The organism is Bradyrhizobium oligotrophicum S58 (assembly GCF_000344805.1).
Classification (GTDB): Bacteria; Pseudomonadota; Alphaproteobacteria; order Rhizobiales; family Xanthobacteraceae; genus Bradyrhizobium; species Bradyrhizobium oligotrophicum.
On record NC_020453.1, the window covers coordinates 2116886 to 2172668 of the forward strand.

Consider the following 55783-nt stretch of genomic DNA (forward strand, 5'->3'; position numbering starts at 1 on the left):
TGACGCAGAGCCCGGCGCTGCTCGGCGTCATCGCCGCGGGAGTCTATGTGTTCGGCGCCATGACGCAGTACACGATCGGGCGGCTGCTGGATCGCCATACGCTGAAGGCTGTCGCGCTGCCGCTGTCGCTGGTGCTCGCGCCGCTGCTGTATCTCGCCGCCGATGCCCGCGACTGGGCGCTGATCGTGGCCTCGATCGGCATCGTCATGGGCGCGTTCGGCCAGGTCACCGTCAACGACGCGATGGTCGGCAAGTACACTGCGGAAGAGTGGCGCTCACGCGCCTATGCCGTGCGCTATTTCATCGGCTTCACGGCTGCCGGCGCCTCCGTCGGTCTCGTCGCCTGGCTGTATGAGCGCGGCGGCTTCGTCACCATGCTGCAGGCCTTCGCCGCGCTGTGCCTGGTCGCGATCATCGCTGCGCTGATCCTGCCGCCGGAGCTTCCGGCGGCGCAGGCCGCGCTGCAGGCGGCGCCGGCGGAGTGAGGATGCGATGGTGATCGTCGCAACGCAACGGATGCTGCTCCGCAGCGTGCGTGCGGCCTTGCATTGGGCCGTGCGCGCGCCATGATGACCGCCGACGCAACGAGGAGGGGACGATGGGCCAGTGGCGCGGGCTGCGGGCGGCAGCGCTGGCCGTCGTAGCAGTCATGATCGCATCGTCTCACGTCAGTGCTGCCGAGCTCAGGGACGAGATCGCACCGACCGGCCGGCTGCGGGTGGCGATCGCGATCAGCCCGGCGGGCGGCGCGTTCTGGTCGACCAGGACCGAAAGCGGCTATGCCGGAGTTCCCGTCGATCTCGGCCGCGCGATGGCGGACAAGCTCGGCGTGCCCGTCGACTACGTCGTGCACCAGAATTCCGGTCAGATCACCGATGCCGCCGCCAAGGGCACCTGGGACGTCACCTTCCTGCCGAAGGACCCCGAGCGCGAGACGAAGATGGCGTTCGGGCCGATCTACGAGGTCGCGGACGCGACCTACATCGTCAAGGCGGGCTCGAGCGTGACGAATTTCGCGACGCTCGATCAGCCCGGCATCAAGGTCGCCGCCGTCAACAACACCACGACCATGCGCGGCGCGATCGCGCATCTGAAGAACGCCGGCGTGACCGGCTATCAGACCTATGACGAGATCTTCGGCCTGCTGCAGCGGGGCGAGATCGACGCCTTCGCGCTGTCGCGCGACCAGCTCAACGCGCTGGCGAAGAAGCTGCCGGGCACGCGGGTGCTCGACGAGACCTTCAAGAAGACGGTGACCGCGGTCGCCGTGCCTCCGGGCCACCCGCAGGCGCTGGCCTTCGTCACCAGCTTCATGACCGAGGCGGCCACCAACGGCCTGCTGCGCAAGGCCTATGACGACAACGGGCTGAAGGAGACGCCGCTGAGGACTCACTAGATCTGGCAAGACCGGCGCTATCGATAAGAATGCCAGGTCGAACAACAACGACGATCGTGTTCATGAGAGGAGAATTTGCTGACCGCGCTGATCCACCCAAATTTCCTCAGTTGCCAAGCCTTCCCCAGCGGCGCAGCCTCAATCGATACGCATGCGTCATACTGACAAATCCGTGCTCATCGTCCTGCATCGGCGGCGCCCATGGATCTGAACATATTGGGGATCGACCGATGATCATCCGTTACACAAGGATGCTCGTACTTGGGGTGGCTGCCGTGGCCGCCTTCGCTGCAGCGCAGGCGCTGGCGCAGACCGACGCGCAGCGCAATGCAATCAAGTCGGCGTGCCGGTCGGACTACATGTCGAACTGCGCGAGCGTGCCGCCCGGCGGCGCCGCGGCCTTCCAGTGCCTGCAGAAGAACATGGCCAGCCTGTCGTCATCATGCCAGACCGCCGTGAAGGCGCTCGAGCCCGCTGCGGAGGCGAAGCCCGCGGTCGATGCAAAGCCGGCGGCCGCGTTGCCGGCTGCGAGCAAACCTGTGGCCGTTGAGGCACCCAAGCTCGCCGCTGAGCCTCCGAAGGCCGCCGCGCAGCCCGCGGCGCCTGCTCAGGCCGCAACGGCTGCCAAACCTGAATCGCCGAAACCGCCGGCATCAGCCGTGGCGGCACCGGCCGCCAAGCCGAACGAGGCGCAGGTCGCGGCCATCCGCAGCGCCTGCAGCTCCGACTATCCCAAGGTCTGCAGCAGCGTACCGCCGGGCGGCGCTGGCGCGCTGCAGTGCCTGGAGCAGAACAAGGCGAAGGTGTCGGCATCCTGCGGCAAGGCCATCGCGACTGCCAATGGTACCAGCGCGCCGGCGGCCGCGAGCGCAACACCGGCTGCCGCTCCGGTGACCACAGCCGTTGGTACGCCGGCTGCGGCTCCGGCAGCGCCCACGATGGTGCTGCGGCCGCTGCGTCCGCTCGAAGAATTGCGCATCGTCAGGGCGGCCTGCGGCTCGGATGCGCGTGCATTCTGCAGCGGGATCGAGCCGGGCGGCGGCCGGGTCGCGCAGTGCCTCGCAGCCAATGCCAGTGCATTGTCGCCTGGCTGCAAAGGCATGCTCGCGCAATTCGCCGCCAATCGGTAACCGGGTCGGTTGCCGGCTCGCGGTCTCGGCAGATGCACGAAAATGGTGCGACTGGATCGATCCACCCAAATTGTCACAGTTGCCAGGCTGCAGTGGTCCAGGCAGATTTCCATCAGGGTGGATATTTAACTAATGAGATATTGGTCTTCAGGAGTTCGACAATGCGCCGCATTTTATCACGTATCACTTTTTCAACTCTTTGCGGGCTGTTCGGCCTGGTATTGATGCCTTTCCTGTCGATGTCGGATGCCAACGCCGTCGTCTGCGCGCGCGGTGTGGTGCGTGCCGGTTGTGCCGGCGCCGCGGGCGCAGTCGTCGTCCGCAAGCCGCCCGTTGCTGCGGCGGCATGCCGGACCGTGCTCGTCAACGGCGTCTGGGTCCGGCGCTGCGTTTAAGGCCCGTTTAATCTGTTTTCGGTATCGACTTATTCGAAACGGTAATTGCGACGCGTAAGTTTTGCGCGTCGCATGCTGCTTTGCATCAGCAAGGTAAGCTGTATTTAACTGTGCTCCCGGCAAGGTGCGGCTCGTACCAACTTGCAATCCGATGGGAGAGGGCCATGGCGTTTTGGCGCTGGCTGCGTGACGCAGCCCTGGCAGCTGCAGTAATCACGTTTGTCGGCAACACGGCTGGCGCGGCCGGCTTGAAGGAAGAAATCGCGCCGACCGGCAAGCTGCGGGTCGCCATTGCTGTCGGCCCGGCCGGCGGCGCCTTCTGGTGCGTCAAGTCGGACAGCGGCTATGCAGGCGTGCCGATCGAGCTCGGCAAAGCGATGGCTGCGCAGGTCGGCGTGCCCGTCGAGTTCGTCGAGCACCAGAATTCCAATACGATCACGGACGCCGGCGCGCAGGGGACCTGGGACGTGGCGTTCATGCCGAAGGACGCAGATCGCGAGACCAAGGTCTCGTTCGGCCCGGTCTACGATTCGGTCGAAACCACCTTCATCATTCGCGCAGGTCTCGATGTTCCAAACATCGCCGCGCTCGACCAGGCTGGCCACGAGGTCGCGGCCATCAATGATACGACGGTCATGCGCGGCGCGAAGGCGTTTCTGAAAAAGGCGACCGTCACCGGCTTCAAGTCCTACGAGGAGGTCTATGCGCTACTCAGCGCGGGCGAGATCGATGCGCTGGCGCTGGCGCGCGATCAACTGAATCTCATCGCCAAGCAGGTGCCCGGAACCAAGGTGCTGGCCGAGACCTTCAAGAAGACGGACACTGCGGTCGCGGTGCCGCCGAAGCATCCGCAGTCACTCGCCTTCGTCACCAAGTTCATGACGGAGTCCAAGGCGAACGGCCTGCTCAAGAAGGCCTATGGCGCCAACAATCTGAGCGAATCCACGTTGCTGACGCAGTGACCGCGTCGACTTGCGCCCGAGGCCGCTTGCCGCACTCTCCCCACGCCGCACGGCGGGGGAGAGGCGATCGTCTCCGCAGCGCCCGGTCTGTATCAGTTCGGCGCTCGCCTCACGATCGGATCGAGGCCGCTTTCCGCGATGACGTGACGCGCATCCGGTGATCCCAGGAACTTGATCAGGGCCTTGCCGGCCTCGGGCTCCTTGGAGGCCGTGGCAATGCCGGCGGAGAACACGGTGATCTTCTGCAGTCCGGCCGGCAGCGGCCCGACGATGTCGATGCCCTTCACCGGTTTGAGCTCGCTGATCTGCTGAAAGCCGATCTCCGCTTCGCCTTGGGCGACGATCTCGCCGACGGGGGTCGCCGGAATCATCCGCGCCTTGCCCTTCATTTCCTCCTTGATGCCGAGCTTGTCGAACATCTCCGTCGAGACGTAGACGCCGCTGGCGCTGTCGGAATAGGCGATGGTCTTGGCAGCGATCAGCATGCGCTTCACGGCGTCGGCGTTCGAAATGTCGGGATGCGGCGTTCCCGACTTCACGGCCACGCCGATCGGCGAATTCGCAAGCTCGACATAACTGTCGGGCATCACCTTGCCTCTGGTGGTGAGATCACTGAGCGCATAGCCGACCATGATCAGCACGTCGGCCGGCTCGCCGCGTTCGAGGCGGACCGGGATCGCATTCGCCGTCGTTCCCATCGACGGGCCGTAGGCGATCGTGACCTTGTTGCCGGAGCGACGCTCGAACTCGGGCACCAGGGACTTGAACGCGGCCGTCATGCCGCCGGAGATCATCACATGAATCTCCGCAGCCTGGGTTGCTGTCGTCAGAACGATGGCGGCCGAGACGGCGAGGCCGACGGTGCGAAGGCGGGTTGAGAAGGTCATGGCAGGCTCCGAAATAGACGGCCGGAGGCCGAGGGCGCTCTGGATAGCCCGGCTTTGCCGGGAAGGCCAGCCTGCGGACAGTAGCGCATCCGACACGGGAGCCGGATGCGAGCTTCACACAAAGTTGCTGCTCACTTCGCAATTGGCCGCGTTTGCGGCGCCTCGATGTTCGCAGTGCGGCAGACCTTCTCGGCCAGCCCGCCCGCGTCAGCCGGCCTGGTAAGCCGGCGCGGTTGCCAGGAAGGCGCCATAGGCGTCCGCGTCCGGTGGCGTGAACATCTCGACCAACGGATTGCGTCGCCTCCGCGTCGCGCCGATGTCGGCTAACAGCTCGTCGAAATGCTTGAAGTGATAGGGCGCAACACATAGCCCGCCATACACCCCCGCGGCCGGACGCTCGACCCGCTTGAAATGCAGCATCATCTCGATGTTGTCGCGCATCTCGCGATCACCGGGCTGATGCGCCAGCTGCATGTCGGCGTAACGCACCAGCCATTGCGCGGCCATGTCGGCGCAGAGCACGGTGCAGAAGCTGGAATTGAAGCCGACGAAGCCCATGTCGGGCAGGTCGGGATTGGCGATCAGCCGATATAGCCGATACTGGCCGTCGGGATCGACGAGCTTGGCGCGATCGGCTTCCGACAGGAAGGGAACGCCGAGCTTGTAGCCGATGGCAAGCACCGCGACATCGGCCGCGATCCGTTCGCCGCTGCGCGCCACGATCGTGTTCGGCTCGTAGTGATCGAAGGTGCCGAGCACCGCCTTGATGCGACCGTCCGCGACCATCGGAAAGAAGTCCGGCGTCGCGATCGGAACCGAACAGTTCACGCCATCTTCAATCCGTTGCTTGGGCACCATGTTGCATTTGGCGAGCTTGAGCTGAGTCTTCAGCAGGCTCTCCAGGCCGCGCCAATTGGCCCAGACGAGAGGTTTCGCCAGGAGATGGGCGAGACGGGAGAGCGGGCCGATGCCCCAGCTTGCGAACATCTGCTCCTGGGCGCGGATGTAGAGGATGCGCTTGAAGTTGATGAGCCCGCCGATGAAATAGGGAATGCGCCACACCGGCTCGCGGAACACAATCGTGACGGAGCGCGCGCCGGAGCGCACCGCATTGACGGCAATATCGGTCGCCGATTTCGAGCCGCCGAGCACGACGACGTTGCGGTCCTTGATCATGCCGGGGTCATTGTATTTCGACGAGTGCATGATGGCGCCGCCGGCTGCCTTGAACTGATCCTCGCCTGGGAGTGATAGCGTCTGCGGCTCGTTGAACTGTCCAGTGCAAACGGCAACGAAATCGAAGTCCTCTCGGCTCAACTGATCTCCGGCCTTGAGATCGAGCGTCCAGCCCGGCTTGCCGTCCGTGCGCCGCTGCATCGACAGAACGGTGGTGTTCAGCCGCATCAGGCGCGTGAGGTCGTGACTCCCGGCGTAGTCGGCGAGATAGGCATAGACCTGCGGCCCCTTCGGCCACTCCGGATAGCTGTCGGGCATCGCCTTGTCGGTGTAGCGATAGAGCTCCTTCGGGCTCTGCGTCTGCACGTCGGGGTAAGAGCGCGCCGGCTCCCAGACGCCGCCGAGATCGGTGCTGCGCTCGATGATGGTAACGTTGTGCCCGCGGGCGGCAAATGCTTTGGCTGCAGCCAGGCCGGAGACGCCGGCACCGATCACGCAGACGTTCTTTCGAGCGATCATGGGACCTCCTTGTTGTCGCGCGTGCAGCGGCGTTCGGGCAGGCGTCGCCCGCCGCGCTGCAACAGCTCGTTGAAGAGTTTGATGATGACGAAGGTCGCCCGGCGCGACCGAAGCATGTGGCGCCGCCGGACGGGCCAGCGGCGGAATCGAGGCGAGGTGCTCTCGCCGATCACCTGCCGTTCAGGCGGCGCATCTGTTCTTGCTGCAGGGCCTGCAAAGCCGTCCGCGCTCATCGCGCACCGCGCCGCACTGACGAACCCTGAGCCCGACGGAGCGCCGGCTGACGCCTAGTCGTTGGCCTCGGGCGGCAGGAAGTCGACCTCGTGCTCGGCCGAGATCCGCACCACCTCGGCGGGGTCGGCGAGATTGTCCAGCTTGTTGAACAGTGCCTCCAGCTTCTGCATCGGCGACACCCAGAACAGCGCGCGCGCCGGCTTGTCCGACTTGTTGAAGTAGCCATGCGGAATGCCGCGCGGCATGCGCACGAGATCGCCGGCATGCGCCCTGACCCAGACGCCGTCGAGCTTGAGGTCGAGCACGCCCTCCTGAACCAGGATGAACTCATCCTGCGTGGGGTGGACGTGAACGGGCACGAACTGTCCGGGCTCGCTGTTGGTCTCGAATGCGAAGGTGGAGTCGGTGACGGCTTTGGGGAAGTAGACCTGACCCAGGATATTCCAGGTCTTGCCGGCATAGCCGGTGCCGGCGGGCGTGATGCCTTTTTCGAGTGTGGTCATGGCGGATCTCCTTGCTGCACACGCAGGGAGGATCGAGCAAGTCGCGGCATGGTGTCTATCCAGAAAACGAATCCCTCGACGCCAGATGCTAATTATTATAGGTTTCAAACGATTTCGACGGGCGATGTGTCATGACTGCAAATGCAGCTTCTGATCGCAGTTGGGGACGGTCCGCAGCGCCGCGGCTCTCAGCCTATGGCCGTGTTGCAACGCACGATGTCGATGAGGCCGCTGAACAAATAGGTCGCATCTTTTGTCCGCACGGGCTGCAGCCAAAGGCTGCGACTGCGCGCGATTTCCGCGCGCTGCATAATTGCGCGGCATTTGACGGCTTCTCCATCAACTACGTCGCCTATGGCGGCGAGGTCACCATCGATCCCGGCTGCCTCGACCGCTTCTTCCTGGTTCAGCTTCCCTTCGCAGGGACAGCAAGCATCCGGACCGCAGCGCGCGAGATTGCTTCCGGTCCGGATCGCGCGGGCTCGTTGTTGTCGCCGACATTGCCGACCCGCATGGTCTGGCACGATTGTGCCCAGCTGATCCTGCTGCTCGACCGCCGCCTGGTCGAGCAGCGTGCCGCGGCACTGTCGGGACGTGCGGTGCAGCCGGTCGAATTCGATCCGACGGTCGCGCTGTCGGCCGATCACGGCTCACGGCTGCGGGCGCACATGCTCGAGCTCGCCGAATTGGCCGAACGCTTGACCGACGGATTTGGCGGCGCACGCAAGCTGCCGGCCATCGTGGCCGCCAACTGGCGCGAGACGCTGCTCGACATCCTGTTTCAGCAGCCGAGCAATGGGCTGTCGGAGGCGATCAGGCTCCATTCCGGCCGGATCGAGACGCTGCCCCAGGCGGTCCGCAGGGCGCGGGATCAGCTCGACGCCCACGCCGCCGAGCCGCTCGATCTGGCCCAGCTGGCCGCGTCGGCGGGAATAGGCATCCGTGCCCTGCAGGGCGGCTTCCGCCGCCATTTCGGCATGTCGATCTCCGACATGCTGCTCGACATCCGCTTGGCCAAGCTGAATGCGCAGCTGATGGTGGCGGCACCGGACGCGCGCATCATCGACATCGCCTTCGAGCTCGGCTTTGCCCATCTCGGGCGCATGGCCGGGGCCTATCGCGACAAGTTCGGCGAGCCGCCGTCGGCGACGCTGCAACGCCGGCAGCGCGCCCGGTTTACGAATTGACGTGCACGAAATCGCGCAGCAGCGGATAGATCTCGTTGTTCCACTTCTTGCCGCTGAACACGCCGTAATGGCCGACACCGGCCTGCATGTGATGGACGCGGCGATAGGCGCGCACATTGGTGCAGATATCCTGCGCGGAGAGCGTCTGGCCGATCGAGCAGATGTCGTCGCGCTCGCCTTCGACCGTCATCAGGCCGATCCGCCGCACCGCTTTCGTGTCGACGGGACGGCCGCGATGCATCAGTTTGCCTTGCGGCAGCAGATGCTCCTGGAAGACATCGCGCACCGTCTCGATGTAGAACTCCGCCGGCAGATCCATGACGGCGAAATACTCGTCGTAGAAGGTCTTGATCGTTTCGGCCTTCTCGACCTCGCCCTTGGCGAGGTGGTTGGCGAGATCCATGTGCTGCTTGACGTGACGCTCGAGGTTCATCGACACGAAGGCGGTAAGCTGTACGAAGCCCGGATAGACCTTGCGGAAAGCGCCCCGACACTGGAACGGCACGTAGTGGATCAGGTTGTTCTCGAACCAGTCGATCGGCTTGCTCTTGGCAAACTCGTTGACCTTGGTCGGCTGGATCCGCGTGTCGATCGGTCCAGCCATCAGGGTGAGCGTCGCCGGCCGCGAGGGGTGGTTGTCCTCGCACATCACGGCGGTCGCCGCGAGCGCCGACACCGATGGCTGGCAGATCGCGACCATGTGCGGACGCGGGCCGAGCTGGCTGAGGAAGGTGATGAGATGATCGGTATAATCTTCCAGTCCGAAGCGGCCATGATGGCGCGGAATGTCGCGCGGATTGTGCCAGTCGGTGATGTAGACGTCGTGATCCTGCAGCAGCGTCTTCACCGTGCCTCGCAGCAGCGTGGCAAAATGGCCGGACATCGGCGCCACCAGCAGCACCCGCGGCTGCTCCGGCGCACCGTCCTTCTTGAAATGCAGCAGCGAGCCGAACGGCGTCTTGAACGTCACTTCCTCGGTGACGGGGATCTCACGATTGCCGACCATCACGCTGTCGATGCCATAGGCCGGGCGGGCATAGGTCAAGGCCGACCGCGAGATCAGTTCGAGCGCCGCAGAGAGCCGCCGCATGGCGCGGCCGGAGAGCCCTGATGGGATCAGGTTGAGATAGCGCATGGCCGCCGCCGCGCCGTGGCGCCAGGGCTCGGTCAGGTCCATGTGGTTCTGGTAGGCTTGATACAGCAGCGCCATCGGTCCCCGTCCGTCACTCCAACTTGATGTATGCAATATCGGAGCCAGAGCCGGAGAGTCTTGCCTCAAAAACTGGCATGTCGCTTGCTGTATCAAATCGCTGGAGTATTCGGCTCCGGATCGCAATCTGGGGCCGTGAGGTCATCGGAGCGTGGCCGGACGACAAGCGACAAAGGGGCAGGGCGACATGGCCAAACCGACATTGACCATCAGCAGCAAGAACTATTCGTCGTGGTCGCTGCGCGGCTGGCTGCTCGCAAAGTTTGCCGGGCTCGATTTCGACGAGGTCGTGGTCGGTCCGGACGATGCCTCTGCGCGGGCGGAGATCCTGCTGCTGTCCTCATCGATCCTGGTGCCGTGCCTCAGGCACGACGGCGCCACGATCTGGGATACGCTGGCGATCGGGGAATATCTCAACGAGACCTTTCCCGAGGCCGGCCTGCTGCCGGCCGACCGCATCGAGCGCGCGCATTGCCGCTCGATATCGGGCGAAATCCATTCCGGCTTCACGACCTTGCGCGCTTCGCTGCCGGTCAATCTGAAAGGGCATTTCCCGGGCTTCAAGGTCTGGACCCGGGCGCAGGCCGACATCGATCGGATCTGGGCCATCTGGCACGACTGTCTAGACAGGTCGGGCGGCCCGTTTCTGTTCGGCCCGCGCGGCATGGCGGACGCCATGTATGCGCCGGTGGTGACGCGCTTCGTGACCTATGACGTGAAGCTGGAGCCCAGGCTCAAGGCTTATGCCGATCTGGTCATGGCGATGCCTGAGATGCAGGAGTGGATCGAGGCGGCCAAGGCCGAGCCCGAGGAGATCGAGGAGCTCGAGGTCGAGTATTAGCCGGCCCGTCGCCGGGGGACGTCCGCCACGGGCGCAGGTGGACGCGGGCACGCCACCCGCATTGGCTCACGCACCGGGCAGTCTGTGCCCAAATTGAAGCCGGATGAGCTGTCGCGAGGCTACGGGAGGAGAGGTGCCCGTCAGCCGGGCTCGACCGGCGGCCGTGTGCAAAACGCAGGTGTTACCAATCGCTTCACGGCGTGCTGCATGGTGCCGCGCGTCTCATTGTGCGCGGGGCAGGGCGTGGCGTGGTTTTCGCATGGCACAATCCGCTTTCGGGCGAGGTGGCCGCTGCGGCCGATCGATGGGCCTCAAGGGTTGCTGACGCCGCGATCAACCGGTGGAGGCCGTGATGAACCAGCATGCCGCAGTGACCAAGTTCTCGCACGTCAAGCCCGAAGACACCGACTACACGGGAGGAGGCCTGCGCGACTTCTTCCTCTATCGCGATCTCGGCATCGCCGATGCGACCGGCGGCCAGGTGATCTGCCATCTCGTCAAGGCCAATCCGGATTGCCCGCCGGTCGACGGCACCGGCTGGCACCGGCATGATTGCGACTTCCAGATCGTCATCATGATGAAGGGCTGGGCCCGCTTCATGTACGAGGACAAGCCGACCCTGGTGAGGGCCGGCGACGTCGTGCACCAGCGCCCGGGCATCACGCACTACCTCTACGATTATTCTCCCGACATGGAATACATGGAGATCGTCAGCCCGGCCGACTTCAAGACGGTCGAGATGCCGCCGGCAACCGACAAGGTGCCACCGGTCACGCCCTGGACCTGATCTCCCCGCGCCACCGCTCTGTTAAGCTTTGGCATCCGGCCGCGCCGTGCGGCCGGATGTATCGTTTCAGCATGTGGTGGGTCGCGGCGCGCGGGGCCGACATGTAGCCGTGAACAGCTGTCGTACCGACTGCGGCCGCTGATTCGGACGTGATTCGTTCCGTCCGCGTTCCAAGGATTAACGAGCGTCCCTTCAGCGTCACGTTTTGAAACAGACGCTGCTCGCGCCGTCGCGGCCCACGGCTGCGATCGCGTCTCTTTCGATTCGCGATTCCGCGGCGTGCTTGTCGGAATGGTGTGCCCGACGATGGACGGTGGCACTTGTGATTGCTGCCGGCGCTGCCGAGGGCTGATGTCGCCGTGAGACTCAATCCGAGTTCGAAACGAATTTTGGACAAGACCGGCCCTGAGCAGAACTCAGGGCGCGGTGTGTGATCAATAAGACGAAGCGCGATCGGCAACGAAGCTCGGCTGCGAACGGCGTCCGCCGCGGTCGTCGTAACGCGCGCGCGGGAAGCGCCAGCCGATCACGGTGGCTTCGAGCGCACCGCCGGATTCCTTGTTGTGCCACTTGCCGTCGGTGTAGAAACACTGGAACGGAAGTTGATAGGTGCCGCTGTGATCTTCGCACAGCACCTCGACCGTCTGCCCGGGCGGTGGCTCACCGTTGCCGTCGAACTGCGCTAACCGTTTTTCGCGCGTAGCCATTCTGTGCATCTCCCTAAAAACGGGTCCCAGGCGGAACTTCAATGCGCGATTGAGGTCTCAGTATGGTATCATTCCGGAAAGAGCATCAGTTCCATGCAAAATCATGTGTTTGGCAAGCCAATGAGAAAATTGTGATGCGAATCTTTGTTGCCACGTGTTTGCTCGCAATGTGGTGCGCGAGTTCTGTCGTTCATGCGCAGGATATTCCGGGCATCGAGATCTGCACTGCAGAGAAGGCGATGGATCGTCGCACCTCATGCCTGCAGAGCAACATCGATTTCCTGCAGAAGACGATGACGAAGCAGTCGCTCGATCAGCAGCAGAAGCTCGATGCGGCAAATCGTCAGGTCCAGGCGCTCAAGGCGGCACTCATCGCACAGCAGGGCGCCATCGATGAGCTCAAGGCCAGCCAGGCAAGACTTTCCGACGAGCTCAAGAAGAAGGCCGATGCGCCAGCCCCCAAGGACGCGACGCCGGCGAAGCCGAACGGCAAATAGCATGTGTCGGCCGACATGCGTGTCTCGCGCGTTCCTAGTTGCGTTTCGATGTCAGGACCGGCTTCGAGATCGGTGCCGGCGCCCGGCTGATTCCGTGACGGGTCTTGCGTCAACACGCTGCAAGTCAGCCCTGCACGGTGGGAACGTCAGCCTTGCTTGGCAAGCTGCAGCCGCTTTGCGATAACCTCCTGCACAATAAGAATGTCGTCGCGGCGGCCGATCTCGGCCGTGTCTCGCGGTGATGAAGCGGGAGGTCGTCCGATGTCCAACATGCGCGTGCTCGCCACCGATCTCGAATTTCCGGAAGGGCCCGTGGTGATGCCCGACGGCTCGGTGGTGCTGGTCGAGATTCGCGGCCGGCGGCTGACGCGGGTGTTTCCCGATGGCCGCAAGGAGGTCGTGGCGGAGATTCCGGGCGGGCCGAATGGCGCAGCTCTCGGGCCCGACGGCAAGATCTACATCTGCAACAATGGCGGCTTCTCCTGGATTCCGACCGGCAAGATCATCATGCCGGGGCCTCAGCCGCAGGATTATCTCGGCGGCTCGATCCAGCGCGTCGATCTGCAGAGCGGCCAGGTCGAGACAGTTGTAAGCCGCTGCGGCGAGCACGAGCTGCGCGGGCCGAACGACCTCGTCTTCGACCGCAATGGCGGCCTGTGGTTCTCAGATCTCGGCAAGCGCCGCGCGCGCGACATGGATGTCGGCGCATTCTATTATCTCAAGCCCGGCATGAGCGAGATCGTCGAGGCCGTGCACGGCATCCTGCCGGCCAACGGCATCGGCCTGTCGCCGGATGAGAAGACCGTCTACATCGCGGAGACGCCGACCGCGCGGCTCTGGGCTTACGATCTCTCCGAGCCCGGCACGGTCAAGCCGCGCGAGGTGATCTATCGCGGCGAGCGCGGCCGTCCCATCGCCGGCCTCGGCGGCTACCAGATGTTCGATTCGCTCGCAGTCGAGGCCAACGGCAATGTCTGCGTCGCGACCCTGGTGTCGGGGTGCATCAGCGTGATCGCGCCGGACGGTACCCTGGTCGAGCAGGTCCCGACCGGGGACCGCGTCACGACCAATATCGCCTTTGGCGGGCCGGATTTGAAGACGGCTTACATCACGCTGTCGGGCAAGGGCGAACTGGTAACGATGGACTGGCCGCGGCCGGGATTGCCGCTGAATTTTCTGAACAAGTGACGTTCGACGTGATAGTTCCGTCATTGCGAGCGTCAGCAAAGCAATCCAGGACGGCATACGCGGCCCTGGATTGCATCGTCGCTTGCGTTCCTCGCAATGACGGAATTTGCTGATGCCCTTTCTCGAACCAGTCACTCTCAGCGGCGTGCACGCCAGTCTCGCGCCGCTGTCATCAGACCATCACGACGCACTGGTCGAGGCGGTCAGCGACGGCGAATTGTGGAACCTGTGGTACACGGCAGTTCCGAAACCCGAGACCATGGCCAAGGAGATCGAGCGCCGGCTCGGCCTGTTCGCGGCCGGCAGCATGCAGCCGTTCACGGTGCTCGACGCCGACGGCCGCGTCGCCGGCATGACCACCTACATGAACGTCGATGCCGCCAACCGCCGCGTCGAGATCGGCTCGACCTGGTATGCGAAGCGGGTGCAGCGCAGCGCGCTCAACACGCAGTGCAAGAGGCTGCTGCTGGCGCACGCGTTCGAGGCGATGAACTGCATCGCAGTCGAGTTCCGGACGCATTTCTTCAACCACCAGAGCCGCCGCGCCATCGAGCGGCTCGGCGCCAGGCAGGACGGCATCCTGCGCAGCCACCAGATTGCGCCGAACGGGACGCTGCGTGATACCGTCGTCTACAGCATCACCGCGGCCGAATGGCCGACCGTGAAGGCGCATCTCGACTACCAATTGAATGACAAGCCGCGCTGATCGCGCTATGGCCCCGTTGGCAACGCGCCAGCGGCGACGACGAGACCGGGACGACCGACCAGATGGATACCTTCGACTATGTGATCGTGGGCGCCGGCTCCGCCGGCTGCGTGCTCGCCAGCCGCCTCAGCGAGGACCCGTCGGTCACGGTGTGCGTGCTCGAGGCAGGCCCGCGCGACTGGCATCCCTACATCCATCTGCCGGCCGGCTTCATCAAGACCTTCTACATGAAGAGCATCAATTGGGGCTATCAGCAGGAGCCCGGGCCCTACACCAACGGGCGCAGCATCTATGCGCCGCGGGGCAAGACGCTCGGCGGCTCCTCATCGATCAACGGCCATGTCTACAACCGCGGCCAGCGCCAGGATTTCGACACCTGGGCGCAGATGGGCAATCGCGGCTGGAGCTATTCCGACGTGCTGCCGCACTTCAAGCGCATGGAGAAGCGCATCGGCGCCGGCGAGGACCAGTATCGCGGCCGCGACGGCAGCCTCATCGTGACCACCATGGAGTGGAAGGACACGCTGTGCGAGGCCTTCATGGACGGCGCCGTCTCGCTCGGCATCCCGCGCAACCCCGACTACAACGGCGCGATCCAGGAGGGCGTGTCCTACGTCCAGCGCACCATCAAGGACGGCCGCCGCGTGTCCTCGGCGACCGCGTTCCTGCGCCCCGCCAGCAAGCGGCCGAATGTCGAGGTCCGCACCCATGCCCACGCGACCGGCGTCATGCTGGACGGCAAGCGCGCCGTTGGCGTGCGCTATCACCGCGGCGGGCGCGGCGGCGTGCCGATGGAGGTGCGCGCGCGCAAGGAGGTGATCCTGTCCGGCGGCGCCTACAATTCGCCGCAGCTCTTGCAGCTGTCCGGCATCGGCGCGCCCGAACTGCTGCAGGAGCACGGCATCGAGGTGCGCCATGCGCTGGGCAGCGTCGGCGAGGGCCTGCAGGACCATTACGCGCCGCGCACCGTGGCGCGCGTCAAGAACATCAAGACCGTCAACGAGCTCGCACGCGGCCTCAATCTGTGGGGCGAGGCGTTGAAATGGGCGGTGACGCGGCGCGGCATCCTGTCGCTGTCGCCGACCATGGTGTACTGCTTCTGGCACTCCGGCGAGACCGCCGAGAGCTCCGATCTGCAGCTCACCTTCACGCCTGCCAGCTACAAGGAGGGCGTGCAGGGCCAGCTCGAGGACGAGCCCGGCATGACGGTCGCGTCCTGGCAGCAGCGCCCGGAGAGCCGCGGCTATGTGCGGCTCCGCTCGGCCGACCCGTTCGCGCCGCCGCTGATCCAGACCAACTATCTCACCGCCGAGCTCGACCGCCGCGTCGTCGTCGCCGGCATGAAGCTGGCGCGCCGGCTGCTGGCGTCGGCTCCGCTTGCACCATACTACGCGTACGAGGATTTCCCTGGACCGAAGGTGAACAGCGACGACGAGTTCCTCGCGGCGGCGACGCAGCGCGCCACCACCACCTTCCATCCCGGCTGCTCCTGCCGCATGGGCCCGGCCGACTCGACCTGGGCCACCGTCGACGACCAGCTTCGCGTCCACGGCCTGCAAGGCCTGCGCGTCGCCGACGCCTCGATCATGCCCCGCATGATCTCCGCCAACCTGAACGCGGCGACCCTGATGATCGGCGACAAGGCGGCGGATCTGATTTTGGGCAAGGCTGAGGTGGAGAGCGTGTCGGCGTAGGGCGAGGGCTCCATTGGCGCGTCCTCGCCATTTGAATTCGAGCTGCTACCGAGCGTGCGGTGCGCTCCCTCGCCCCGTTCTTACGGGGAGAGGGCTGGGGTGAGGGGCAGCCTTACGGGCGGTGCCGCTACGGGGCGCCGACGTGCCCGTCCGATAGAGCCACGATGTTGCTTTGTATGTGCCATGCCCCTCACCCGGATTGCTGCGCAATCCGACCTCTCCCCGCAAAGGGCGGGGAGAGGTTGCACTGCTCGCGCCGAGATAGTTGGGCGCGACAAGGTGACAGCACCTACTTCACCAGCCTGAATCTCCCGCCCTCGACCTTGATCAAAAACGCCGAGCGCTCGTCGTAGCCGTTGTGGTCGGTCGGGCTCATGTTGGAGAGGCCGTTGTTGAGATAGACGTCCTTGCCGCGCTCCAATTCGTCGCGCAGCGCCGCGCGAAATCCCGGCGTGCCGGGCTTGGCGGCCTTCAGCGCGCCGGGAATTGCGCCCTTCAGCAGCGTGACCGTGTCCCACAGATGCGCGGCGAAGATGTTCGGCTTGTCGCCATTGGCGGCCTGATAGGCTGATACGAACGCGTCGTTGGCGCGGCGGAACGGATCCTCCGCGGCGAGATCGTCCGCGATCGAGAACGCCTCGCCGGCGAACACCGCGCCCTCGACGTTCTCCTTGCCGAGCTTGATGAATTCCTGCGTCGCCACGCCATGGGTCTGGAAGATCTTGCCGGCATAGCCGCGCTCGCGCAGCGCCTGCTGCGGCAGCACCGCGGGCGTGCCGGCCGAGGCGATGAACACCGCGTCCGGATTGGTCGCCATCACCTGCAGCGCCTGGCCGGTGACGCTGGTGTCGCCGCGGGCATAGACCTCGTGCGTCGTCACGGTCAGGCCGAGCTTCGGCGCCAGCTTCGTCACCTCCTGATAGTAGCCCTCGCCATAGCCGTCGGAGACGCCGATGAAGCCGAGGGTCTTCACGCCCGTCTTTGCGATGTATTTGAGCATCGCCGCAGCCATGATGTCGTCATTGGGCACCACCTTGAACGCCCATTTGCGCTTGTCGTCCATCGGCTGCACGATCGCGGTCGAGGCCGCCAGAGACAGCAGCGGCGTCCTGCTTTCGAGCGCGACGTCGAGCATCGGCATGGTCACCGGCGTCAGCGACGAGCCGATGATGACGTCGACCTGGTCCTGGATCACCAGCCGGCGCGCATTCTGCAGACCCTTCACGCTGTCGGATTCGTCGTCGAGCGCGATGTAGACGATCTTCTCGCCGCCGATCTCCTTCGGCAGCGCCGCCACCGCCTTGATCTGCGGCTGCCCGAGCGCCGAGCCGGGCCCGGTTGCGGACACCACGATACCGACCTTGACGTCGGCCCGCGCGGGCGAGCCGAAGGCCATCATTGCAGCAATTCCGATCGCCGTGAGCGCGGCTCTCATCACCAGTCCTCCCCGTTGAGCGTGCTCGGCACGTTGACTGGCCGAGTCTTTGGCCGACGACCGTAGCCGGACCGGAGGCCCCGTGTCTGTCCCCGTGGTTGGTGACGCGGGGCGCGGCGCTTCCAGCCGGGGCGGGTTGCTGCTAGGCTCAGTGAACAAAGAGAGCCGGGAGGAATGCATGGAGGCTCAGGGGCCTGGTATCGGCGCGGCCGGCGCCGTCGGCGCCATGGTGCTCGCGATCGGACAGGAGTCGTTTCCAGGCGTCCTTATCGAGACGCTGCGCATCGTTGCCGATGTTGGCCATTGCATGGTGTTCACCTTCGAGAACCAGCGCTCGGCGCGCTGTCTGCTCAGCACGGGGAACATCGCGATCGGGCCCGACCTCGGCGCCGCCTATTCGGAGCATTTCCACACCGCCGATCCGAACCGCGATACGATCTTCCGCCAGCGCGCGGACACCAGCCACATCCTGCTGCCGAACTTCGCGCGCCGCATGTATCCGAAGGGCTACCGCAAACTGTTCTTCGAGGATTCCGAGATCGTCGACAAGGCCGCCACCGCGATCTGGGTCGGCGACCACTGCTATTACGTGAACTTCTATCGCACCGCTGCGCAAGGCGGCTTCGCGCCGGACCAGCGCCAGCGCATCGCGGCGGTCGCTCCGATCGTGGGCGCCATCGTCGCGCGTCATTGCCAGCACCGCGCCGCCGCGATGGATCCAGCCGACAAGTTCGCCTCGCTGTTCGCCGCCGGCGGACCGCTGGCGGTGCTGACCGCGCGCGAGAAGGACGTCTGCCGCCGCATCCTCTCAGGCTTCACCTCGGAGGCGATCGCCGGAGATCTCGGCATCGCCCTCAACTCCGTCTTCACCTATCGCAAGCGCGCCTATGAGAAGCTCGGCATCGCCTCGCAGAACGAGCTGTTCGCGATCGCGCTGCGGCTGATGACGACACCGCGCCCGCTGAACTGAGCCAGGCCGTCGCGGATGCTGTCACCCATCACCGGGACAGACGTCGCGCGCATGCGCAGTTAGCGTGCGCCGTCTGACCGGAGGCTGAAAGTGAGCACCGCACCGCGCTTCGACATCGACACCGCGACCTTCTGGGCCGATCCCTATCCGGCGCTGGCGCGCATGCGCAAGGAGGCGCCGATCGCCTTCGTGCCGCAGCTCGGCAGCACGCTGCTGTGCCGGCGCAACGACATCTTCGTCTCCGAAAAGCAGATCGACGTCTTCAGCTCGCATCAGCCGCAGGGACTGATGAACCGGCTGATGGGCCACAACATGATGCGCAAGGATGGTGCCGCGCACATGGCCGAGCGCCACGCGATCGCGCCGGCGGTCTCGCCACGGGCCGTCCGGGTGCATTGGCTGGCGCAGTTCCAGGCTCATGCCGACAGGCTGATCGATGCGCTCGATCCGGCAGCCGAGATTGATCTCGTCAGGGACTTCGCGCTGCCGTTCTCGGCCGAATGTCTGAAGCTGATCACCGGCCTCACCAACATGCGCTTCGAGGACATGAACGCATGGTCGCAGGCGATGATCGACGGCATTGCCAACTACACCGGCGATCCGGCGGTCGAAGCGCGCTGCAACGCTGCGACCTCCGGCATCGATGCCGCGATCGACGACATGCTGCCGGTGCTGGAGAAGCACCCCAATCAGAGCCTGCTCGGCGTGATGCTGGCCGGGGGCATGCCGATGGACAGCGTCCGCGCCAATATCAAGCTCGCGATCTCGGGCGGCCAGAACGAGCCGCGCGACGCCATCGCCGGCACGGTCTGGGCGCTGCTGCTGCATCCCGAGCAACTTGCGCTGGCGGTGAATGGCGAGGTGCGCTGGCTGCAGGTGTTCGAGGAATATGCCCGCTGGATCTCGCCGATCGGCATGTCGCCGCGGCGCATCGCAAGACCCTGGAGTATCCGTGATGTCGCCTTCGAGCCCGACGAGCGCGTGTTCCTGATGTTCGGCTCGGCCAACCGCGACGAGGCGTATTTCACCGACCCTGATCGCTTCGACATCCGCCGCGACGTCTCCAAGAGCATCGCCTTCGGCGCCGGCCCACATTTCTGCGCGGGCGCCTGGGCCTCGCGCGCCATGATCGCCGACGTCGCTCTGCCGACGCTGTTCGCCCGGCTGCAGAACCTGCGTCTCCGCGAGGCCGAGTCGGCGCGCATCGGCGGCTGGGCCTTTCGCGGCCTGCTCAATCTGCCGGTGACCTGGGACGCGACGCGACACTGATCCTCATATTGGGCGCGGCCCGCGGGAGTCTCTCGGGCGCAGCTCGTCCAAACGAACGGAGACCACCTACGCTATCCCGCCGCGATTGCCTGTGCTTCTGCCGCGGCTCGCTGCATGCTGGACGACATCTCGCTGGTGACGGTGCTTTGTTCTTCGACCGCGGCGGCGGTCGAGGTGACGTATTCGCTGACGTTCTGGATCTCGGTCTTGATCGCGTTCAGGGCATTCACGACCTCGGCCGAAATCACGTTCAGGCCGGCGATCTCTGCGCCGATCTTGTCGGTGGCGGCCTTGGCCTGGTTGGCAAGGTTCTTGACCTCCGCGGCGACCACCGCAAATCCGCGCCCGGCCTCGCCGGCGCGCGCCGATTCGATGGTGGCGTTGAGCGCCAGCAGATTGATCTGCCCCGTGATGTCGCTGATGATCTCGACGATGCCGCTCATCGCCTGAGTTGCTTCGCTCAGGCGCTTGGCCTGCGAGTCGGCCGAAGCAACCCGGTCGGCCGCGCCCATTGCGGTCTCGCGCGACTTCGTCATCGCTTCGGATATCTCACGGACGGACGCATTGAGTTCCTCTGCGCCTGCCGCCACCGAGTCCATCATGCCGCGGACGCGCTCGTTCCCCATGCGCGCCAGCACCTGCTTCGTAACATCCGTAGCGAACTTCACCACCTTGCACGGCTTGCCATTGAGATCGAGGATCGGGTTGTAGGAGGCCTGGATCCAGACCTCACGTCCGCCCTTGCCGATTCGCTTGTATTCGGCCGCTTGATATTCTCCGCGGTTGAGGGCCGCCCAGAATGCGCGATAGGCGGCGCCTTCCCGCTCCGCGGGATCGACGAACATCGAGTGATGACGGCCCTTGATCTCGGACAGTGTGTAGCCAAGAGCGTGGAGGAAATTCTCGTTCGCCGTGATCACGGTGCCGTCGAGAGCGAACTCGATCACCGCCTGCGATTTGCCGATGGCCGCAATCTGCCCCGCCAGGTCGGCATTGCGCATCTTCTGTTCGGTGACGTCGGTTGCGAACTTCACCACCTTGGTGGGCTTGCCCTTGTCGTCGAAGATCGGATTGTAGGACGCCTGGATCCAGACCTCGCGTCCGCCCTTGCCGATCCGCTTGTATTCGGCAGCCTGGTATTCGCCGCGATTCAGGGCAGCCCAGAACTCACGATAGGCTGCGCTGTCGCGCTCCCTTGGATCGACGAACATGCTGTGATGCTTGCCCTGGATCTCCGGCAAGGCGTAGCCCAGCGCCTTCAGGAAGTTCTCGTTCGCGGTAACGACCGTGCCGTCCAGGTTGAACTCGATCACGGCCTGCGACTTGCCGATCGCCGCCACCTGGGCTGCGTAATCGATATTTTGCAGGCGCAAGCTCGCGTCGGACCATTCGACCACCGTTCCCGCACGAGTTCCGTCGCGGTGGTTCAGGGGCTGTGCGACGAGGTCGAAAAACCACGTGCCGATCTTGATCGTCGCCCGGTGCTCCGAACGGAGCGCCTGCAGCATGCGGCGCTGGTGCGACGGATCCTTGTGGAATACGTCGATGTTCGCGCCCATCAGGCCGTCGACACGAAAATTCGGCAGTTGCTGCCTGAGGTCCTGCTCGGCTTCCCGGAGCAGCGTCTTCACGGCCTCGTTCATATAGACGATGTTGAGATTGGTGTCGGCGATCATCACCTTGGCCGTGATCGCGTTCGCACCGAGCAGAGCAAGCGTGTCACCGTTATTCTTGCGACCGAACATGAGTTTTTCTCCGTGAGTACCGATGAGAGCGCGCCTCGGTCATTGTGGCGGTCAGCGCGACCTTGACTATTCACGCGCAACCGACGGCCACCGAAGCGGTTCTGAAAGCCGACCCCGGTAAATCACGGGGGTTTATTTAATGTAGCAGGCTATCTGTAAGATTGAGTTAGGCACTTCACTGCAGCTCCGTTCGGATTCTGCACGGCCATGTCGTGTGCGAGCGCTTCCTGGCGGGATCATCCGTCGCACGCAATCGTTGCCTCAGATCAAATTCGAGGTGGTTCCGGTTGATAGCTTGTGCGGAGCCAAGGTGTTACAGGCTCGCTCATGCCAGAGAACGACATAGCCGAGATTATCCAGATACCCAGAATATTTCTGGATAGTTTGGGCATCGGCATCTCGATCGTCGATTGCGAGACAGGGTGCATTCGCTTCGCGAACGCCGAATTCTGCCGGGTGGTCGGCTATACATTGGGGCAAATCAGAGCCGCTCACATTAGCTTTCTCCAACTGACGCATCCCGAAGACCAGGAGAGCAATCGGCGGCAGCAGGAACAGCTGATGGCGGGTGAAATCGACGGCTATCGGATCGACAAGCGCTATCTGCGGCAGGACGGCAGCGTCGTCTGGGGACGCGTGATCGTCAATCCGATCCGGGACGCTGCAGGCAGCCTGAAGTGGTTCTGCGCGGTGGTCGAAGACATCACGGCGACCAAGATTCTGGAGGGGCAGCTTGCCGCAGCCGAACAACTGGCGGGGCTCTCGACTTTCAACCTGATCGTCGCGATTGACGGCCGTCCGGCCACGTCGGCTGCGAAGTTCTCTCTGAGCGATACGTTGAGCCGCGTGCATCCCGAAGACCGGGGCGGGCTGGAGAAGGCAATCCACCATGCCATCTCGCGGCGGGGCGGATATACGCGGGACTATCGCATCGTCGACGAATGCGGGCGAACGCGCTGGGTTCGGGGCATGGGAACGTGTGTCTACAGCCCATCCGAGGGGTGTATCCACCTCGTCGGCTCCACGATTGATATCACCGCGACTCGTCGCGACCGCGAAATGCCAGAGCCCATCCAACGGATACTGGAGCACATCGAGACGCACTGGCATCAGAAGTCGTCGATCGAACAACTGGCGGGCCAGTACGGGATAAGCCCGCGCGCTGTCTATCAGTACTTCTCAAACAGCGGCGTTTCATTGGGCGAGACGATCAAGCGGAACCGCATGCAGCATGCGCGCCGCTTGCTGTGCAACCCGGAAACGCGGGATACGGTGACGTCGATCGCTTTGCGATGCGGCTTCAACAATCCGGGCCATTTCGCCAGAGAATATCGCAAGGTCTATGGCGAGACACCGTCGGAAAGTCTGCGGCAGGCGTTATCGCCGCCGGGGGCAGAGCGCGGCGTCAAACTGTAGAGCGCGATCCTGGTCGCAACGACTGCCGCTGCCGCCATGCAGCGAGCGGGCCATCGGCCGACATGCCCGTCGAGCAAGTTCAGCATGCGCCGCATGCGAAAATTGCCCGTCGAGCTACTTTGCCGCAGGCGTATCCGCTTGTGTCGTCGGGCAAATCAGAACGATGGTCTCGTCCAACCCGCCTCATGCAGAGGGACGTACGCGTCGTCACGATACGTGGAGGTGGGCTGCGATGGACGTGATGGCTGTGCCGGACGAGCGCAGTCGCACGTACGGAGAAATCGTGTGGTCCTGGCCTCTCGACGCTGAGGTCAAGTTGCGGGCGTTGCTTGACGGCACGCGCGGGCGATGGGGGCAAGACAGCCGATCCCCAGGGAGATCACGTATAATCCGTAACACCGTCGCGCAGGGAGGGCCGGGATGTCTCGGCCGAACCTGTGGTTCCTACCCCGTGCATTTTTTCGCACGGGGGCCATGGGGGCGGCGAGCTCCCGGCCTTCCCTGCGCCCTCTCGTTGTTCAGAGGGACATGATCGATGCATCACCTCGGGCGCTGCGCGCCGCGGGATGGAAACGTCTGTCTCGATGACGCGTGTCTCGACTATCGTCATGCAGCCAAGGCCGTTCGCCTCACACTCGGTGTCATCCCGGACAAGCGCGCGGCACGCGCGCGCAGATCCGGGATCCATAACCCCAGGGAGAAGTATGAGGCACGATGGTCGATCGACCTCGCCCAGCCACATCCGCCGCGGCGTATGGGTCCCGGCTCAAGGCCGGGACGACACCGAATGTGGGGCGCGCATCGCGGCAAACGAGAGAGCGACCGGCGGCATCCATCGGCACGCCTCACGCCTCCAGCGCCGTCCTGATCATGCGCGCGAGGTCGGCGCTGACATACGGCTTGGCCAGCAGCAGCACGTCGGCGTCGAGGCGGCCATGATGCACGATCGCGTTCTCGGTATAGCCCGAGGTGTAGAGCACCTTCAGCCCGGGGCGGCGCTTCTCGGCCGCGATGGCGAGCTGGCGGCCGTTCATGCCGCCGGGAATGATGACGTCGGTGAACAGCAGATCGATCCGTTCCGGGCTGTCGATGATCGCAAGGCCTTCCGTGGCGTTGCTCGCGGACAGGGTGCGATAGCCGAGCCGGCGCACCTGCGCGACGACGTAGTCGCGCACCAGCGCATCGTCCTCGACGATCAGGATGGTCTCGTCGCCGCGCGCCACGGCTGGTCGCGCGGTGTCGGCGGCGGGCAGCTCCGGCGCGCCCGCGGCACGCGGCAGATAGAGCTTCACGGTGGTGCCGTGGCCTTCCTCGCTGTAGATCTTGACGTGGCCGTTCGACTGCTTGACGAAGCCATAGACCATGCTGAGCCCGAGACCCGAGCCCTTGCCGACGTCCTTGGTGGTGAAGAACGGCTCGAACACCTTGTCGAGCAGCGCGGCGGGAATGCCCTGGCCGGTATCGCTGACCGCGATCAGGACGTAGCTGCCCGGCTTGGCGTCACGGTTGAGCTGGGCGTAATGCTCGTCGAGGGTGACGTTCTTGGTCTCCAAGGTCAGCTTGCCGCCATCCGGCATCGCGTCGCGCGCATTCAGCGCGAGGTTGAGGATCGCGGTCGAGAGCTGACTCGGATCGATCAACGCCGGCGCACTGTCGAAAGCCAGCATCGATTCGATCTCGATCTGCTCGCCGAGCGTCGGGCGCAGCAGGCGGCCGGCATCGACCATGAGCGCGTTGACGTCGGTCGCGCGCGGCTGCAGCGGCTGCCGTCGCGAGAACGCCAGCAGGTGCCGCGTCAGGTCGGCGCCGCGATCGGCGGCCGCGCTGATCATGCTGGCAATGCCGGCGAGTTGCGGCCTGTCCTTGACCGCGTCGGCGAGGATCTCGATCGTCCCGGTGATGACCGTCAGGATGTTGTTGAAGTCGTGGGCGACACCGCCGGTGAGCTGGCCGATGGCTTCCATCTTCTGCGCCTGGCGGACCTGGGCCTCATTGGCCTCGATCTCCTGAAAGCGCTGCACCATGGCCTCGGCGGCGCGGCGCTGCCGGATCTCCTCCTCCAATCGTTCGTAGGCCTTCTGCAGCACGATGCGGGTCGGCAGCACCAGGATCTGGCGCAGCATCCTGATCATGGCCACGATGACCACGACCGAGATCACGGCGAGAAGGGCATAGACGAGGCTCTCGGCTCTTGCGTCCGACATCCAGCGATCGAGGATCGAGAGCAGACGCGTGAGGCCGAACAGCGCGACGAAGAGCCCAAGCGCGGCCAGGGCGCCGCGGAACATGACCTCATTCCAGCGCCGCCACAGGTACAGAGCGATGACGGCGGAAATCGTGAAGAAGGCGCAGGCGATGATCGCGTTGGACACGACCTGCAACCAGAACCATCCCGGCGCCTCCGGCAGGGCCGCCGCTTGCACCGTCAATGTCGGCATGTGCAAACCATCCTCAACAATGCAACGCGTCAAACCCGGGGCCGGCCCGGCCTATCGTCGTCTCAAACCGAAAGGATCATTCAGCTTTTCGCCTCCGGTGCAAGGGTCATGGCGCCCGGCGGAACGCCATTCCCAAGTCCGGTGTCAAAACCCTGCCACACATCCTTAACCGCCCGGTCACGCGGCTGTTAACGCCGCCACCTAAGCCGCTCGACACCGTCATCACCATGGGGAATGAACGATATGTCGAACACGATCGCGCACAACCGGCGCGAGTTCCTGCGGCTGCTCGGAGCCTCGGCTGCGACCGCGGCCCTCGGCCAGAGCATCGAGCGGGCCCACGCCATTCCGGCGTTCAACCGCCACGGCAGCATCAAGGACGTCGAGCACATCGTGGTGCTGATGCAGGAGAATCGCGCCTTCGATCATTATTTCGGCGCGATGCGTGGGGTTCGGGGCTTCAACGATCCGCGCGCCGTGAAGCTGCCGAACGGCAACCCGGTATGGCAGCAGCCGAACGGCGCCGGTTCGGTGATGCCGTTCCGCGTCGACAATGCCGGCTCGGTCTATGTCGAGGACGTTGCCCATGGCTGGAATGACGGCCAGAAGTCCTGGAATAACGGCAACTACGACAAGTGGATCGCCAACAAGGGCACCACGACCATGACCTGCATGAACCGGCAGGATCTGCCCTGGCACTATGCGCTGGCCGACGCCTTCACGGTGTGCGATTCCTATTTCTGCTCGGTGATGGGGCCGACCGATCCGAATCGGTATTATTTGTGGACCGGCTGGGACGGCAATGACGGCAAGAATGGCGGCCCGGTCATCACCAATGCCGAGGCCGGCTACGACTGGACCACGTTCCCGGAGCGGCTGGAGAAGGCCGGCATCTCCTGGAAGGTCTATCAGGATGTCGGCGTCGGCCTGACGGCGGCCGGCTTCTGGGGCTGGACGGAAAATCCGTGGATCGGAAACTACGGCGACAACTCGCTGTTGTACTTCCATCAATACCAGAACTCGCAACCCGGCAGCCCGCTCTATGAGAAGGCGCTGCGCGGCAGCAACATCGCCAATGGCGGCACGTTCGAGAACCTGTTCGACGGGCTCCGCAACGACGTGCGCAACGGCACCCTGCCACAGGTGTCGTGGATCGCGGCGCCCGAGGCGTTCAGCGAGCATCCGAACTGGCTGCCGGGGCCGGGCGCCTGGTATATCTCCAAGGTGCTCGACATCCTGACGTCGAATCCGGAGCTGTGGAGCAAGACCGCGCTGCTCATCAACTACGACGAGGGCGGCGGCTTCTTCGACCATGTCGTCGGTCCGTATCCGGCGATGTCGCAAGCCTGGGGACAATCGACGGTCGACGTCACCAGCGATCTGTTCGCCGGCGATGGCAGCCACCTGGCCGGCCCGTACGGTCTCGGCGTCCGCGTGCCGATGCTGGTGGTATCGCCGTGGTCGCGCGGCGGCTTCGTGTGCTCGGAGGTGTTCGACCATACCTCGGTGATCCGCTTCATCGAGCGACGTTTTCATCACAAGGCGCCCGATCTGTTCGAGAGCAACATCCCGGCGTGGCGGCGCGCGGTGTGCGGCGATCTCACCTCGGCATTCAACTTCACCTCGCCCAACGAAGGCATGGCGCCGCTGCCGAGCACGGCCGGCTTCAAGCCGCCGGTCGCGGACATCACCTCCGGTGCGCGCTTCGACGACTACCACCCGGTGCCGCCGGCCAAGCAGGTGCTGCCGCAGCAGGAGCCGGGCCTGCGTCCCGCGCGTCCGCTGCCCTACGATCTCCGCGTCGACGGCGATGCCGACGCCGCGCAGAAGACGTTCGCGATCCGCTTCGCCAATCCGGGCCAGGCGGGCGTCTGCTTCCACGTCCGCTCCGGCAACACCGCGACCGGTCCGTGGAGCTACACGGTCGAGGCCGGCAAGTCGCTGCGCGGCGTGTGGGACCTCGCCGCCAGCGCCGGGCAGTACGATCTGTCGGTGCATGGTCCGAATGGCTTCTTCCGCCACTTCAAGGGCGGCGTCGCCACCACGGCCGCGCTGGTCGATGTCGATACGGTTCATCTCTGCGATTGGGACGACGGTGACGACACGCGCAGCCTCGCGGTTGCGCTGACCAACAAGGGCGCCAGCTGCGTGGTGACGCTCGCCGACAACTACACCGGGCGCAGCGAGCGGCATCGCCTGCAGCGTGGCCAGCGGCTGGAGACGCAGATTCGTCTGCAGCAGACCCATGGCTGGTACGATCTGACGGTGACGGCGGACACCGATGCCGGCTTCAGCTGGCAGCTCGCGGGTCATGTCGAGAACGGCCGGCCCAGCATCAGCGACCCGGCGATGGGCAAGATCGCCGCGACCTGATCGCAGACAACAGCGGGAGGCGCCCGGAGCGATCCGGGCGCCGCCTCACGAAGACGAAGCAACGAGGCTTTCGTTCGTCGTGTCGTCGGCATTGGGATCGCCGGGCGCCGTCGCCCAGGCGAGCTCGACCAGGGTGACGATGCGTCGGCCGGCACCGTCGAGCTGGCAGACGATGAGGCCCTGGTCCTCGATATAGGTCAGCAGCCGCTGCGCGCGGCGCAGCGAATGCGAGCCGTAGGCGCGGGCGATCGCGGCATCGCTCGGGCAGGGGCGGCCGTCCTTGGCGGCGCGGGCGATCATCATGAACACGCCCTGCATGTCCTCAGGGAGCAGCGAGGCGCGCAGCGAGACGTCCTGCCAGCCGGCGTCGTCGGCCGCATCGTCGCCGCCGAGTCCGGCGCGGGCGCGGGTGAGCATGCGGCGGAAGTCGTTGAGGTCGGGCACGGCGGTGCCGAGCCCCTCGATGCGGCAGCGGACGACGAATTCCTGGTAGAGCACGCCGACGGCGCGGAAGCCGGCGTCGGGCTCGGCCAGCACCGCGCGCAGCACGCGCTCGACGCGGGCGCGGCGCTCGGCGAGCTCCTCTTCGCTGACGACGGGCGCCGGCGGCTCGGGGCGCAGCTCGAGCGCGGCCGACTTCGCCGCCATCAGCTGGTCGAGCAGCTCGGGCTGCGGCTTGCGCTGCGGCCGCGCGGGCGTCTCCGGCGGCGGCGCCGCGAGGATCACCGCGCGGGCGTCCTCGAGCGATGCCTCGGGCAACGGCGTCAACCGCGGCGTCGCATTGCGCGGCCGGGTGTCGGTGGGGCCGATGCGCAGGCCGAGCGGGCGGCGCGACAGGGCGGGGCCTAGCGCCATGAACTGGCCGCGCTCGAGATCGCGAAACGCCTCGGCCTGGCGCCGCTCCATGCCGAGCAGGTCGGCGGCGCGGGCCATGTCGATGTCGAGGAAGGTACGGCCCATGAGAAAGTTCGACGCCTCGGCCGCGACATTCTTGGCGAGCTTGGCCAGCCGCTGCGTCGCGATTACGCCGGCAAGCCCGCGCTTGCGGCCGCGGCACATCAAATTGGTCATCGCTGACAGCGAGGCCTTGCGTGCCTCGTCGGAGACCTCGCCGGCCACGGCCGGCGCGAACAGCTGGGCTTCGTCGACGACGACGAGCATCGGGTACCAATGGTCGCGCGAGATCTCGAACAGACCGTTGAGGAAGGCGGCCGCGCGCCGCATCTGGTTCTCGGCGTCGAGGCCCTCGAGGTTGAGCACGGTGGAGACACGATGAATGCGCGCCCGCTCGCCGGCGACCTGCAGGGCGCGCTCGGTGTGATCCTCGGCCTCGATCACGAGATGGCCGAATCGCTCCGCCAAGGTGACGAAGTCGCCTTCGGGGTCGATGATCGTCTGCTGCACCCAGGGCGCGCTCTGCTCCAGCAGCCGGCGCAGCAGATGCGACTTGCCCGAGCCGGAATTGCCCTGCACGAGGAGCCGGGTGGCCAGCAGTTCCTCGAGGTCGAGGGCCGCAGGCGACCCCGCCGCCGTCTGCCCCATCTCGATCGCAACGGTCATGTGCCCCGACTCAAAACGCGCTTCTCGCGGAGCGTGGCGCTTAACAAGCCGGAGCCTGCGCGTCGAGCGTCGTGACGGGTTGTCCCGTGTTCGGGCCATCGCCTGTGGATGGTTCCCTGCGGTCACGGAACCCGCATGGCGGGGGGCGAGTTCCAGGTTGAATGGCGATGAGCACGCTTGGCGTGCTGTCGCGGTTCACGCTACTATGCGGCCAAAAAAGGACACTAGCGACTGGAGCGCGAGGAGCATGGCTGAAGGCTCGCTTCACGACCGACACATCCTCATCATCGAGGACGAATACATGCTTGCCGACGAGCTGCGCTGCGCATTCGGCGACGCCGGCGGTACGGTCTTGGGCCCGGTGGGAACCGTGCCTGACGCGGTGGCCCTGATCAAGCGCGAGGGACGAATCGAGGGCGCCGTTCTCGACGTCAACCTGCATGGCGAGATGGCGTTCCCGGTCGCGGATCTGCTGGTCGAACGCGGCGTCCCCTTCGTGTTCACGACGGGCTACGACGAGTCGATCATTCCAGACCGGTTCTCGAAAATTCTCCGTTGCGAGAAGCCGATCGCCGTCGACGGAATCATCCGCGCGATCGGGCGCATGGTCGGAAACTGATCAGGCGACGACGCACGCCGCCCCGGTCATTCCGGCCGACGGGAAACGGATGTCTCACACCTCTCGGCGGCTGAGGAAGGCCAGTCGCTCGAACAGATGCACGTCCTGCTCGTTCTTGAGCAGCGCGCCGTGCAGCGGCGGGATCAGCTTGCGCGGGTCGCGCTCGCGCAGCTGCTCGGGACCGATATCTTCATTGAGCAGCAGCTTGAGCCAGTCGAGCAGCTCCGAGGTCGAGGGCTTCTTCTTCAGGCCCGGCACATCGCGGACCTCGAAGAAGATGCGCAGCGCCTCCTCGACCATGCGCTTCTTGATGTTGGGGAAGTGCACGTCGACGATGCGGCCCATCGTGTCGGGATCGGGAAACTTGATGTAGTGGAAGAAGCAGCGGCGCAGGAAGGCGTCCGGCAGCTCCTTCTCGTTGTTGGAGGTGATGATGACGATCGGGCGCAGCTTCGCCTTGATGGTCTCGTTGGTCTCGTAGACGTGGAATTCCATCCGATCGAGCTCGAGCAGCAGATCGTTCGGGAATTCGATGTCGGCCTTGTCGATCTCGTCGATCAATAGCACCGGCCGCTGCGGCGCGGTGAACGCTTCCCACAGCTTGCCGCGCTTGATGTAGTTCTTGATGTCGGACACCCTGCTGTCGCCGAGCTGGCTGTCGCGTAGCCGCGACACGGCGTCGTATTCGTAAAGGCCCTGCTGCGCTTTCGTGGTCGACTTGATGTGCCAGGTGAGCAACGGCGCGTTGACGGCCTTGGCAACCTCTTCGGCCAGCACGGTCTTGCCGGTCCCCGGCTCACCCTTCACCAGCAGCGGGCGCTCGAGCACGATCGCCGCGTTGACGGCCACTTTGAGGTCGTCGGTGGCGACGTAGTCCTGGGTGCCGGTAAATTTCATCGCGTCTCGCTCATCGTTCGAACTTGTGTTGAGTGGCTACGCAGCGGCATCAGCCGCTTGCTGATTTGAGATGATGGCTGCCATTGAAAGGAGAAATAATCAAGCGCGCCGGATCAGCGCCAGGATCACGAGCACGATTACCGCGCCGATCGTGGCGTCCAGGATTGCGCCCAGCGTGCCGCTGGCAAGCGCAATGTGCAGCGCCGGCAGGACATAGCTTGCGACCAGCGCGCCGATGATGCCGACGACGATGTTGCCGATCAGGCCGAAACCGGCGCCGCGAACGATCAGTCCGGCCAGCCAGCCGGCGATGGCGCCAATGATGATGGCGACGATAAGACTCATAGGAAGCCCCATTCAGAACTCTGTTCCATGGATTGTAGAGCAAAAAGGCGGCCGGTCCAGTACGCCCGGTTCCGACAGCCCTTGACGGGCGGATGGGGGCGGGCAATCTAATGGGCATGTTCCTGCAATTCTTCACAGCACTGCGCGACGCGCAGGTCCCGGTCTCCTTGCGTGAATATCTCACGCTGATGGAGGCCGTCGACGCCGACCTCGCCGAGCATTCGGTGGAGAATTTCTACTATCTGTCGCGCACCGCGCTGGTGAAGGACGAGCGCAATCTCGACAAGTTCGATCGCGTGTTCGGCACCGTGTTCAAGGGGCTGGAGAACCTGCTCGACGCGATGGAGAAGGCCGAGATCCCTGAGGAATGGCTGAAGAAGCTGGCCGAGAAATACCTCACCGAGGAAGAGAAGAAAGAGATCGAGGCCATGGGCTGGGACAAGCTCATGGAGACCCTGAAGAAGCGCCTGGAAGAGCAGAAGGGCCGCCATCAGGGCGGCAACAAGTGGATCGGCACCGCCGGTACCTCGCCGTTCGGCGCCTATGGCTACAATCCCGAAGGCGTCCGCATCGGCCAGGAGAAGAACCGCAACAACCGCGCCGTGAAGGTGTGGGATCGTCGCGAGTTCAAGGATCTCGACGGCAATGTCGAGCTCGGCATCCGCAACATCAAGGTGGCGCTGCGCCGCCTGCGGAAGTTCGCCCGCACCGGCGCGCCGGACGAACTCGATCTGGACACCACGATCCGCGAGACCGCCAATCACGGCTATCTCGACGTGCACATGCGCCCCGAGCGCCGCAACGCGGTCAAGGTGCTGGTGTTCTTCGACATCGGCGGCTCGATGGATTCCCACGTCGCGCAGGTCGAGGAATTGTTCTCGGCGGCGAAGAGCGAATTCAAGCACATGGAATATTTCTACTTCCACAATTGCCTGTACGAGGGCGTGTGGAAGCAGAACAAGCGGCGCTTCACCGACCGCACGCCGACCTGGGACGTGCTGCACAAGTACCCGCACGACTACAAGGTCGTGTTCGTCGGCGACGCCTCGATGAGCCCTTACGAGATCATGGTGCCCGGTGGCTCGGTCGAGCACGTCAACGAGGAGCCCGGTTCGGTCTGGCTCGACCGCGTCATCCGCACCTATCCGCACGCGGTGTGGCTCAATCCGGTGGCGCAGAAGCACTGGGACTATTCAGAGTCCACCACCCTCATCCGTCGCATCTTCTCCGAGCGCATGTATCCGATCACGATCGAGGGCCTGGAAGGGGCGATGAAGGAGCTGGTGCGGTAGAGCCGTCATTCCGGGGCGGTCGCGTCAGCGACCGAACCCGGAATCTCGAGGTTGATCGATCAGCTCCGGATTCCGGGTTCGGTCCTTCGGACCGCCCCGGAATGACGAGGAAGACGACGCTCCGCAACGACGGGGCAGGGAGGTTCGAGAATGCCCCAGACCATCACCCGCGGCATCAAGGCGTTGCTCGACGAAGCCAATGCGGAGATCGAGACGCTCTCTGCGGCTGACGCAATCGAGGCGGCCAAGCGTGACGACGTCGTGATCATCGATATCCGGGATCCGCGTGAAATCGAGCGCGAGGGCAGGATTCCCGGCGCGTTCTCCTGCACCCGCGGCATGCTGGAATTCTGGATCGATCCGCAGAGCCCCTATGCCAAGCCGATCTTCCAGCAGGACAAGACGTTCATCTTCCATTGCGCCGGCGGCCTGCGCTCGGCGCTCGCGGCCAAGACCGCCCAGGACATGGGCCTGAAGCCGGTCGCCCATATCGGCGGCGGCTTTGCGGCGTGGCGCGAGGCCGGCGGCCCGATCGAGGCGTGGGCGCCGAAGAAGAAGGATTGAAGGCTGCGTGTCACACGCGGGCTTGACCCGCGTGTCCATCGCCTGAAGAAGATGGATCGCCGGATCAAGTCCGGCGATGACGAACTGAAGTGACGCTGGAGCCTGGCCATGACCATCGCTAACGACCCTCTCGTCTCGACCGAATGGCTCGCGGCGCATCTCGGTGATCCCAAGGTCAAGGTGCTCGACGCGACATTCAAGATGCCGGGCGTGCTGCCGCTGCCGAAGGACGACTATCTCAAGGCGCATATTCCGGGCGCGGTGTTCTTCGATGTCGATGAAGTGTCGGATCATTCCAATCCGCTGCCGCACATGTATCCGAGCGCCGAGCAGTTCGGCCGCGATGCCGGGCGGCTCGGTGTCAGCAATGCCGATACGGTGGTGGTCTATGATTCAGGCGGCTGGGTCGCCGCCCCTCGCGCCTGGTGGATGTTCCTGTCGTTCGGCCATAGGGACGTGCGGGTGCTCAACGGCGGCCTGAAGACGTGGCGTGCCGAGGGACGGGCGGTCGAGAGCGGCCAGGTGACGCCGGCGGCCGGGACCTACAGCGCCAGCTTCGACGCCGCGCGCGTGCGCAAGATCGAGCAGATGGTCGCCAATCTCGCCGCAAACGCCGAGCAGGTGATCGACGCGCGCCAGGCGCCGCGCTTCGCCGGCGAGGTCGCGGAGCCCAGGCCCGGCCTGCGCTCCGGTCACATTCCCGGAAGCCGCAATCTGCCCTATGCGGAGCTGTTCGATGCCGCGACCGGCGAGATGAAGCCGCTCGACGAATTGCGCCAAGCATTCGGCGCTGCGGGTGTGGATCTCGCCAAGCCGATCGTGACGTCGTGCGGCTCCGGCGTGTCGGCAGCGGTGCTGACGCTGGCGCTCTATCGTCTCGGCATCCGAGATACCGCGCTCTACGACGGGTCCTGGTCGGAATGGGGCATCGAAAACGGCCCGCCCGTGGCGACCGGGGCCGCCTGATCGGCCCAGTCGCTATCGGGTGCGCGGCCCGGCGGCCTGTTGCTGGCCGAAAGCCGGCGCCTGCGTGAACGGCTGCTGTCCGAACGGATCGGGGAATGCCTGCTGTTGCTGCTGGGCGGCCACCTGCCGGGCCGCCCGTGCCCGCTCCGCGTAGCGCCGCTGCTTGGCCCGGCGCGCCGCGACCTGCTTCTCGCGAGCCTGACGCTTCTTGAGGATGCTCCGGCGCAGCTGGACGCTCGCCACCTTTACCGAGGCACGATGCTCGCTCGCGGCCGGCCGGTCCTGATGGGCCGGCTGTTCGGCCAGCGCGGCGAGCTTGGCCGCGATGGGATCGAGCACGGCTGCGATTGGCGCGGCCGCGGATGCGGGGAGGGCTGTCGGTGCCATCTTCGGATCGGCGCTCGCTAAAACCTGGGGAGCTGGCGTCGCTGCGGCCGGGACGACCGCAGCGACGATCGGTGCGGGCGGCGGGGCCAGTGCCGCGATCTCCGGGGAGGCATCCATCCGCGGCTTGTCGGATGCCTTTTCGACGGTCGCAGCGATCGCCTCGGCGACGGCCCGATCCGGCTTGGCGGTGTCGCTGCGCTCGGCTGGCGCCGCGACCGTCGGGGTTGGAATGGACGCCGCGGCCATGTCGACCGTTTCCGCCGGCAGCGATGGCGTCGGCAGGGCCGGCGCTTCGATGGCGGGCACCGGATCAACCTTTTCCGCGACCGGCGCACTGGCCGGCGGCTCGCTCGGCTGTTCGGCCGTCGTCGGAGCGGCATCGACCACGGTGGACGGCGGCGCGAGCGGCTGTGCCGGACTGGGCTCGACGCGCAGCACGGCCAGAACCGGCGTGGGTTCGGCCGGCGGCAGGAACGTGGTGAACCCCGACGCCTGAGTCGAGCGCCAGGACGAGTTGCTGGCGAACTGCTCATGGGCGGCGCGCAACAGCGCAGCAGCGCCCATGCCGAAGATGGTGAGAGAAATGGAGCAGACGATCGCGGCGACCAGAAAACGAAAGCCGGGAAGCATTGACGGTAACTCTCGTCACGGCAGCGGGACTGCCGAGACCTTCGAGCCAGTAGGGAACGCGGTGATCACAGGGAATGGCCGCGTTCGCGACGAGGCCGGCTTCTGCCGTGCATCGCGAATCAGGCTGAAGTCAGAATACCGGAAGTGTTCCCGCCCGCTCGGCAAATCGCGGCATTGATGCGGCCTCTGGCGGCTCCGTTGCACTTTTTCGGCGGCGTGAGACTTCCGTGCAACGACGGAGACATGATCACAAATTGCCGAAGTAGGACCGTCTTGGGCCGAATTGTCTTGAATGCGCCGCTATCTTCGGCCATTTGGCGGAGAGAAGGTCCCAATCGGCGGCTTGGGGATACTGCAAGGGCAATGATGATCAGACAAATCCTGACGGTTTGCGCGGTCGCGGCAGCGGGCGCGGCGGCAACCCCGTTTGCTGTAGCACAGCAGGTCTATCAGACCGCACCTGGTGCGTATTCGCCTGCGCCGACGCCTTACCCGGCCGACGCCCGCGGGCAGGGACCCGATTTCGATGCGCTCGACGACGAGGACGCGCCCGGTAATTCGGCTGCGCTGCCGCCGCCGGGCCCGGTACTGTCCCCGGATGATCCGCGTTATGGCCGCCCCGCCGGCGCCCCTGTTTATAGCGGCGCTCCGACCGGTCCGGTGATGTCCCCGGATGACCCGCGCTATGGCCGTCCGGCGGGTCCGCCCCCGGTGATCTATGCCGATCGTCCTGCGGCAGGTCAGCAGGCTTACGGCACCTATGGCAATGGCGCGCCCGGTGGCGACGCCGGTGCGCCGCGTCCGCCGGGGGCCGTGGGCGGTGCTCCGGCCGTCACGAGCGGCGTGCAGCCGTCCGCGGGGGATCGGCCGATGACGGTGGCTGCGCTGCCGCCGGAAGAGCAGCCGGATGCGACGCCGGCGCCGCTGCCGGCGAATCTGCGCCGCCAGGAGGTCGACTTCGTCACCAAGGAGCCGCCTGGCACGATCGTCGTCGATACGCCCAACACCTATCTCTATCTGGTGCTCGGGAACGGCCGTGCGATGCGCTACGGCGTCCGCGTCGGCCGCGAAGGTTTCACCTGGACGGGCGTGCAGAAGATCACCAAGAAGACCGAGTGGCCGGACTGGTATCCGCCGAGCGAGATGATCGAGCGCCAGCCCTATCTGCCGCGCTTCATGGCCGGTGGCCCCGGCAATCCGCTGGGCGCCCGCGCGATGTATCTCGGCTCGACCGTCTACCGCATCCATGGCACCAACCAGCCCTCGACGATCGGCAAGTTCGTGTCCTCAGGCTGCATCGGCATGCTGAACGACGACGTCTCGGACCTGTTCGATCGCGTCAAGGTCGGCACCCGCGTCGTCGTGATGCCGGGCGGAGCCGCTCCGGGCTCGGCCAAGAACATGGCGGCTGCGGCCGCCGGCCCGGCGGCTGGGCAGCCTCCGGTTCAGGCGCAGGCCACCGTTCCGGCCATCCAGCCGACCGCGGTGCAGCCGCTGCCACCGCCGGTGACCATCCGCTGAGATAGTTTCGATCGACTGCGAATCACCCTCCTTGCGGAGGGTGTTTTGCTTTCAGGATTGGCTTGCGACGTCCAGATCAGGTCAGCCGCCGCGGCGGCTCCGACCCGCCGAGCCAGGCTGCGATGCAATCGACCATCTGGCTGTAATGGGCCCGAAAGCTCTCCTCGGTGACGTAGCCGAGATGCGGCGTCAGCACGACGTTGTCGAGCCCGCGCAGCGGATGAGCGACCGGCAGCGGCTCCACAGCGAACACGTCGAGGGCGGCGGCGGCGATGCGCTTCTCCCGCAGCGCCTGCAGCAGTGCGGCCTCGTCGATGATCGGCGCGCGCGAGGTGTTGACGAGGTAGGCGGTCGGCTTCATTCGCGCGATATCGGCGGCGCCGACCAGCCCGCGCGAGCGGTCGCTGAGCACGACATGGATGGTGATCACATCGGCGGTGGCGAACAGCTCGTCCTTGGTGGCGTAGCCGACACCGGCGTCCTTGCAGCGCTCCGGCGTCAGGTTGGGGCTCCAGGCGATCACGTTCATGCCGAATGCCTTGGCAAGCCCCGAGACCTTGGCGCCGAGCTTGCCGAGGCCGATGACGCCCAGCGTCTTGCCCTCGATCTCGATCCCACCCAGCGCCTGCCATGCCGCGCCGGCATGCATGCGGGCATTCTCCTGGCCGATCCTTCGCGTCAGTTCCAGGATCAGGCCCATGGCGAGCGGCGCCGTCGGATCGCGGCCATACTGCGTCCCGCAAACCACGATGCCGCGCGCCTTGGCGGCCTCGGTATCGATCGCGGCATTGCGCATGCCCGAGGTGATCAGCAGCTTCAGCCGCGGCAGCCGTTCGATCAGCGAGCGGGGAAACGGCGTCCGTTCGCGCATCGCGCAGACGATGTCGATGTCGGCCAGCGCGGCAGCCGCCGCATCCTCGCTGCCGAACGGATGTGTGAAGGCGGTCACATCCACTTTGTCCGCGAGCCGCGGCCAATCGGCCAGCGACAGCGCCGTGTCGTAATAATCGTCGAGGATTGCACAGCGCAGCCGCGTCATCGATCGGGATCCATTCGGAGCAGGGAACAGCGACGCGCGAGGTCGCCCTGGTGAATGGATGTCATCGTTGCCTGCAAGGCGCGCGCTGCGCAAGCGCCCCGGCAGTGATCACCCGGCAGTGATCAATCGAACCTGGTCTTGAGCCGGAACGCGGCGTCTTGGCCGTATTTGGCCCGCCATGCCGGACCGGGTCCGCGCATGTAGTGCAGCTCCGGCCGATACGGATTGAAGGCGCGGGTGAGAAATTCGCGCCAAAGGCCCCGGATCTCGGCCAACAGACCGGAATGGTCGCGGCGTTCTGCTGCCGGCGCGGACAGGGAGACTGACGTAAAGGTTGCCATGACGGGCTCTCGCTGTTGTCGGTTCGGCTTGTCGCCGCTTGGGCGCGCCGTTCTTGCGGGCCGAGACCGAGTGTCCCGCGAAATTAATTAAAAGATGGTTGCAATTGTCGTGACCAGCCGCACACATCGTGCGGGATCCGTAATCGTCCGTGGGGCTCCCGGGGGCCGACACCGGGACGATTCTGCCGCCAATTCGCCCGGCAATTGTCCCGGGCAAAGGCGGCCTCGCCGGTTGCCCTTTGGGGACCGCGCGGCTACATCAGCGGCAACCATTTTCCGAAAATTCCGGCAGATTCCAAGGGACACGCGATGGCGCGCCAGTTCGTCTACTTCATGCAGGGTCTGTCCAAGACCTACCCGACCCGCAAGGTGCTGGATAACATCCATTTGTCGTTCTATCCGGACGCCAAGATCGGTGTGCTCGGCGTCAACGGCTCCGGTAAGTCGACCCTGCTCAAGATCATGGCCGGCCTCGACAAGGACTACACCGGCGAGGCCTGGGTCGCCGAGGGCGCCCGCGTCGGCTATCTCGAGCAGGAGCCGCAGCTCGATCCCAAGCTCACGGTGCGCGAGAACGTCATGCTCGGCGTCGCCAAGCAGAAGGCGATCCTGGATCGCTACAACGAGCTGGCGATGAACTACTCCGAGGAAACCGCCGACGAGATGACCAAGCTGCAGGACGAGATCGAGGCGCAGGGCCTGTGGGATCTCGACAGCAAGGTCGACCAGGCGATGGATGCGCTGCGCTGTCCTCCGGATGATTCCGACGTGGCGAAACTCTCCGGCGGTGAGCGTCGCCGCGTCGCCTTGTGCAAGCTGCTGCTCGACCAGCCCGAGCTGCTGCTGCTGGACGAACCGACCAACCATCTCGACGCTGAATCCGTGTCCTGGCTCGAAGGCCATCTGCGCAACTATCCCGGCGCGATCCTGATCGTCACCCACGACCGCTATTTCCTCGACAACGTCACCAGCTGGATCCTCGAGCTCGATCGCGGCCGCGGCATTCCCTACGAAGGCAACTACTCGTCCTGGCTGCAGCAGAAGCAGAAGCGGCTCGAGCAGGAGGGCCGCGAGGACGCCGCGCATCAGCGCACGCTGGCGCGCGAGCAGGAGTGGATCGCGGCCTCGCCCAAGGCCCGCCAGGCCAAGTCCAAGGCGCGCTACCAGCGCTATGAAGACCTGCTGAAGAAGGCGAGCGAAAAGCAGACCCAGACCGCGCAGATCATCATTCCGGTCGCCGAGCGCCTCGGCCAGAACGTCGTCGATTTCGAAGGCCTGTCGAAGAGCTTCGGCGATCGTCTGCTGATCGACAACCTGACCTTCAAGCTGCCGCCGGGCGGCATCGTCGGCGTCATCGGCCCGAACGGCGCCGGCAAGACCACGCTATTCCGCATGATCACCGGGCAGGAGAAGCCGGACGCCGGCACCATCACGGTCGGCGAGACCGTCCATCTCGGCTATGTCGACCAGTCGCGCGATGCGCTCGACGGCAACAAGACCGTGTGGGAGGAGATCTCCGGCGGCAACGAGCTGATCCTGCTCGGCAAGAAGGAAGTGAACTCGCGCGGCTATTGCTCGTCGTTCAACTTCAAGGGCGCGGACCAGCAGAAGAAGGTCGGCGCGCTCTCGGGCGGTGAACGCAATCGCGTGCATCTCGCCAAGATGCTGAAGTCCGGATCCAACGTGCTGCTGCTCGACGAGCCGACCAACGATCTCGACGTCGACACGCTGCGCGCGCTCGAAGAGGCGCTGGAGGATTTCGCCGGCTGCGCCGTCATCATCAGCCATGATCGCTGGTTCCTCGACCGTATCGCGACCCACATGCTGGCCTTCGAGGGCGACAGCCATGTCGAATGGTTCGAAGGCAACTTCCAGGACTACGAGAAGGACAAGATGCGGCGGCTCGGCCAGGACAGCGTCATCCCGCACCGAGTCAAGTACAAGAAGCTGACGCGCTGAGATGAGCCGGCGCGACGCGGTCCTTCCGAGACAAAGCGTCGCGCCCAGGCTGCGGCCAGTTGTCGCTTCCGCTCACGTGCGGGCGACGTAGATAGTGCGCTCCGCCAATCCAATTCCCGCGAGCAACCCCCAGATGTCCGTGACCTCCGACGCCCCCGTGCCGCCAAAGCAGCGCGTGGAGCTGCGCCCCATTCCGATGCTGATCTTCGGCTCGCGCTGGCTGCAGCTGCCGCTCTATGTCGGGTTGATCATCGCGCAGGGCGTTTATGTCGTGTTGTTCCTGAAGGAGCTCTGGCACCTGTTCGCCCACGCGTTCGACTTCTCCGAGCAGCAGATCATGCTCGCCGTGCTCGGCCTGATCGACGTCGTCATGATCTCGAACCTGCTCGTGATGGTGATCGTCGGCGGCTACGAGACCTTCGTGTCGCGGCTCAACCTGCAGGGCCATCCCGACGAGCCGGAATGGCTCAGCCATGTCAATGCCAGCGTGCTCAAGATCAAGCTGGCGATGGCGATCATCGGCATCTCGTCGATCCATCTGCTGCGGACGTTCATCGAAGCGGGCGCGCTCTCGTCCGGAAAGTCGAACTATACCGAGACCGGCGTGATGTGGCAGACCATCATCCACACCGTGTTCATCCTCTCGGCGATCGGCATTGCCGTGGTCGACAAGCTGTCGAATGCCGCGATCGAAGAGGCGAAGCAGTCGGCGGGGCATTGAGGCGCCGGGATATGGACTTGGCGTTCACGGGCCTTCCGGGATGTGCTACCATTCGGGAATGACCGATATCGAGAACCTCGTGCTGGAGGATCTGCGCCATATCCGCGGCGCTCTGGATCATGTGCGAGACGATATCCGCGAGCTGAAGCCGCGGATCGGGAACCTCGAAAACCAGTACGCCAGCATGTCGAATCGGCTGGACAGGATGGATCTCAGGATCGAGCATATCGAGCGGCGACTTGGTCTTCAGGATGCATAGAACGGTGCCGCTCGCGATCCGTCGTTGTCTTTGCGTGTGTTTTCTGGCTGTCCTGTACCATCCCGGTCTGGCGGTTGCCGCCGATCCCGGATTCACGCAGTTCGTGGCCTCGCTCTGGCCCGAAGCCAAGGAGCAGGGCGTCTCACGCGCGACGTTCGAGACGGAGACGCGGGAGCTCGAGCCTGACTACAAGCTTCCCGACCTGCTGCTGCCGGGCCGCCCGGCGACAGGGGCCCCGGCCCAGGCCGAGTTCGTGCAGGTGCCGTCCGACTACGTCAAGGAAGCCTCGATTGCACGTCTTGCAGAGCACGGCCAGAAGCTGATCCAGCAATATCGTCCGGCGCTTGCCGAGATCGAACGCCGCTTCGGCGTTCCCGGTCCGATCGTGCTCGCGATCTGGGGCCGGGAAACCGATTTCGGCCGCTACGCGCTGCCCTATGACGCGCTGCGCGTGCTGGCGACACAGGCCTATGTCGGCCGGCGCAAGGACCAATACCGCATCGAGTTCATCATGGCGCTGAAGATGCTGAGCGACGGCGTGGTCTCCCGGCGCGATCTGCGCGCATCATGGGGCGGCGCGGTCGGCCTGACGCAGTTCCTGCCGTCGGAGTACTACAAGCACGGCGTCGATCTCGATGGCGACGGCAAGGTCGATCTCTGGCGCTCCGTGCCGGATGCGCTGGCATCGGCGGCACAGCAGCTCGCCAACAAGGGATGGCAGAGCGGGGTGCGCTGGGCCTACGAGGTCAAGCCGCCGGCCAATGTCGACTGCACGATGGGCGTGCCTGAGGTGAAGAAGCCGATCCGCGAGTGGCTGCGCGCCGGCTTCGTTCCGGTGCGTGGCCAGCGCCTGAGCGCAGCCGAGCAGCAGCAGGCGGCATCGCTGCTTCAGCCTGAGGGAATCTATGGCCCGGCTTTTCTGACGACGGCGAACTACTTCGTCATCAAGGAATACAATTTCTCCGACCTCTACGTGCTGTTCGTCGGCCATCTCGCGGATCGCATGACGAGCCCGGCCGCGTTCGCGACACCATGGTCGGCCTCGAAGCAGCTTCGGAGCAAGGACGTCGAGGCGATGCAAGGCGGCCTGACGCGGCTTGGCCTCTATGGCGACAAGCTGGACGGCAAAGCCGGCATGCAGACCCGCGCCGCGCTTGGCGCCTTTCAGAAGAAGGCGGGCTTGAAGGTCGATTGCTGGCCGAGCGAATCGGTGCTGCAGGCGATCGACGCCGCGCACTGAGCGGGCGCTCCGGCTGCCCGGACGCGGGCAGCAAAAAGCCCGGCCGCGGGGCCGGGCTGTTCGCTTCGAGATCGATCGTCTGGATCAGTAGCAGACGCGGACTGGGCGGCTCACCCAGCCATAACCGTCCCAATAGCGCTCACGGCGCCACACGCACGGCGGCGGGCCCGGGGGCGGAGCTTCGACATAGACCGGGCCGCCATAGGCCGGACGGCTGGACGCAATCGCGCCGCCGATCAGGGCACCGCCGATCAGACCGGCGGCAACGCCCGCGCCAACGTCGCCAGCCTTCGCAGCCGGTGCGGTCACGCTCAGCGAACCGGCGATTGTCGCAACCGCGAGCACCGCGGTCAGGATCTTCTTCATGTTCCGAGATCTCCTCGAGGAGCGCCCAAGCAGGCGCCGGTTGGTGATTCACGCACGATCAGGGGCCGTCAGCATCGTGAGAAAACACGACAATCCGTCAACCCTTCGTAAACTCTGTCCGACCTGATGCGACCGAAAAACGGTTTTTTCTGGCCACGTCAGCCGCCGTTTTTGGAATTCCGGTGCAAGGTCATGGAATTAATGAAGGTGAACGATTACTCGCACACGCGCACGCGGCGGATCCGCCAGCCATAGCCGTCCCAGAAGCGCTGACGCTGCACGTAGCAGGCATAGCCGGGGTCGGCGACATAGGCCGGGCCACCGTAATCGGAGTAGCCGGGTCCATAGCCGTAGCCCGGAGAGTAGGAATAGCCGGGTCCGTAGTAATAGGGGTTGCTGCCCGCGGCGATGGCGCCACCAATGAGAGCACCTCCGAGCAGACCGGCGGCGACGCCGGCGGCAACACGACCACCGCGTGCTTCCGCCGGGGCGGGAGCCAGCGCTGCGGTCGACAGCGTGGCGACGGCGGCCAGGGCCGCAAGAGTCTTCTTCATGACCTTACCTCTCTCACTGCAGGTCGGCAGATGGCGCATCAATCGATGCGACAGGTTCCCATATCCCGCTTGAATGATCAATGAACGGGCTCGTCCCATTGGACGACCCATCTCTAGGATACGTTCAATGTTGCATCGCACAAAAGTGACGTGGGGATGAGCCGGCCATGAGCAGCACGATGGCGGTTGCGGTGGCCGTAGGACTGACCTCCGCACTCTGCTACGCGCTGCTGGTATGGGCGGACCGCAGGCAGAGCCGCCGGCGCGTGTCGTCGGATGGTGGCAGCATGGACACCAGCAGCGCGTCCGGCGACGGTCAGGGGTTTGGTCTCGCGAGTTGGTTTTCAAATACCACCACCGATGTCATGGGGAACCCGATGGATAGCGGGAGCGACAGCGGTGGTGACGGAGGGGGAGGCGACGGGGGCGGCGGCGACTGAGCTGCTGTTCGATCGTCGTCGTTGTTTGGTGGCGACTTTGATCTGCCACAACGTCTCATGCTTAGATTCATTCCAGGTTGAGTAGGAGATTGGAATCGCTTCAAAAGCAGTGTTTTCCCTTTGCGCGGGCAGCTGCCGATGACTATCGATACCTGATCAAGGACGATTGGCCGGTTTCTTATGATTGTTTGTTCCTGCAACGTCATTAGCGATCACGACATCCGCCAGGCGGTGGAAGCTGCCGACGAGTTGCCGCGCAACCCCAAGCAGGTCTATGGCTGCCTGGGGTGCAGCGCGGAATGCGGGCGGTGTGCGCGCACGATCAAGACGATCATCGATGAAGCATTGGGTCCCTGCGCGCGCGCCTGTCAGGCTGGCTGCCAGCACGGTCACCATCATCATCAAACGCCGGTGCAGTCTGTCGATGACGACCTTCAGAGCCGGTTTGCGCTGGCCGCCTGCTGAGCGGCGGCGCCCCGGCCGCCCGTTCTACCGACCCAAAAATGCCTGTGAACGGGGTCGTCTCCGCACTTCGAACCTGTTATTGAGCGCCAGCGGCCTCTAACTTTTTCGGAGCTTATCTATGCAGGGCGACCCAAAGGTCATCGAATATCTCAACAAGGGATTGCGCAGCGAGCTGACTGCCATCAACCAATATTGGCTGCATTATCGCCTGTTGAATAATTGGGGCCTCCTGGAAATGGCCAAGGTCTGGCGCAAGGAGTCCATCGAGGAGATGGAGCACGCCGACAAGTTCACCGACCGCATCCTGTTCCTCGACGGCTTCCCGAACATGCAGGTGCTCGATCCGCTGCGCATCGGCCAGAACGTCAAGGAAATCATCGAGTGCGATCTCGCCGCTGAGATCGGCGCGCGCACGCTGTATCAGGAAGCCGCCACCTATTGCCACGGTGTCAAGGACTACGTCTCGCGCGACCTGTTCGAACGGCTGATGAAGGACGAGGAACACCACATCGACTTCCTTGAAACGCAGCTCGACCTGATCGGCCGCATCGGCCTCGAGCTCTATACCCAGAAGCACGTCGGCGGGCTCGAGAGCGAGCACTGATTTCGGCGCAAGGCGGCGCTGCTGTTTGGACAAGGGTCGATTCAAGGCTGAAGGTTTCGGGCCTCGAATCGACCGCTTGACGGACCGGGCGCAACGTTTCGAGTGTTCGGCGGGCTCAGTCGATGACGCCGAACGCGGTGACCGGCACGACCCAATACACGAGCTTCGTTCCGGCGAAGGCGCTCCTGAGCCGCTCCAGCAGCCGCTCGGAATCATTTTCCTGCAGCACGATCCGTACGACCACCTCGTCGGCATGGCCCTTGACCCGCTCGGCGGCGCTGCGCAGCCGGACGCGCACGCCATGTCCGGCCGCATCGGACGCCGTGAAGCCGGTGACCAGATCCGTCTGCTCACTGATGTAGTCGAACAGCTCCTCGCGTAGCTCACGCGGAGCGATCAGCGTCAGGCACACGGCTTGGTTTGTCATGTCGCGTCCTTCGCAGCAGCGCCGTAGCGGCGGTACAGGATTGGCAACAGGATCAGTGTCAGCAGGGTGGACGACAGCAGTCCGCCGATCACGACGATCGCCAGTGGTCGCTGGACCTCCGATCCCGGGCCCGACGCAAACAGCAGCGGGATCAGCCCGAGTGCGGTGATGCTGGCGGTCATCAGCACCGGACGCAGCCGGCGCCTGGCGCCCTCCACGACGATGCGTTCTTCGGAAAGTCCATGGGCGCGAAGTTGATTGAAGTGGGAGACCAGGACGACGCCGTTCAGGACCGCGATGCCGAGCAGCGCGATGAATCCCACCGACGCAGGCACCGACAGATATTCACCGGTCGAGACCAGCGCGAACACCCCGCCGATCAGCGCGAAGGGAATGTTGACGAGCACCAGCAAGGCCTGCCGCACGGAGCCGAACGTGGTGAAGAGCAGCACGAAGATCAGGCCGATCGCGACCGGGACCACGATGGACAGACGCGCGGCGGCGCGCTGCTGGTTCTCGAACTGTCCGCCCCAGGTCAGCCGATAACCGGATGGGAGCTGAAGCTCTGCGGCCACCTTCTGCTGCGCCGCCTGGACGAAGCCGACCATGTCGCGGCCCCGCACATTGCTGCGCACCACGCTCATGCGGTTGCCGTCCTCCCGGTCGATCTTCACGGGACCGTCGACCCGCTGAATGCGCGCGACCTGCGATAATGCCACGTGTTGTCCGGCTGCGAGCGTCAGCGGCAGCATTGCGAGCAGCGTCGGCGCCTCGCGCGTGGTCTCGCTGCCTCGGACCAGGATGGGCGTGCGTCGGCCGGTTTCAAGGGCGGTGCCGATCGTCCGTCCTTCGATCTGGGTCCGCAACGAAGTCGCGATGGAGTCGACCGTGAGGCCGAGGCGGCCCGCTTCCAATCGATCGACCGTGACAGTGTAGTACTGCGCACCCTCGTTGAGCGTGGTGTAGACGTCCTGCGCGCCATCGACGCTCGACAGGATCGCGGAAAGCTTTGCCGCGATCTCGTTGAGCTTTGTGATATCCGGGCCGAAGATCTTCACGGCGACGTCGCCGCGGACGCCGCTGATCATCTCCTGGACGCGCATGTCGATCGGTTGCGTGAAGCTCAGCGAGATACCGGGAAAGCCGGTCAGCACGTCGCGGAGCTTCTGAAGCAGCGCTTCGCGATCCTGGCTCTGCCGCTGGTCCGCCGGCTTGAGCACCAGGAACGTGTCGGTCTGATTGAGGCCCATGGGGTCGAGACCGAGTTCGTCCGAGCCGGTGCGCGCGATGATCCCGGAGATGTCCGGCACCTTCATCAAGGCCGTCTGCAGCCGGGCATTGATGGCCAGGGATTCATCGAGATTGATCGACGGCAGCGTTTCCACGCTCACGATGACGTCGCCTTCATCCATGGTCGGCATGAAGGTCTTGCCGAGCTGGCTGTAGCCGTAGCCCGCCGCGATCAGGCCGAGCACGGCAGCGAGCATGACCTTGCGCTCGTTGCCGAGCGCCCAGGCCAGCGCCGGTGCGTAGACGCGTTGCGCTGCCCGGATCAACAGCGGATCCGCGTGGGATGCGGATTTGAGTGCGAACGATGTCGCGACCGGGATCACCGTCAGCGCGAGCAGCAGCGACGCCGCCAGCGCGAAGATGATGGCGAGCGCGACGGGGATGAAAAGCTTGCCCTCCAGTCCCTGCAGCGTCAGCAGCGGCACGAACACGATGATGATGATCAGGACGCCTGATGCGACCGGTTGCAGGACCTCGCAGACCGAGCGGAACACGATGTGAATCAGTGGCGCCGTCCTGTCGCGATCGTGCTTGCCGAGATTGCCGACGATGTTCTCGACCACGACGACGAGTGCGTCGATCAGCATTCCGATCGCGATCGCAAGTCCGCCAAGGCTCATCAGGTTGGCCGACATGCCGACCGCGCGCATCACGAGCAGCGCCATCGCGATTGCAAGCGGAAGGCTGAGGGCAATCACCAGCGAAGCGCGCCAATTGCCCAGGAAGAGCAGCAGAAGGATCACGACGAGCACCGTGGCCTCGCCGAGCGCCCGCACCACGGTGCCGACGGCGCGGTTGACCAGGCGGCTGCGGTCGTAGAACACGTTGATGGTGACGCTGGCCGGCAGGGACGGCTTGAGCTCCTCCAGCCGCGTGCGCACGTCGCGCACGAGCTGTCCGGCATTGGCGCCGCGCAGCCCGAGCACCAGTCCTTCGACCGTCTCGCCCTTGCCGTCCGCCGTGACCGCGCCGTAACGCGTCAGCGCGCCGATCCTCACGCGTGCGACGTCGCTGACGCGGATGGGAATGTTGTCGCGGTTCTCGACGACAATGCCCCGGATGTCGTCGACGCCGCGAATGCTGCCCTCGATCCGCACCAGCGCGCTGTCCTCGCCCTGGTTGACGCGGCCGGCACCGTCATTGCGGCTGTTGGCCTCGATCGCCTTGCGAAACAGCTCGAAGGATATGCCGCGGGCCGCCAGCGCATCGTTGCGCGGAACGATCTCGAACGCCCGGACGTAGCCGCCCAGCGCATTGACGTCGGCGACGCCGGGGACCGTGCGCAGCGCCGGCCGGATGACCCAATCGAGCAGACTCCGCCGCTCGGCGAGCGACAGTTCGGGACTGTCGATCGTGAACATGAACATCTCGCCGAGCGGACTGGTGATCGGCGCCAGCCCACCGCTTACGCCATCCGGGAAATCGCGCGAGATATTGGCGAGCCGCTCCGACACCTGATTGCGGGCCCAGTAGATGTCGGTGCCGTCCTCGAAATCGACGGTGATGTCGGCCAAGGCATATTTGGTGGTGGATCGCAGGATCTTCTTGTTGGGCAGGCCGAGCAGCTCGAGCTCGATCGGCACCGTGATGCGCTGCTCGACCTCCTCGGGCGTGAGGCCGGGGGCCTTCATGATGACCTTCACCTGAACCGGCGAGACATCCGGAAAGGCGTCGATCGGCAGGCTGGGCAGCAGAACGGCAGCCGCGCCGATCAGCAACAGCACGCTGAGAATGACGAACAGCCGCTGCGACAACGCGAATGCGACGAGTCGCTGCAGGATCATTGTCCCAGCCTTGAGAGAATGCCGCGAAGCGCCGAGATGCCGCCGATCGCAACCTCATCCTTGTCGGTCACGGAGCCGGACACGACGACATGGTCCTGGTCCTCCGCGAGCAGCGTCACCGGGACTTGCCGGAAGCCGCCCTCGATCGCGACGAAGATCGAGGTCTGCTCGCCGCGCCGAACCAGCCCGCTGTACGGGATCTCCCAGGCGCTTTCTCCGGCCGAGATGAAGCCGATGCGCGCGGCTGCGGTCTGTCCGGAATGCAATTCGCCGTTGTTCGGAACCTCCGCGCGGACGAGGATCGTCTGGGTCGCCGCATCGGTTGTTTCGGAAACCAGGATGACTTGCCCTGGCGTCGCGTATCCGTCGATGTCGACTCGCGCGCCGGCCTTGATGGCACCGATATTGGTGGCCGGAATTGCGATCTCGGCCCATAGCGGCGACAGGCGCGCGAGCTTCACCAGCGGTGCAGCCTGTTCCAGCCGCTGGCCCGGCGAGATCACGATGTCGACCACGGATGCAGCCTGTGGCGCTCTGACCGTCAGCGTGGCGCTGATGGCGGCCTCATTGGTGAGGCGTGTGATGGCGTCGTCCGAGAGGCCGCTGAGGTGCAGCATCTGCCGCCGTTCGGCGACCACGATATTGGCCTGGCGGGCTTCGGCCTGACTCGATTCCAGCACGCGCTGCGGGATCGCCTTGCCTTCGAACAGATCGGCGTTCCGTTTCAGCTGCTGAACGGCGAGAACCTCCTGCGCGAGCGCATGGAGATATTCGCGCTGCAGCGACACGTAGCTCGGGCTCTCCAATGTCAGAAGCGGCTGTCCGACCGTCACGCGGTCGCCGCGGGCCACCGCCAGATTGGTGACCATGCCGGAGACGGGAGCGCTGACGACCCACAATTGCGGCGTCGGAATCACGATCTGCGCGGGGTAGGGGAGCGTCCTATCGGTTCGACTCGAAATCGGATGCGTAACGCGGATGCCGAGGTTTTGCGCCTGGGCCGGGGTGAGCTTCACGTCATCGGCTGATGCGGCGGATGGCAGCATACAGAGCGCAAGCACGAGCAACGTGCCGGCCCAAAGGCCGGGGCATCTGTGGCGGGCTGCATAAGAGGACGCGGGCATCGACGGCGATCGGCTCCAGCTTCGGAAATGACACATTCATACCTAGTTTCTGCCGTCTCCGTGACCGTTGACCTGTATCAACGCGTGCGCTCACGAATTCGGGCGCATCACTCATAGAGCGTTGCCGATGACTCGCAGCTGACGCGCTTTTGCGAAAGAGTGGCATTCTCAAAGCTGTTGGCGGTAGCGTGCATCGACTGCGTCCTGGGGTTCGGGCGCGCCGAGGCTGGTCTGATCGTGTATGATGTCGCTGATGCTCGGCATGCTCGAACGCGCGACCTGTGCCTCCTGCGACCACAGTTTCGAGCGCATGATGGCCTTGCCGCAATGGAAGTACGCTTCCCGCACGCTGATCACGAGCACCGAGCGCGGCGGCTTGCCGAACTCCTCGAGCTTCGCCAGCAGGTCGGGATCGGTGGACAGCGAACCCGTGCCGCCGACACGCAAGGTCTCGTTGATGCCGGGGACGAAGAAGATCAGTTGCACCTGACCCGAGCCGTCCGACACGTTGCTGAGGCTGTCGAGCCTGTTGTTGCCGGGGCGATCCGGCATCACCAGGCGATGATCGTTCTCGATGAGCACGAAACCCGGATGGCCACCGCGCGGCGAGGCATCGACGCTGCCATCCGAGCCCGAGGTTGCGATCACGCAGAACGGCGAGAGCGCAATGAACTTGCGGCTGTGAATGTCGAGCGTGGGACGCACTTTTGCGATCACCCGCTCGTTCGGCTTTGGATAGATCGCTGCGAGGTCGGCATTGGCTGGGTCGCTCACGGCTTGTCTCCTGTTCGCATCGTCTCGGCGTCACGCGTGGCGACGCCATGGCCAGTCGATCAACGCTGCACTGTAGAGTGCCCACCAGACGAGCACCGGCTGAAATGCCAGGCGCGGACCGTGGTAGAGCCAGCTGCTGCCGAGATAGGGCAGGTCGATGCCATCGATGGCGTGCTTGAAATTGGCCGGCCACACGCACACGGCATAGGCCGCGAGCCCGATCCCCGCCCAGCGTCGCATTGGCTTCGTCACCAGCGCCACCGCGCCTGCGAGCTCGCAAAGTCCGGTGAGCAGAATGACCTGCGGGGCAAACGGAACGATCGACGGCGTGATCCGCAGGAATGGCTCGGGGATCGCGAGATGCGCGATCCCCGCAACCATGTAGAAGGCCGCCATCAGCCAGCGCATGACGGCGCGGGTCCTGTCGTCGTGCAATGACTCCATCATGGCCAGATCCCAAGGGCCGACCTCGCAGGGTTCGGGTCAGACGGCATCGGCGGGGACGAAACAGCTGATGATGATGTCGCCGCGGTGATGGACGTACCACACCACGGCTTCGCCGATCGGGTTGCCGCGGTCGCGGATGATGGCGCGCTCCGGAACCGCCATCCAGCGTCCCTCGATCGGCACCCAATAGGTGCCGTCCCGCACGTCATAGCTGGTGCGATGGCCGTCGGAGACGTCGCAGCACGGCACGCCGTTCGGGGCGATCACGCTCTTGAACCAGGCGCGCACATCGGGCGGCACGTTCTCGAACTGGCCGTTGTCGACGGCGAACGCGAGGCTTGCGCAGGCCAGGGAGCCCATCATCAGACCGGCCGGCACCATCCTGCGCATTCAACGCTCCTCGTTGCTTCACATGCCCCGCTGCGGCGCCGTGGCCAGCAGTTCGCGCAGCGGCTCGACGTAGAATTTCGCACTGCCGGTGGTCAGGTGGCCGCGGCTCTCGGCCGAGGCCGGGATCAGCAGCACCTTGCCGTTGGCGACGCGCTTCATTGCCTCGGCGGTAACGCCCGTCTCCGGCGGATTACGCTCGTCGTCGGCCGCGTTGATCAGCATCACGGTCGCCTTGATCTTGTCGAGATCGGCCGAAGGATTGTAGTCGTGCGACGATTCCCACTGATAGACGAAGTCGTTGGCGTCCGACGGAACGGATTGTGCCAGTCGCTCATCGACCATCTTGTCGGCCTTCGCCGCCGTCGGCGCCGCGAGCTGATAGGCGATGGTGCCGCCGGCGGTGGCCGTGCCATAGGCGGTGACGGCGTATTTCATCATGCGCGGCTGCGTCGTGTAGTTGCCGCCATTGTAATCGGGATCGTTGCGGATCGTCTCCAGCATGATCCGGCGCAGCATCCAGTTGCGGGCCGCCATCTCGGTCGGCTGCGAGGCCATCGGCACCGCCACGTCCATGAAGTCCGGATAGCGCGTCGCCCACACCCAGCTGTGCATGCCGCCCATCGAATTGCCGATCACGAGGCGGACATGCTTGATCCCGAGCCCCTCGTTCAGCAGGCGGTACTGGGCATCGACCATGTCGGCATAGTCATAGGCGGGAAACTTCGTCTTCAATCCGTCCGACGGCTTCGACGATTTGCCGTGGCCGATGCTGTCGGGAATGATGATGTAGTACCTGGTCGCGTCGAGCGGCTGGTCCTTGCCGAACAGCTCGCCGGCGAACGGCGCCCCCAGCATGCTGGCGCCCGAGCCGCCGGTGCCGTGCAGCACCAGCACCGGCTGGCCGCTCGGCTCGCCGACGGTGGTGTAGTGCAGCTTCAGCTCCGGCAGCGTCTCGCCGGTGTGAAACTTGAAATCCTTGACGACGAAGTCGCCCTGCTTCGGGGCGGGAAAGTCGGCGGCGCGGGCAGGCGCACAAAAAACCACCCAAGCTGCAAAAACGGCGGCAAACGGTCGAAGCATGTCATCCCCCTGATCTGCGCGCGGCTCTTGGCGGCCGCGTCGGCAGCATGATAGCACGGTCCTCGACTTGGTTCAGCACCGGATTGATGAGACCCCGTCATGTGCCGCAACATCAAGACGCTGTTTAATTTCGAGCCGCCGGCGACCGAGGCGGAAATCCAGGCCTCCGCGCTGCAATTCGTGCGCAAGCTGTCCGGCTTCAACGCGCCGTCGCAGGCCAACGAGGCCGCCTTCGCACGTGCGGTCGAGGAGGTCGCCGACGCCGCACGGCGGCTGCTGACCTCGCTGCAGACCCAGGCGGCGCCCCGGGACCGCGAGATCGAGGCCGCCAAGGCGCGGGAGCGCTCGGCCGTCAGGTTCGGGCCGCGCTGACCCCGCGCTTGCCGCCGCCGCGACGCGCGAAGCTCAGAAGCCCTCGTCGTCCCGGCTCTGGGCCTGCTTCGCGTGCTTCTTCTTTTTCTTGTGCTTCTTCTTTTTCTTCTTCTTCGGGACATCGATCTCGTGCGGATCGTCGTCCTCGAACGCCTCTTCGAGCGCCTCGTCATGCTCGGTGGCGGCGAAGATGTCGCGCACCGCGACCAGTTCGGCCTCGCGCTCGTTCGCTTCGCGATCGCGCGTGCGCTTGTAGTCGTCATAGGCGGCGAAGATCTGCTCCAGCCAGGGCATCAGCTGATCGATCGTCGGCAGCGTGCCGGGCAGGCCCTGCTCGCCACGCGGTCCTTGCTCGCCGCGCGGGCCCTGTGGCCCCTGGGATCCGGCAGGTCCCTGCGGTCCCGCCTTGCCGGGTGGACCGGCTTCGCCGCGCGGGCCTTGCGGACCCGGTCTGCCTGGCGCGCCCGGTTTGCCGTCAGGGCCCGGCTTGCCGCGCTGGCCATCCGGCCCGCGCCGTCCCGGCTGTCCTTGCGGGCCACGTGGACCTGTGGGCCCCTGCAGGCCGCGTCCGGCCGGATTCTTTGCCACTACCGCAACTCCGCTACAAACAGGTGATTCGCGGCGAAGCGTAACAGAGCCGCGATAACCGCAGCAATTGCAGGAGGGCCGCGAGGCCGATTGATCAACATCAATCGGCGCCGCGTCGTAATGAGTTCCACGCGATGGGATATCGCGTGGCCGCCTTCGTATCAGGCCGTATAGGCCGGCACCACGATGCCGTCGGCCGTGTAGCTGCGGATCTTGTTCCGCAAGGTGCGCACGGGCATCCCGAGCAGCCTCGCGGCATGGGTGCGGTTGCCGTTGCAGCGCGCCAGGGTCTGAACGATGAGCTCGCGCTCGATCTCGGACAAGGGCGTGCCGATCAACAGCGGCAGAACCTCCGCCGCGGGACGCGACGGTGGCATGGCAAGCGGTACGAGTGACGGACTTGCGGTATCGGCTGACAACTCTTGCGACATAACTCCTCCCGATCAACGCCCGCGCCGAAATCAAACAAACGACGCGCAAACATCGAGACCAACTGAACATCCAGCCCGTAAATCACCGTGGTCCGACAAGGTTAATGAGGCCTTAACACGCGCCTCCGGGCGCCGCGCCGGCGGCGAATACCCCGAAATGGCCTTGGTTTCGCGCGGGTCTGGACCCATTTCGCCGTCGCCGGCCGACCGGGACCCGCGAAACCGAAGCACAGCGGCCGCGATGACGATCGGCGCCTGCGCGCTGATCCCACGGGTCTCCGTTCGCAGGAGGCGGCATTTCGATCACACAGGGCGGGCCGCATGCGTGGTGCCGCGCAAAGGGCTAAATTCGGCCCGATCGATTCGCTTGGTGGGGCATGATCGTCACACGTGGCCATCGAATTACCTCAACTTCACGCATCCCAAATTCACTTCGCTGGAGACTTCATCCATGAAAATTGCACCCTTGCTTCGCGGTCTATTGGTGGCACTGACGGCGGCTTGCGGCGCCATCCTGCCGGCGACGGCGCATGCGGATGGCGGCTTCATCACGCTGACCATCTACAAGGCGGGATGGATCATCGGCGGCTCCGGCGGCAGCGGCATGTTGCACTTCCATGGTCGCGCCTATCCGCTGTCGACCGGCGGCCTCGATTGGGGTCTGGTGTTCGGCGGCTCGCGCACGGTGCTGCGCGGCCGCGTCAGCAACATCTGGCGTCCGTCCGATGTCGAGGGTGTCTATGGCGCTGCCGGCGCGGGCCTTGCGGTCGGCCGCGGCGTGCGCGGCATCGTGTTGACCAACCAGAAGGGCGCGGTGTTGGAGCTCTCGGGCGAGCAGATCGGCCTGCTGGCCAATGTCGACCTGTCGGGGCTCGCGATCACGATCAGGTAGCGAGGTCATTGTTGATCGGTGCCCTGACAACTAACGACTAACAACAGGTGTCATCGCCCGGCTTGACCGGGCGATCCAGTACGCCGCGGCGCTGCCGTCGATCACGTCTGCCGCGGAGTACTGGATCGCCCGCCTGCGCTGGCGATAACAGTGAGGGTGGAGCAGGCGTCTCGACAACGTCTTCCACGTCCTGCTCATGACTTCGCGTTCTCGCCGCACCGCGTGCGCAAGGGATGCATCGTGTGAGCCCCGTCGAATAACGAGAGGGGCAGGGAAGGCCGGGAGCTCGCCGCTCCCATGGTCCGCGTGCAACAAAAAGCACGCGGCAGAACCACAGGCTCGGCCAGGCATCCCGGCCTTCCCTGCGCGAATGGTTTGACGGCTTATACGTGGTCTCCCTGGTGCGCCGGCTTGTTGGCCACCATGGCACGCGCCACGTCTTCGCATGAGCGCCTGCGTGATACCAGCTTCGGGGTATCAGGACATCACGACTTCGCCGTACGTGACCGCCGGCGCTCGTCGGGCGCAGCCATCACGTCCACCGCGGCCCACCTCCACGTATCGTGACGACGCGTACGTCCCTCTGCATGAGGCGGGTTGAGCGAAAACATCGTCCTGATTTGCCCGACATGGCAAGTGCATGCGCCTGCGGCAGAGTAACGCGACGGGCAATTTGCGCATGGCGCGCATGCGCGGATTGCCCGTCGGGTGGCGCGGTGTCGTTTTGCGCCGTTTCGGTCATGCCTGGACAGAGCTGCCTCCGCGCGGGAAGTCGTTATTAGTTGTTCGTCATGCTTGAGGGGGGGGCGTCCCGCCTGCGCGTCTAAAAGACGAGCCAGGGCGTGACAATATGGAGAGAGCGCGTAGGGTGGGCAAAGGCGCGCCCGCCACGCCCGCTGCGTGCCGTGCTCCATCGCGCGCCGTGCCGCCACTTGACCGTTCGAGTATGCTGATCGACGGTGGGCACGCAGCTGCCCTGCGGGACGGCTGCTTTGCCCACCCTACTGGTTCTCATCCGGCGCGCGACCAGCGCTTCTTCAGGCGCAATCCTGGGCTATATGCGCCGCCAACTCCCGCCACGGCTGCAGCGTCCACGCACCTGATGCGGCGCCGGAGGGAGAGGACAGCACGAACGCGGTCGGAAAGTCGTCGCGCTCAGGCTGCCGCCCCAACGCGATCGCGCTGGTCGGCCGGGCATAGAACAGGCTCGCCGCCTTCTTGCTGGTGAATGCCACCGTCGCCGGCCGGTGGTGCCGGATCTTGGCTGCGAAGCCGGCGACGTCGACGCCGGCTTTCAGCGCGACATGGTCCATGCCGGCGCCCTGCTTGCACAGATCGGTGAAGCCGATCCCGAGCTCGCGCAGCGCCGGAAATTCGTGCGGCCGATACGGGCGCGGCGTCAGGCCGACGGCGAACAGCGTGGGCCAGAAGCGGTTGCCGGGATGCGCGTAGTAATGGCCGGTCGCCGCCGAGCGCTCGCTCGCGGCGGTGCCGACGAAGACCAGGCGCAGGCCGGGTTGGAGCTGATCGGGCAGGCGGTCCATGAGCGGCGTTGTCGCATTATTGCAGCCGCTGCAACAAGCTGTTGTCGCCAAGCAGCGTTGTTGCTGCGCCGGACGCGGTCTACAGCCTGCTCCGGAACAACGGGAGCACATGATGCAACGCCGCCTCTACCAGTTCGTCCTGTCCGGCCATTCGCATCGCGCACGGCTGATGTTGAGCCTGCTCGGCCTTCCTTGCGAGTTCGTCG

General features: G+C 65.1%; 57 protein-coding genes (2 of these 57 cut by a window edge). 31 read left to right on the plus strand and 26 right to left on the minus strand.

What is annotated here, in order from left to right:
• The 5 genes from S58_RS09005 to S58_RS09025 all read left to right on the plus strand — a co-directional run.
• Nucleotides 1-485, plus strand: partial view of an MFS transporter gene (locus S58_RS09005; protein WP_015664974.1) — the 3' end only. 709 nt of this gene lie to the left of the window's left edge; only the last 485 of its 1194 coding nucleotides appear in the window; its start codon lies beyond the left edge, outside the window; it ends in the stop codon at nt 483-485.
• Nucleotides 486-598: 113 nt separating this feature from the next.
• Nucleotides 599-1396 carry a transporter substrate-binding domain-containing protein gene (locus tag S58_RS09010; RefSeq protein ID WP_015664975.1) on the plus strand — a complete coding sequence of 266 codons (798 nt, stop codon included), beginning with the start codon at nt 599-601 and terminating at the stop codon, nt 1394-1396.
• Nucleotides 1397-1626: 230 nt separating this feature from the next.
• The gene (locus tag S58_RS09015) at nt 1627-2526 is read left to right on the plus strand and encodes a hypothetical protein (RefSeq protein WP_042339042.1); all 900 of its coding nucleotides are present in this window, start codon (nt 1627-1629) and stop codon (nt 2524-2526) included.
• A gap of 161 nt (nt 2527-2687) precedes the next feature.
• Nucleotides 2688-2921 carry a hypothetical protein gene (locus S58_RS09020; protein ID WP_015664977.1) on the plus strand — a complete coding sequence of 78 codons (234 nt, stop codon included), beginning with the start codon at nt 2688-2690 and terminating at the stop codon, nt 2919-2921.
• 164 nt (nt 2922-3085) lie between these two features.
• A complete protein-coding gene (locus S58_RS09025) occupies nt 3086-3883 on the plus strand; it encodes a transporter substrate-binding domain-containing protein (protein ID WP_015664978.1) in 798 nt (265 codons plus the stop codon).
• Nucleotides 3884-3975: 92 nt separating this feature from the next.
• Here S58_RS09025 and S58_RS09030 read toward each other — a convergent pair whose 3' ends face one another.
• The 3 genes from S58_RS09030 to S58_RS09040 all read right to left on the minus strand — a co-directional run bounded on the left by S58_RS09030 (nt 3976) and on the right by S58_RS09040 (nt 7202).
• Entirely contained in the window at nt 3976-4770 is a 795-nt protein-coding gene (locus tag S58_RS09030) for an extracellular solute-binding protein (protein WP_015664979.1), read from the minus strand.
• Between the two features lie 207 nt (nt 4771-4977).
• The gene (locus S58_RS09035; RefSeq protein ID WP_377811994.1) at nt 4978-6612 is read right to left on the minus strand and encodes a flavin-containing monooxygenase; all 1635 of its coding nucleotides are present in this window, start codon (nt 6610-6612) and stop codon (nt 4978-4980) included.
• A gap of 140 nt (nt 6613-6752) precedes the next feature.
• A complete protein-coding gene (locus S58_RS09040; protein WP_015664981.1) occupies nt 6753-7202 on the minus strand; it encodes a cupin domain-containing protein in 450 nt (149 codons plus the stop codon).
• A gap of 131 nt (nt 7203-7333) precedes the next feature.
• Between S58_RS09040 and S58_RS09045 the strand changes: the two genes are divergently transcribed.
• Nucleotides 7334-8389: an AraC family transcriptional regulator gene (locus S58_RS09045; RefSeq protein ID WP_015664982.1), complete on the plus strand. Its 1056-nt coding sequence runs from the start codon at nt 7334-7336 to the stop codon at nt 8387-8389.
• Here S58_RS09045 and S58_RS09050 read toward each other — a convergent pair.
• The gene (locus tag S58_RS09050) at nt 8379-9599 is read right to left on the minus strand and encodes a polyhydroxyalkanoate depolymerase (RefSeq protein WP_015664983.1); all 1221 of its coding nucleotides are present in this window, start codon (nt 9597-9599) and stop codon (nt 8379-8381) included. The two genes, S58_RS09045 and S58_RS09050, sit on opposite strands and share 11 nt — an antisense overlap.
• A 187-nt stretch (nt 9600-9786) precedes the next feature.
• Here S58_RS09050 and S58_RS09055 point away from each other — a divergent pair, with 187 nt between their 5' ends.
• Both S58_RS09055 and S58_RS09060 read left to right on the plus strand, forming a co-directional pair.
• On the plus strand, nt 9787-10440 hold the full coding sequence (locus tag S58_RS09055) for a glutathione S-transferase family protein (RefSeq protein WP_015664984.1): 654 nt from the start codon (nt 9787-9789) through the stop codon (nt 10438-10440).
• Between the two features lie 352 nt (nt 10441-10792).
• Complete coding sequence (locus tag S58_RS09060; protein WP_015664985.1) at nt 10793-11227, plus strand: cupin domain-containing protein; 435 nt, start codon at nt 10793-10795, stop codon at nt 11225-11227.
• A 434-nt stretch (nt 11228-11661) separates the two neighbouring features.
• On the opposite strand, the gene S58_RS09065 is transcribed toward S58_RS09060, so the two are convergent.
• On the minus strand, nt 11662-11934 hold the full coding sequence (locus S58_RS09065) for a hypothetical protein (RefSeq protein ID WP_015664986.1): 273 nt from the start codon (nt 11932-11934) through the stop codon (nt 11662-11664).
• Nucleotides 11935-12068: 134 nt separating this feature from the next.
• On the opposite strand from S58_RS09065, the gene S58_RS09070 reads away from it, so the two are divergent.
• The 4 genes from S58_RS09070 (at nt 12069) to S58_RS09085 (ending at nt 16019) form a co-directional block, all read left to right on the plus strand.
• On the plus strand, nt 12069-12431 hold the full coding sequence (locus tag S58_RS09070) for a hypothetical protein (protein WP_244440798.1): 363 nt from the start codon (nt 12069-12071) through the stop codon (nt 12429-12431).
• 261 nt (nt 12432-12692) lie between these two features.
• Nucleotides 12693-13619 (plus strand): SMP-30/gluconolactonase/LRE family protein, encoded by a 927-nt coding sequence (locus S58_RS09075; RefSeq protein WP_015664988.1) that lies wholly within the window; start codon nt 12693-12695, stop codon nt 13617-13619.
• A 112-nt stretch (nt 13620-13731) separates the two neighbouring features.
• A complete protein-coding gene (locus S58_RS09080; protein WP_042339044.1) occupies nt 13732-14325 on the plus strand; it encodes a GNAT family N-acetyltransferase in 594 nt (197 codons plus the stop codon).
• Between the two features lie 62 nt (nt 14326-14387).
• On the plus strand, nt 14388-16019 hold the full coding sequence (locus S58_RS09085; protein WP_015664990.1) for a GMC family oxidoreductase: 1632 nt from the start codon (nt 14388-14390) through the stop codon (nt 16017-16019).
• A gap of 289 nt (nt 16020-16308) precedes the next feature.
• Here the strand turns inward: S58_RS09085 and S58_RS09090 are convergent, their stop codons facing one another.
• The gene (locus tag S58_RS09090; RefSeq protein WP_015664991.1) at nt 16309-17454 is read right to left on the minus strand and encodes an ABC transporter substrate-binding protein; all 1146 of its coding nucleotides are present in this window, start codon (nt 17452-17454) and stop codon (nt 16309-16311) included.
• 178 nt (nt 17455-17632) lie between these two features.
• Here S58_RS09090 and S58_RS09095 point away from each other — a divergent pair, with 178 nt between their 5' ends.
• Together S58_RS09095 and S58_RS09100 are read left to right on the plus strand one after the other, a co-directional pair.
• Nucleotides 17633-18424 carry a helix-turn-helix transcriptional regulator gene (locus S58_RS09095; protein ID WP_015664992.1) on the plus strand — a complete coding sequence of 264 codons (792 nt, stop codon included), beginning with the start codon at nt 17633-17635 and terminating at the stop codon, nt 18422-18424.
• Nucleotides 18425-18514: 90 nt separating this feature from the next.
• Complete coding sequence (locus S58_RS09100; protein ID WP_015664993.1) at nt 18515-19693, plus strand: cytochrome P450; 1179 nt, start codon at nt 18515-18517, stop codon at nt 19691-19693.
• Between the two features lie 71 nt (nt 19694-19764).
• Here S58_RS09100 and S58_RS09105 read toward each other — a convergent pair whose 3' ends face one another.
• Nucleotides 19765-21438, minus strand: coding sequence for a methyl-accepting chemotaxis protein (locus tag S58_RS09105; protein ID WP_015664994.1), 1674 nt, complete (start codon nt 21436-21438; stop codon nt 19765-19767).
• 327 nt (nt 21439-21765) lie between these two features.
• On the opposite strand from S58_RS09105, the gene S58_RS09110 reads away from it, so the two are divergent.
• Nucleotides 21766-22854 carry a helix-turn-helix transcriptional regulator gene (locus S58_RS09110; protein WP_042339047.1) on the plus strand — a complete coding sequence of 363 codons (1089 nt, stop codon included), beginning with the start codon at nt 21766-21768 and terminating at the stop codon, nt 22852-22854.
• Between the two features lie 845 nt (nt 22855-23699).
• Here S58_RS09110 and S58_RS09115 read toward each other — a convergent pair.
• Nucleotides 23700-25292 (minus strand): ATP-binding protein, encoded by a 1593-nt coding sequence (locus tag S58_RS09115; protein ID WP_015664996.1) that lies wholly within the window; start codon nt 25290-25292, stop codon nt 23700-23702.
• A gap of 243 nt (nt 25293-25535) precedes the next feature.
• Here S58_RS09115 and S58_RS09120 point away from each other — a divergent pair, with 243 nt between their 5' ends.
• Nucleotides 25536-27665, plus strand: a complete 2130-nt coding sequence (locus S58_RS09120; RefSeq protein ID WP_042340662.1) for a phosphocholine-specific phospholipase C — start codon at nt 25536-25538, stop codon at nt 27663-27665.
• Between the two features lie 45 nt (nt 27666-27710).
• Here the strand turns inward: S58_RS09120 and S58_RS09125 are convergent, their stop codons facing one another.
• Nucleotides 27711-29225, minus strand: coding sequence for an ATP-binding protein (locus S58_RS09125; protein WP_015664998.1), 1515 nt, complete (start codon nt 29223-29225; stop codon nt 27711-27713).
• A gap of 247 nt (nt 29226-29472) precedes the next feature.
• Here S58_RS09125 and S58_RS09130 point away from each other — a divergent pair, with 247 nt between their 5' ends.
• Nucleotides 29473-29844, plus strand: a complete 372-nt coding sequence (locus tag S58_RS09130; RefSeq protein ID WP_015664999.1) for a response regulator — start codon at nt 29473-29475, stop codon at nt 29842-29844.
• A 54-nt stretch (nt 29845-29898) separates the two neighbouring features.
• Here S58_RS09130 and S58_RS09135 read toward each other — a convergent pair whose 3' ends face one another.
• Nucleotides 29899-30741: an AAA family ATPase gene (locus tag S58_RS09135; RefSeq protein WP_015665000.1), complete on the minus strand. Its 843-nt coding sequence runs from the start codon at nt 30739-30741 to the stop codon at nt 29899-29901.
• Nucleotides 30742-30840: 99 nt separating this feature from the next.
• The gene (locus S58_RS09140) at nt 30841-31086 is read right to left on the minus strand and encodes a GlsB/YeaQ/YmgE family stress response membrane protein (RefSeq protein WP_015665001.1); all 246 of its coding nucleotides are present in this window, start codon (nt 31084-31086) and stop codon (nt 30841-30843) included.
• Nucleotides 31087-31202: 116 nt separating this feature from the next.
• Between S58_RS09140 and S58_RS09145 the strand changes: the two genes are divergently transcribed.
• From S58_RS09145 to sseA, 3 genes are all read left to right on the plus strand, one after another.
• The gene (locus tag S58_RS09145) at nt 31203-32378 is read left to right on the plus strand and encodes a vWA domain-containing protein (protein WP_042340664.1); all 1176 of its coding nucleotides are present in this window, start codon (nt 31203-31205) and stop codon (nt 32376-32378) included.
• A gap of 150 nt (nt 32379-32528) precedes the next feature.
• Nucleotides 32529-32942: a rhodanese-like domain-containing protein gene (locus tag S58_RS09150; RefSeq protein WP_015665003.1), complete on the plus strand. Its 414-nt coding sequence runs from the start codon at nt 32529-32531 to the stop codon at nt 32940-32942.
• Nucleotides 32943-33050: 108 nt separating this feature from the next.
• A complete protein-coding gene (sseA, locus tag S58_RS09155; protein WP_015665004.1) occupies nt 33051-33908 on the plus strand; it encodes a 3-mercaptopyruvate sulfurtransferase in 858 nt (285 codons plus the stop codon).
• 12 nt (nt 33909-33920) lie between these two features.
• Here the strand turns inward: sseA and S58_RS09160 are convergent, their stop codons facing one another.
• Entirely contained in the window at nt 33921-34925 is a 1005-nt protein-coding gene (locus S58_RS09160; protein ID WP_015665005.1) for a hypothetical protein, read from the minus strand.
• Between the two features lie 363 nt (nt 34926-35288).
• On the opposite strand from S58_RS09160, the gene S58_RS09165 reads away from it, so the two are divergent.
• Complete coding sequence (locus S58_RS09165) at nt 35289-36446, plus strand: L,D-transpeptidase family protein (protein WP_015665006.1); 1158 nt, start codon at nt 35289-35291, stop codon at nt 36444-36446.
• Between the two features lie 76 nt (nt 36447-36522).
• Here the strand turns inward: S58_RS09165 and S58_RS09170 are convergent, their stop codons facing one another.
• Nucleotides 36523-37485 (minus strand): D-2-hydroxyacid dehydrogenase family protein, encoded by a 963-nt coding sequence (locus tag S58_RS09170; RefSeq protein WP_015665007.1) that lies wholly within the window; start codon nt 37483-37485, stop codon nt 36523-36525.
• Nucleotides 37486-37607: 122 nt separating this feature from the next.
• Nucleotides 37608-37826 carry a hypothetical protein gene (locus S58_RS09175; RefSeq protein ID WP_015665008.1) on the minus strand — a complete coding sequence of 73 codons (219 nt, stop codon included), beginning with the start codon at nt 37824-37826 and terminating at the stop codon, nt 37608-37610.
• 309 nt (nt 37827-38135) lie between these two features.
• On the opposite strand from S58_RS09175, the gene ettA reads away from it, so the two are divergent.
• The 4 genes from ettA to S58_RS09195 all read left to right on the plus strand — a co-directional run bounded on the left by ettA (nt 38136) and on the right by S58_RS09195 (nt 42005).
• Complete coding sequence (ettA, locus tag S58_RS09180; protein WP_042339049.1) at nt 38136-39785, plus strand: energy-dependent translational throttle protein EttA; 1650 nt, start codon at nt 38136-38138, stop codon at nt 39783-39785.
• A 133-nt stretch (nt 39786-39918) separates the two neighbouring features.
• Nucleotides 39919-40506 carry a TIGR00645 family protein gene (locus tag S58_RS09185; protein ID WP_042339050.1) on the plus strand — a complete coding sequence of 196 codons (588 nt, stop codon included), beginning with the start codon at nt 39919-39921 and terminating at the stop codon, nt 40504-40506.
• Between the two features lie 58 nt (nt 40507-40564).
• Nucleotides 40565-40765: a hypothetical protein gene (locus S58_RS09190; RefSeq protein WP_042339051.1), complete on the plus strand. Its 201-nt coding sequence runs from the start codon at nt 40565-40567 to the stop codon at nt 40763-40765.
• Between the two features lie 4 nt (nt 40766-40769).
• A complete protein-coding gene (locus S58_RS09195) occupies nt 40770-42005 on the plus strand; it encodes a lytic murein transglycosylase (RefSeq protein WP_015665012.1) in 1236 nt (411 codons plus the stop codon).
• An 84-nt stretch (nt 42006-42089) separates the two neighbouring features.
• On the opposite strand, the gene S58_RS09200 is transcribed toward S58_RS09195, so the two are convergent.
• Together S58_RS09200 and S58_RS09205 are read right to left on the minus strand one after the other, a co-directional pair.
• The gene (locus S58_RS09200) at nt 42090-42371 is read right to left on the minus strand and encodes a hypothetical protein (protein WP_008964967.1); all 282 of its coding nucleotides are present in this window, start codon (nt 42369-42371) and stop codon (nt 42090-42092) included.
• 215 nt (nt 42372-42586) lie between these two features.
• A complete protein-coding gene (locus S58_RS09205; protein ID WP_042339057.1) occupies nt 42587-42925 on the minus strand; it encodes a hypothetical protein in 339 nt (112 codons plus the stop codon).
• Between the two features lie 167 nt (nt 42926-43092).
• On the opposite strand from S58_RS09205, the gene S58_RS09210 reads away from it, so the two are divergent.
• From S58_RS09210 to bfr, 3 genes are all read left to right on the plus strand, one after another.
• Complete coding sequence (locus S58_RS09210; RefSeq protein ID WP_015665014.1) at nt 43093-43365, plus strand: hypothetical protein; 273 nt, start codon at nt 43093-43095, stop codon at nt 43363-43365.
• Nucleotides 43366-43545: 180 nt separating this feature from the next.
• Nucleotides 43546-43830 (plus strand): (2Fe-2S)-binding protein, encoded by a 285-nt coding sequence (locus tag S58_RS09215; RefSeq protein ID WP_015665015.1) that lies wholly within the window; start codon nt 43546-43548, stop codon nt 43828-43830.
• A gap of 118 nt (nt 43831-43948) precedes the next feature.
• A complete protein-coding gene (gene bfr / locus S58_RS09220; protein WP_015665016.1) occupies nt 43949-44434 on the plus strand; it encodes a bacterioferritin in 486 nt (161 codons plus the stop codon).
• 115 nt (nt 44435-44549) lie between these two features.
• Here the strand turns inward: bfr and S58_RS09225 are convergent, their stop codons facing one another.
• The 7 genes from S58_RS09225 to S58_RS09255 form a co-directional block, all read right to left on the minus strand.
• A complete protein-coding gene (locus tag S58_RS09225) occupies nt 44550-44861 on the minus strand; it encodes a DUF3240 family protein (protein WP_015665017.1) in 312 nt (103 codons plus the stop codon).
• Nucleotides 44858-47935: an efflux RND transporter permease subunit gene (locus tag S58_RS09230; RefSeq protein ID WP_015665018.1), complete on the minus strand. Its 3078-nt coding sequence runs from the start codon at nt 47933-47935 to the stop codon at nt 44858-44860. Before S58_RS09230 ends, S58_RS09225 begins: the two co-directional genes overlap by 4 nt.
• Entirely contained in the window at nt 47932-49059 is a 1128-nt protein-coding gene (locus tag S58_RS09235; RefSeq protein ID WP_042339061.1) for an efflux RND transporter periplasmic adaptor subunit, read from the minus strand. Before S58_RS09235 ends, S58_RS09230 begins: the two co-directional genes overlap by 4 nt.
• Before the next feature lie 168 nt (nt 49060-49227).
• Nucleotides 49228-49833, minus strand: a complete 606-nt coding sequence (locus S58_RS09240; RefSeq protein ID WP_015665020.1) for a pyridoxamine 5'-phosphate oxidase family protein — start codon at nt 49831-49833, stop codon at nt 49228-49230.
• 30 nt (nt 49834-49863) lie between these two features.
• Nucleotides 49864-50280: a DoxX family protein gene (locus S58_RS09245; RefSeq protein WP_015665021.1), complete on the minus strand. Its 417-nt coding sequence runs from the start codon at nt 50278-50280 to the stop codon at nt 49864-49866.
• 36 nt (nt 50281-50316) lie between these two features.
• A complete protein-coding gene (locus S58_RS09250) occupies nt 50317-50670 on the minus strand; it encodes a hypothetical protein (RefSeq protein WP_015665022.1) in 354 nt (117 codons plus the stop codon).
• Between the two features lie 18 nt (nt 50671-50688).
• Complete coding sequence (locus S58_RS09255; protein ID WP_015665023.1) at nt 50689-51750, minus strand: alpha/beta fold hydrolase; 1062 nt, start codon at nt 51748-51750, stop codon at nt 50689-50691.
• Between the two features lie 99 nt (nt 51751-51849).
• On the opposite strand from S58_RS09255, the gene S58_RS09260 reads away from it, so the two are divergent.
• Nucleotides 51850-52122 carry a DUF2277 domain-containing protein gene (locus tag S58_RS09260; RefSeq protein ID WP_015665024.1) on the plus strand — a complete coding sequence of 91 codons (273 nt, stop codon included), beginning with the start codon at nt 51850-51852 and terminating at the stop codon, nt 52120-52122.
• A gap of 33 nt (nt 52123-52155) precedes the next feature.
• Here S58_RS09260 and S58_RS09265 read toward each other — a convergent pair whose 3' ends face one another.
• The gene (locus S58_RS09265) at nt 52156-52710 is read right to left on the minus strand and encodes a collagen-like protein (protein ID WP_042339063.1); all 555 of its coding nucleotides are present in this window, start codon (nt 52708-52710) and stop codon (nt 52156-52158) included.
• Nucleotides 52711-52871: 161 nt separating this feature from the next.
• Nucleotides 52872-53141, minus strand: coding sequence for a helix-turn-helix domain-containing protein (locus S58_RS09270; RefSeq protein ID WP_015665027.1), 270 nt, complete (start codon nt 53139-53141; stop codon nt 52872-52874).
• Between the two features lie 451 nt (nt 53142-53592).
• On the opposite strand from S58_RS09270, the gene S58_RS09275 reads away from it, so the two are divergent.
• Nucleotides 53593-54033 (plus strand): hypothetical protein, encoded by a 441-nt coding sequence (locus tag S58_RS09275; protein WP_015665028.1) that lies wholly within the window; start codon nt 53593-53595, stop codon nt 54031-54033.
• A gap of 1037 nt (nt 54034-55070) precedes the next feature.
• On the opposite strand, the gene S58_RS09280 is transcribed toward S58_RS09275, so the two are convergent.
• Nucleotides 55071-55577 carry a mismatch-specific DNA-glycosylase gene (locus tag S58_RS09280; protein ID WP_015665029.1) on the minus strand — a complete coding sequence of 169 codons (507 nt, stop codon included), beginning with the start codon at nt 55575-55577 and terminating at the stop codon, nt 55071-55073.
• Between the two features lie 109 nt (nt 55578-55686).
• On the opposite strand from S58_RS09280, the gene S58_RS09285 reads away from it, so the two are divergent.
• Nucleotides 55687-55783 carry the beginning of a glutathione S-transferase family protein gene (locus S58_RS09285; protein WP_042339064.1) on the plus strand. Its footprint extends 527 nt past the window's final position, so the window shows 97 of its 624 coding nt (coding positions 1-97); its start codon is at nt 55687-55689; its stop codon lies off the right edge, out of view.

Coding starts and splice junctions, on each gene's coding strand:
- S58_RS09010 (WP_015664975.1), top strand. CDS start 599: ATGGGCCAGTGGCGCGGGCTGCGGGCGGCAGCGCTGGCCGTCGTAGCA.
- S58_RS09015 (WP_042339042.1), top strand. CDS start 1,627: ATGATCATCCGTTACACAAGGATGCTCGTACTTGGGGTGGCTGCCGTG.
- S58_RS09020 (WP_015664977.1), top strand. CDS start 2,688: ATGCGCCGCATTTTATCACGTATCACTTTTTCAACTCTTTGCGGGCTG.
- S58_RS09025 (WP_015664978.1), top strand. CDS start 3,086: ATGGCGTTTTGGCGCTGGCTGCGTGACGCAGCCCTGGCAGCTGCAGTA.
- S58_RS09030 (WP_015664979.1), bottom strand. CDS start 4,770: ATGACCTTCTCAACCCGCCTTCGCACCGTCGGCCTCGCCGTCTCGGCC.
- S58_RS09040 (WP_015664981.1), bottom strand. CDS start 7,202: ATGACCACACTCGAAAAAGGCATCACGCCCGCCGGCACCGGCTATGCC.
- S58_RS09045 (WP_015664982.1), top strand. CDS start 7,334: ATGACTGCAAATGCAGCTTCTGATCGCAGTTGGGGACGGTCCGCAGCG.
- S58_RS09050 (WP_015664983.1), bottom strand. CDS start 9,599: ATGGCGCTGCTGTATCAAGCCTACCAGAACCACATGGACCTGACCGAG.
- S58_RS09055 (WP_015664984.1), top strand. CDS start 9,787: ATGGCCAAACCGACATTGACCATCAGCAGCAAGAACTATTCGTCGTGG.
- S58_RS09060 (WP_015664985.1), top strand. CDS start 10,793: ATGAACCAGCATGCCGCAGTGACCAAGTTCTCGCACGTCAAGCCCGAA.
- S58_RS09065 (WP_015664986.1), bottom strand. CDS start 11,934: ATGGCTACGCGCGAAAAACGGTTAGCGCAGTTCGACGGCAACGGTGAG.
- S58_RS09070 (WP_244440798.1), top strand. CDS start 12,069: ATGCGAATCTTTGTTGCCACGTGTTTGCTCGCAATGTGGTGCGCGAGT.
- S58_RS09075 (WP_015664988.1), top strand. CDS start 12,693: ATGTCCAACATGCGCGTGCTCGCCACCGATCTCGAATTTCCGGAAGGG.
- S58_RS09080 (WP_042339044.1), top strand. CDS start 13,732: ATGCCCTTTCTCGAACCAGTCACTCTCAGCGGCGTGCACGCCAGTCTC.
- S58_RS09085 (WP_015664990.1), top strand. CDS start 14,388: ATGGATACCTTCGACTATGTGATCGTGGGCGCCGGCTCCGCCGGCTGC.
- S58_RS09090 (WP_015664991.1), bottom strand. CDS start 17,454: ATGAGAGCCGCGCTCACGGCGATCGGAATTGCTGCAATGATGGCCTTC.
- S58_RS09095 (WP_015664992.1), top strand. CDS start 17,633: ATGGAGGCTCAGGGGCCTGGTATCGGCGCGGCCGGCGCCGTCGGCGCC.
- S58_RS09105 (WP_015664994.1), bottom strand. CDS start 21,438: ATGTTCGGTCGCAAGAATAACGGTGACACGCTTGCTCTGCTCGGTGCG.
- S58_RS09110 (WP_042339047.1), top strand. CDS start 21,766: ATGCCAGAGAACGACATAGCCGAGATTATCCAGATACCCAGAATATTT.
- S58_RS09115 (WP_015664996.1), bottom strand. CDS start 25,292: ATGCCGACATTGACGGTGCAAGCGGCGGCCCTGCCGGAGGCGCCGGGA.
- S58_RS09120 (WP_042340662.1), top strand. CDS start 25,536: ATGTCGAACACGATCGCGCACAACCGGCGCGAGTTCCTGCGGCTGCTC.
- S58_RS09125 (WP_015664998.1), bottom strand. CDS start 29,225: ATGACCGTTGCGATCGAGATGGGGCAGACGGCGGCGGGGTCGCCTGCG.
- S58_RS09130 (WP_015664999.1), top strand. CDS start 29,473: ATGGCTGAAGGCTCGCTTCACGACCGACACATCCTCATCATCGAGGAC.
- S58_RS09135 (WP_015665000.1), bottom strand. CDS start 30,741: ATGAAATTTACCGGCACCCAGGACTACGTCGCCACCGACGACCTCAAA.
- S58_RS09140 (WP_015665001.1), bottom strand. CDS start 31,086: ATGAGTCTTATCGTCGCCATCATCATTGGCGCCATCGCCGGCTGGCTG.
- S58_RS09145 (WP_042340664.1), top strand. CDS start 31,203: ATGTTCCTGCAATTCTTCACAGCACTGCGCGACGCGCAGGTCCCGGTC.
- S58_RS09150 (WP_015665003.1), top strand. CDS start 32,529: ATGCCCCAGACCATCACCCGCGGCATCAAGGCGTTGCTCGACGAAGCC.
- sseA (WP_015665004.1), top strand. CDS start 33,051: ATGACCATCGCTAACGACCCTCTCGTCTCGACCGAATGGCTCGCGGCG.
- S58_RS09160 (WP_015665005.1), bottom strand. CDS start 34,925: ATGCTTCCCGGCTTTCGTTTTCTGGTCGCCGCGATCGTCTGCTCCATT.
- S58_RS09165 (WP_015665006.1), top strand. CDS start 35,289: ATGATGATCAGACAAATCCTGACGGTTTGCGCGGTCGCGGCAGCGGGC.
- S58_RS09170 (WP_015665007.1), bottom strand. CDS start 37,485: ATGACGCGGCTGCGCTGTGCAATCCTCGACGATTATTACGACACGGCG.
- S58_RS09175 (WP_015665008.1), bottom strand. CDS start 37,826: ATGGCAACCTTTACGTCAGTCTCCCTGTCCGCGCCGGCAGCAGAACGC.
- ettA (WP_042339049.1), top strand. CDS start 38,136: ATGGCGCGCCAGTTCGTCTACTTCATGCAGGGTCTGTCCAAGACCTAC.
- S58_RS09185 (WP_042339050.1), top strand. CDS start 39,919: ATGTCCGTGACCTCCGACGCCCCCGTGCCGCCAAAGCAGCGCGTGGAG.
- S58_RS09190 (WP_042339051.1), top strand. CDS start 40,565: ATGACCGATATCGAGAACCTCGTGCTGGAGGATCTGCGCCATATCCGC.
- S58_RS09200 (WP_008964967.1), bottom strand. CDS start 42,371: ATGAAGAAGATCCTGACCGCGGTGCTCGCGGTTGCGACAATCGCCGGT.
- S58_RS09205 (WP_042339057.1), bottom strand. CDS start 42,925: ATGAAGAAGACTCTTGCGGCCCTGGCCGCCGTCGCCACGCTGTCGACC.
- S58_RS09210 (WP_015665014.1), top strand. CDS start 43,093: ATGAGCAGCACGATGGCGGTTGCGGTGGCCGTAGGACTGACCTCCGCA.
- S58_RS09215 (WP_015665015.1), top strand. CDS start 43,546: ATGATTGTTTGTTCCTGCAACGTCATTAGCGATCACGACATCCGCCAG.
- bfr (WP_015665016.1), top strand. CDS start 43,949: ATGCAGGGCGACCCAAAGGTCATCGAATATCTCAACAAGGGATTGCGC.
- S58_RS09225 (WP_015665017.1), bottom strand. CDS start 44,861: ATGACAAACCAAGCCGTGTGCCTGACGCTGATCGCTCCGCGTGAGCTA.
- S58_RS09230 (WP_015665018.1), bottom strand. CDS start 47,935: ATGATCCTGCAGCGACTCGTCGCATTCGCGTTGTCGCAGCGGCTGTTC.
- S58_RS09235 (WP_042339061.1), bottom strand. CDS start 49,059: ATGCCCGCGTCCTCTTATGCAGCCCGCCACAGATGCCCCGGCCTTTGG.
- S58_RS09245 (WP_015665021.1), bottom strand. CDS start 50,280: ATGATGGAGTCATTGCACGACGACAGGACCCGCGCCGTCATGCGCTGG.
- S58_RS09250 (WP_015665022.1), bottom strand. CDS start 50,670: ATGCGCAGGATGGTGCCGGCCGGTCTGATGATGGGCTCCCTGGCCTGC.
- S58_RS09255 (WP_015665023.1), bottom strand. CDS start 51,750: ATGCTTCGACCGTTTGCCGCCGTTTTTGCAGCTTGGGTGGTTTTTTGT.
- S58_RS09260 (WP_015665024.1), top strand. CDS start 51,850: ATGTGCCGCAACATCAAGACGCTGTTTAATTTCGAGCCGCCGGCGACC.
- S58_RS09270 (WP_015665027.1), bottom strand. CDS start 53,141: ATGTCGCAAGAGTTGTCAGCCGATACCGCAAGTCCGTCACTCGTACCG.
- S58_RS09275 (WP_015665028.1), top strand. CDS start 53,593: ATGAAAATTGCACCCTTGCTTCGCGGTCTATTGGTGGCACTGACGGCG.
- S58_RS09280 (WP_015665029.1), bottom strand. CDS start 55,577: ATGGACCGCCTGCCCGATCAGCTCCAACCCGGCCTGCGCCTGGTCTTC.